This is a genomic window from Arthrobacter psychrolactophilus, from assembly GCF_003219795.1.
GTDB classification, from domain to species: Bacteria; Actinomycetota; Actinomycetes; order Actinomycetales; family Micrococcaceae; genus Specibacter; species Specibacter psychrolactophilus.
On record NZ_QJVC01000018.1, the window covers coordinates 1 to 55,614 of the forward strand.

56 protein-coding genes (1 of these 56 only partly in view) are annotated in these 55,614 nt (G+C 60.0%); 31 read left to right on the plus strand and 25 right to left on the minus strand.

The window, feature by feature from the left end; all coding sequences use genetic code 11:
* Positions 1–68: 68 nt before the first annotated feature.
* The 4 genes from CVS30_RS14035 to CVS30_RS14050 all read right to left on the minus strand — a co-directional run bounded on the left by CVS30_RS14035 (position 69) and on the right by CVS30_RS14050 (position 6,389).
* Positions 69–851 carry an isocitrate lyase/PEP mutase family protein gene (locus CVS30_RS14035; protein WP_110485992.1) on the minus strand — a complete coding sequence of 261 codons (783 nt, stop codon included), beginning with the start codon at positions 849–851 and terminating at the stop codon, positions 69–71.
* A 79-nt stretch (positions 852–930) separates the two neighbouring features.
* Positions 931–4,224 (minus strand): ATP-binding protein, encoded by a 3,294-nt coding sequence (locus tag CVS30_RS14040; RefSeq protein ID WP_110485994.1) that lies wholly within the window; start codon positions 4,222–4,224, stop codon positions 931–933.
* Positions 4,225–4,935, minus strand: a complete 711-nt coding sequence (locus tag CVS30_RS14045) for a DUF4194 domain-containing protein (RefSeq protein ID WP_110485996.1) — start codon at positions 4,933–4,935, stop codon at positions 4,225–4,227. It lies immediately after the preceding gene.
* Positions 4,932–6,389: a DUF3375 domain-containing protein gene (locus CVS30_RS14050; RefSeq protein WP_110485998.1), complete on the minus strand. Its 1,458-nt coding sequence runs from the start codon at positions 6,387–6,389 to the stop codon at positions 4,932–4,934. Before CVS30_RS14050 ends, CVS30_RS14045 begins: the two co-directional genes overlap by 4 nt.
* A 305-nt stretch (positions 6,390–6,694) precedes the next feature.
* On the opposite strand from CVS30_RS14050, the gene rpsF reads away from it, so the two are divergent.
* The 4 genes from rpsF to rplI all read left to right on the plus strand — a co-directional run bounded on the left by rpsF (position 6,695) and on the right by rplI (position 8,472).
* Complete coding sequence (rpsF, locus tag CVS30_RS14060; RefSeq protein WP_044574807.1) at positions 6,695–7,000, plus strand: 30S ribosomal protein S6; 306 nt, start codon at positions 6,695–6,697, stop codon at positions 6,998–7,000.
* A 62-nt stretch (positions 7,001–7,062) separates the two neighbouring features.
* Positions 7,063–7,674, plus strand: a complete 612-nt coding sequence (locus CVS30_RS14065; protein WP_110486002.1) for a single-stranded DNA-binding protein — start codon at positions 7,063–7,065, stop codon at positions 7,672–7,674.
* A gap of 93 nt (positions 7,675–7,767) precedes the next feature.
* Entirely contained in the window at positions 7,768–8,007 is a 240-nt protein-coding gene (gene rpsR, locus CVS30_RS14070; RefSeq protein ID WP_003800144.1) for a 30S ribosomal protein S18, read from the plus strand.
* Between the two features lie 15 nt (positions 8,008–8,022).
* A complete protein-coding gene (rplI, locus tag CVS30_RS14075; protein WP_110486004.1) occupies positions 8,023–8,472 on the plus strand; it encodes a 50S ribosomal protein L9 in 450 nt (149 codons plus the stop codon).
* Positions 8,473–8,545: 73 nt separating this feature from the next.
* On the opposite strand, the gene CVS30_RS14080 is transcribed toward rplI, so the two are convergent.
* Positions 8,546–8,992, minus strand: coding sequence for a DUF1801 domain-containing protein (locus CVS30_RS14080; protein ID WP_110486006.1), 447 nt, complete (start codon positions 8,990–8,992; stop codon positions 8,546–8,548).
* 531 nt (positions 8,993–9,523) lie between these two features.
* Between CVS30_RS14080 and dnaB the strand changes: the two genes are divergently transcribed.
* Positions 9,524–10,903 (plus strand): replicative DNA helicase, encoded by a 1,380-nt coding sequence (dnaB, locus tag CVS30_RS14085; protein WP_110486008.1) that lies wholly within the window; start codon positions 9,524–9,526, stop codon positions 10,901–10,903.
* Here dnaB and CVS30_RS14090 read toward each other — a convergent pair.
* Positions 10,859–11,812 (minus strand): DMT family transporter, encoded by a 954-nt coding sequence (locus CVS30_RS14090; protein WP_110486011.1) that lies wholly within the window; start codon positions 11,810–11,812, stop codon positions 10,859–10,861. The two genes, dnaB and CVS30_RS14090, sit on opposite strands and share 45 nt — an antisense overlap.
* A gap of 72 nt (positions 11,813–11,884) precedes the next feature.
* On the opposite strand from CVS30_RS14090, the gene CVS30_RS14095 reads away from it, so the two are divergent.
* The 4 genes from CVS30_RS14095 to CVS30_RS18020 all read left to right on the plus strand — a co-directional run bounded on the left by CVS30_RS14095 (position 11,885) and on the right by CVS30_RS18020 (position 15,227).
* Positions 11,885–12,826, plus strand: coding sequence for a LysR family transcriptional regulator (locus CVS30_RS14095; RefSeq protein ID WP_110486013.1), 942 nt, complete (start codon positions 11,885–11,887; stop codon positions 12,824–12,826).
* Positions 12,819–14,192 carry an MATE family efflux transporter gene (locus CVS30_RS14100; RefSeq protein ID WP_110486015.1) on the plus strand — a complete coding sequence of 458 codons (1,374 nt, stop codon included), beginning with the start codon at positions 12,819–12,821 and terminating at the stop codon, positions 14,190–14,192. Before CVS30_RS14095 ends, CVS30_RS14100 begins: the two co-directional genes overlap by 8 nt.
* A gap of 9 nt (positions 14,193–14,201) precedes the next feature.
* Complete coding sequence (locus CVS30_RS14105; protein WP_245934613.1) at positions 14,202–14,804, plus strand: hypothetical protein; 603 nt, start codon at positions 14,202–14,204, stop codon at positions 14,802–14,804.
* Between the two features lie 72 nt (positions 14,805–14,876).
* Entirely contained in the window at positions 14,877–15,227 is a 351-nt protein-coding gene (locus CVS30_RS18020; protein WP_181419812.1) for a hypothetical protein, read from the plus strand.
* An 82-nt stretch (positions 15,228–15,309) separates the two neighbouring features.
* Here CVS30_RS18020 and CVS30_RS14115 read toward each other — a convergent pair whose 3' ends face one another.
* The gene (locus CVS30_RS14115; protein ID WP_181419813.1) at positions 15,310–16,308 is read right to left on the minus strand and encodes an N-acetylglucosamine kinase; all 999 of its coding nucleotides are present in this window, start codon (positions 16,306–16,308) and stop codon (positions 15,310–15,312) included.
* Between the two features lie 92 nt (positions 16,309–16,400).
* On the opposite strand from CVS30_RS14115, the gene CVS30_RS14120 reads away from it, so the two are divergent.
* From CVS30_RS14120 to CVS30_RS14140, 5 genes are all read left to right on the plus strand, one after another.
* A complete protein-coding gene (locus CVS30_RS14120; RefSeq protein ID WP_110486019.1) occupies positions 16,401–17,360 on the plus strand; it encodes a MurR/RpiR family transcriptional regulator in 960 nt (319 codons plus the stop codon).
* Positions 17,357–18,130 carry a sugar isomerase domain-containing protein gene (locus CVS30_RS14125; RefSeq protein ID WP_110486021.1) on the plus strand — a complete coding sequence of 258 codons (774 nt, stop codon included), beginning with the start codon at positions 17,357–17,359 and terminating at the stop codon, positions 18,128–18,130. The genes CVS30_RS14120 and CVS30_RS14125 overlap by 4 nt, the downstream gene beginning before the upstream one ends.
* A 127-nt stretch (positions 18,131–18,257) precedes the next feature.
* Positions 18,258–19,676 (plus strand): N-acetylglucosamine/diacetylchitobiose ABC transporter substrate-binding protein, encoded by a 1,419-nt coding sequence (gene ngcE / locus CVS30_RS14130; RefSeq protein ID WP_110486023.1) that lies wholly within the window; start codon positions 18,258–18,260, stop codon positions 19,674–19,676.
* A gap of 92 nt (positions 19,677–19,768) precedes the next feature.
* Positions 19,769–20,668 carry a carbohydrate ABC transporter permease gene (locus tag CVS30_RS14135; protein ID WP_110486118.1) on the plus strand — a complete coding sequence of 300 codons (900 nt, stop codon included), beginning with the start codon at positions 19,769–19,771 and terminating at the stop codon, positions 20,666–20,668.
* Between the two features lie 98 nt (positions 20,669–20,766).
* Positions 20,767–21,558: a carbohydrate ABC transporter permease gene (locus CVS30_RS14140; protein ID WP_370801093.1), complete on the plus strand. Its 792-nt coding sequence runs from the start codon at positions 20,767–20,769 to the stop codon at positions 21,556–21,558.
* A gap of 59 nt (positions 21,559–21,617) precedes the next feature.
* Here the strand turns inward: CVS30_RS14140 and CVS30_RS14145 are convergent, their stop codons facing one another.
* On the minus strand, positions 21,618–22,199 hold the full coding sequence (locus CVS30_RS14145) for a CGNR zinc finger domain-containing protein (protein ID WP_110486027.1): 582 nt from the start codon (positions 22,197–22,199) through the stop codon (positions 21,618–21,620).
* Between the two features lie 72 nt (positions 22,200–22,271).
* Here CVS30_RS14145 and CVS30_RS14150 point away from each other — a divergent pair, with 72 nt between their 5' ends.
* The gene (locus tag CVS30_RS14150; RefSeq protein WP_245934615.1) at positions 22,272–23,309 is read left to right on the plus strand and encodes an EamA family transporter; all 1,038 of its coding nucleotides are present in this window, start codon (positions 22,272–22,274) and stop codon (positions 23,307–23,309) included.
* On the opposite strand, the gene CVS30_RS14155 is transcribed toward CVS30_RS14150, so the two are convergent.
* From CVS30_RS14155 to CVS30_RS14165, 3 genes are read right to left on the minus strand one after another with little or no spacing between them, the layout of a single operon-like run.
* Entirely contained in the window at positions 23,283–25,577 is a 2,295-nt protein-coding gene (locus tag CVS30_RS14155) for a heavy metal translocating P-type ATPase (RefSeq protein WP_110486031.1), read from the minus strand. The genes CVS30_RS14150 and CVS30_RS14155 overlap by 27 nt on opposite strands.
* Positions 25,578–25,601: 24 nt before the next feature.
* Positions 25,602–25,829 (minus strand): heavy-metal-associated domain-containing protein, encoded by a 228-nt coding sequence (locus CVS30_RS14160; RefSeq protein ID WP_110486034.1) that lies wholly within the window; start codon positions 25,827–25,829, stop codon positions 25,602–25,604.
* Positions 25,830–25,834: 5 nt separating this feature from the next.
* A complete protein-coding gene (locus CVS30_RS14165) occupies positions 25,835–26,146 on the minus strand; it encodes a metal-sensitive transcriptional regulator (RefSeq protein WP_110486036.1) in 312 nt (103 codons plus the stop codon).
* A 128-nt stretch (positions 26,147–26,274) separates the two neighbouring features.
* Here CVS30_RS14165 and CVS30_RS14170 point away from each other — a divergent pair, with 128 nt between their 5' ends.
* The gene (locus tag CVS30_RS14170; RefSeq protein ID WP_110486038.1) at positions 26,275–27,390 is read left to right on the plus strand and encodes a WD40/YVTN/BNR-like repeat-containing protein; all 1,116 of its coding nucleotides are present in this window, start codon (positions 26,275–26,277) and stop codon (positions 27,388–27,390) included.
* A gap of 10 nt (positions 27,391–27,400) precedes the next feature.
* On the plus strand, positions 27,401–27,691 hold the full coding sequence (locus CVS30_RS14175) for a MoaD/ThiS family protein (RefSeq protein WP_245934616.1): 291 nt from the start codon (positions 27,401–27,403) through the stop codon (positions 27,689–27,691).
* 119 nt (positions 27,692–27,810) lie between these two features.
* Here the strand turns inward: CVS30_RS14175 and CVS30_RS14180 are convergent, their stop codons facing one another.
* The 4 genes from CVS30_RS14180 to CVS30_RS14195 all read right to left on the minus strand — a co-directional run bounded on the left by CVS30_RS14180 (position 27,811) and on the right by CVS30_RS14195 (position 32,066).
* Positions 27,811–28,842 carry an NAD(P)-dependent alcohol dehydrogenase gene (locus CVS30_RS14180; protein WP_245934617.1) on the minus strand — a complete coding sequence of 344 codons (1,032 nt, stop codon included), beginning with the start codon at positions 28,840–28,842 and terminating at the stop codon, positions 27,811–27,813.
* Between the two features lie 3 nt (positions 28,843–28,845).
* Entirely contained in the window at positions 28,846–29,688 is an 843-nt protein-coding gene (locus tag CVS30_RS14185; protein ID WP_370801095.1) for a carbohydrate ABC transporter permease, read from the minus strand.
* Positions 29,689–29,730: 42 nt separating this feature from the next.
* Entirely contained in the window at positions 29,731–30,606 is an 876-nt protein-coding gene (locus tag CVS30_RS14190) for a carbohydrate ABC transporter permease (protein ID WP_370801097.1), read from the minus strand.
* An 80-nt stretch (positions 30,607–30,686) separates the two neighbouring features.
* Positions 30,687–32,066, minus strand: coding sequence for an ABC transporter substrate-binding protein (locus CVS30_RS14195; RefSeq protein ID WP_110486048.1), 1,380 nt, complete (start codon positions 32,064–32,066; stop codon positions 30,687–30,689).
* Between the two features lie 126 nt (positions 32,067–32,192).
* Between CVS30_RS14195 and CVS30_RS14200 the strand changes: the two genes are divergently transcribed.
* From CVS30_RS14200 to CVS30_RS14210, 3 genes are all read left to right on the plus strand, one after another.
* Positions 32,193–33,146, plus strand: a complete 954-nt coding sequence (locus CVS30_RS14200) for a sugar-binding transcriptional regulator (RefSeq protein WP_110486050.1) — start codon at positions 32,193–32,195, stop codon at positions 33,144–33,146.
* Entirely contained in the window at positions 33,143–34,609 is a 1,467-nt protein-coding gene (xylB, locus tag CVS30_RS14205; protein WP_245934618.1) for a xylulokinase, read from the plus strand. The genes CVS30_RS14200 and xylB overlap by 4 nt, the downstream gene beginning before the upstream one ends.
* Positions 34,610–34,722: 113 nt before the next feature.
* Positions 34,723–35,691, plus strand: coding sequence for a type IV toxin-antitoxin system AbiEi family antitoxin domain-containing protein (locus CVS30_RS14210; protein WP_110486052.1), 969 nt, complete (start codon positions 34,723–34,725; stop codon positions 35,689–35,691).
* Positions 35,692–35,778: 87 nt separating this feature from the next.
* On the opposite strand, the gene CVS30_RS14215 is transcribed toward CVS30_RS14210, so the two are convergent.
* Complete coding sequence (locus tag CVS30_RS14215) at positions 35,779–37,329, minus strand: mannitol dehydrogenase family protein (RefSeq protein WP_110486054.1); 1,551 nt, start codon at positions 37,327–37,329, stop codon at positions 35,779–35,781.
* 134 nt (positions 37,330–37,463) lie between these two features.
* Here CVS30_RS14215 and CVS30_RS14220 point away from each other — a divergent pair, with 134 nt between their 5' ends.
* Both CVS30_RS14220 and CVS30_RS14225 read left to right on the plus strand, forming a co-directional pair.
* The gene (locus tag CVS30_RS14220) at positions 37,464–39,212 is read left to right on the plus strand and encodes a pyruvate dehydrogenase (protein ID WP_110486122.1); all 1,749 of its coding nucleotides are present in this window, start codon (positions 37,464–37,466) and stop codon (positions 39,210–39,212) included.
* A gap of 27 nt (positions 39,213–39,239) precedes the next feature.
* Complete coding sequence (locus tag CVS30_RS14225; protein ID WP_110486056.1) at positions 39,240–39,626, plus strand: DUF1304 domain-containing protein; 387 nt, start codon at positions 39,240–39,242, stop codon at positions 39,624–39,626.
* Here the strand turns inward: CVS30_RS14225 and CVS30_RS14230 are convergent.
* Together CVS30_RS14230 and CVS30_RS14235 are read right to left on the minus strand one after the other, a co-directional pair.
* Positions 39,623–40,834, minus strand: a complete 1,212-nt coding sequence (locus tag CVS30_RS14230; RefSeq protein WP_110486058.1) for an MFS transporter — start codon at positions 40,832–40,834, stop codon at positions 39,623–39,625. The genes CVS30_RS14225 and CVS30_RS14230 overlap by 4 nt on opposite strands.
* A 55-nt stretch (positions 40,835–40,889) precedes the next feature.
* Positions 40,890–41,582: a GntR family transcriptional regulator gene (locus CVS30_RS14235; RefSeq protein ID WP_181419814.1), complete on the minus strand. Its 693-nt coding sequence runs from the start codon at positions 41,580–41,582 to the stop codon at positions 40,890–40,892.
* Between the two features lie 116 nt (positions 41,583–41,698).
* Here CVS30_RS14235 and CVS30_RS14240 point away from each other — a divergent pair, with 116 nt between their 5' ends.
* The gene (locus tag CVS30_RS14240) at positions 41,699–41,890 is read left to right on the plus strand and encodes a hypothetical protein (protein ID WP_110486124.1); all 192 of its coding nucleotides are present in this window, start codon (positions 41,699–41,701) and stop codon (positions 41,888–41,890) included.
* Positions 41,891–41,915: 25 nt separating this feature from the next.
* Here CVS30_RS14240 and CVS30_RS14245 read toward each other — a convergent pair whose 3' ends face one another.
* Positions 41,916–42,926 (minus strand): YdcF family protein, encoded by a 1,011-nt coding sequence (locus CVS30_RS14245; protein ID WP_110486062.1) that lies wholly within the window; start codon positions 42,924–42,926, stop codon positions 41,916–41,918.
* 120 nt (positions 42,927–43,046) lie between these two features.
* On the opposite strand from CVS30_RS14245, the gene rlmN reads away from it, so the two are divergent.
* Positions 43,047–44,300: a dual-specificity RNA methyltransferase RlmN gene (gene rlmN, locus CVS30_RS14250; protein WP_110486064.1), complete on the plus strand. Its 1,254-nt coding sequence runs from the start codon at positions 43,047–43,049 to the stop codon at positions 44,298–44,300.
* 89 nt (positions 44,301–44,389) lie between these two features.
* Here rlmN and CVS30_RS14255 read toward each other — a convergent pair whose 3' ends face one another.
* From CVS30_RS14255 to CVS30_RS14265, 3 genes are all read right to left on the minus strand, one after another.
* Entirely contained in the window at positions 44,390–44,635 is a 246-nt protein-coding gene (locus tag CVS30_RS14255) for a hypothetical protein (protein WP_220033927.1), read from the minus strand.
* A gap of 2 nt (positions 44,636–44,637) precedes the next feature.
* The gene (locus CVS30_RS14260) at positions 44,638–44,967 is read right to left on the minus strand and encodes an ArsR/SmtB family transcription factor (protein ID WP_110486068.1); all 330 of its coding nucleotides are present in this window, start codon (positions 44,965–44,967) and stop codon (positions 44,638–44,640) included.
* 112 nt (positions 44,968–45,079) lie between these two features.
* On the minus strand, positions 45,080–45,736 hold the full coding sequence (locus CVS30_RS14265) for a peptidyl-tRNA hydrolase (RefSeq protein WP_110486070.1): 657 nt from the start codon (positions 45,734–45,736) through the stop codon (positions 45,080–45,082).
* Between the two features lie 112 nt (positions 45,737–45,848).
* Here CVS30_RS14265 and CVS30_RS14270 point away from each other — a divergent pair, with 112 nt between their 5' ends.
* Positions 45,849–47,057 carry an aminotransferase class I/II-fold pyridoxal phosphate-dependent enzyme gene (locus CVS30_RS14270; RefSeq protein WP_110486073.1) on the plus strand — a complete coding sequence of 403 codons (1,209 nt, stop codon included), beginning with the start codon at positions 45,849–45,851 and terminating at the stop codon, positions 47,055–47,057.
* 11 nt (positions 47,058–47,068) lie between these two features.
* On the opposite strand, the gene CVS30_RS14275 is transcribed toward CVS30_RS14270, so the two are convergent.
* Positions 47,069–47,494: an acyl-CoA thioesterase gene (locus tag CVS30_RS14275; RefSeq protein ID WP_110486074.1), complete on the minus strand. Its 426-nt coding sequence runs from the start codon at positions 47,492–47,494 to the stop codon at positions 47,069–47,071.
* 188 nt (positions 47,495–47,682) lie between these two features.
* Between CVS30_RS14275 and CVS30_RS14280 the strand changes: the two genes are divergently transcribed.
* Positions 47,683–48,162 carry a hypothetical protein gene (locus CVS30_RS14280; protein WP_146233403.1) on the plus strand — a complete coding sequence of 160 codons (480 nt, stop codon included), beginning with the start codon at positions 47,683–47,685 and terminating at the stop codon, positions 48,160–48,162.
* 140 nt (positions 48,163–48,302) lie between these two features.
* Here the strand turns inward: CVS30_RS14280 and purB are convergent, their stop codons facing one another.
* Positions 48,303–49,745, minus strand: coding sequence for an adenylosuccinate lyase (gene purB, locus CVS30_RS14285; RefSeq protein WP_110486078.1), 1,443 nt, complete (start codon positions 49,743–49,745; stop codon positions 48,303–48,305).
* 140 nt (positions 49,746–49,885) lie between these two features.
* Here purB and CVS30_RS14290 point away from each other — a divergent pair, with 140 nt between their 5' ends.
* Together CVS30_RS14290 and CVS30_RS14295 are read left to right on the plus strand one after the other, a co-directional pair.
* On the plus strand, positions 49,886–50,278 hold the full coding sequence (locus CVS30_RS14290) for a hypothetical protein (protein ID WP_110486080.1): 393 nt from the start codon (positions 49,886–49,888) through the stop codon (positions 50,276–50,278).
* Positions 50,279–50,328: 50 nt separating this feature from the next.
* On the plus strand, positions 50,329–51,882 hold the full coding sequence (locus CVS30_RS14295) for a PGAP1-like alpha/beta domain-containing protein (protein ID WP_110486082.1): 1,554 nt from the start codon (positions 50,329–50,331) through the stop codon (positions 51,880–51,882).
* On the opposite strand, the gene CVS30_RS14300 is transcribed toward CVS30_RS14295, so the two are convergent.
* Positions 51,879–52,307: a phage holin family protein gene (locus tag CVS30_RS14300; RefSeq protein WP_110486084.1), complete on the minus strand. Its 429-nt coding sequence runs from the start codon at positions 52,305–52,307 to the stop codon at positions 51,879–51,881. The genes CVS30_RS14295 and CVS30_RS14300 overlap by 4 nt on opposite strands.
* A gap of 65 nt (positions 52,308–52,372) precedes the next feature.
* Between CVS30_RS14300 and CVS30_RS14305 the strand changes: the two genes are divergently transcribed.
* From CVS30_RS14305 to CVS30_RS14315, 3 genes are all read left to right on the plus strand, one after another.
* Positions 52,373–53,494 (plus strand): histidinol-phosphate transaminase, encoded by a 1,122-nt coding sequence (locus tag CVS30_RS14305; RefSeq protein ID WP_110486086.1) that lies wholly within the window; start codon positions 52,373–52,375, stop codon positions 53,492–53,494.
* A 165-nt stretch (positions 53,495–53,659) separates the two neighbouring features.
* Positions 53,660–54,919 carry a pyruvate dehydrogenase (acetyl-transferring) E1 component subunit alpha gene (gene pdhA, locus CVS30_RS14310; RefSeq protein WP_110486088.1) on the plus strand — a complete coding sequence of 420 codons (1,260 nt, stop codon included), beginning with the start codon at positions 53,660–53,662 and terminating at the stop codon, positions 54,917–54,919.
* Positions 54,916–55,614, plus strand: partial view of an alpha-ketoacid dehydrogenase subunit beta gene (locus CVS30_RS14315; protein ID WP_110486090.1) — the 5' portion only. Its footprint extends 276 nt past the window's final position; 699 of the gene's 975 nt are visible here — the first part of the coding sequence; its start codon is at positions 54,916–54,918; the stop codon falls past the right edge of the window. The genes pdhA and CVS30_RS14315 overlap by 4 nt, the downstream gene beginning before the upstream one ends.

Consider the following 55,614-nt stretch of genomic DNA (forward strand, 5'->3'; position numbering starts at 1 on the left):
AGAGTAGGACACCGCCGGACAACACGTAACAAGGTCGAGGCCCCACACCACCAGGTGCGGGGCCTCCCTCATTTAACGGCTTTGTTGAACGCTTCCAGTCGTTCCTGCATCTCCCAATAGGACGTTGCCACGGTTGTTGCCCCACCGTCTCGCAGTAGCCCGATAGCACCCACAGCGGCGTCTATCGCCGCCCGATAGGGGAGGGATCCAGAGCTGACGCGACGGATCCCTAACAGCCCCAGTTCGGGGACCGACAACGCCGGCTGGGCCAACACATTCACCGGCAAGGTGATGGCCATGGTCAATTGCCGGATATCTTCAGCAGCAAGCGCCCCCGGGACGAAAATACCGTCAGCGCCCGCGCTTGCGTAACTGCTGGATCGTTGGACAACTGCGTCGACGCTTGCATCTTCGGAGAACCAGAAGTTGTCGACCCTAGCATTGATGAACATGTTGGGGCAGCGATTCTTGATCTCACTAATCTTTGCTGCCAGAATGACTGGATCTACAAGATGCCCATCTCGGCTATCTTCAATATTCACTCCCGCAACTCCTAACCGTGAAAGATCGGCAACATAATCCGCAACCTCCACAGGGTCGTCGGAATAGCCGTCTTCAATGTCGGTGGTGACGTGAACAGGCAAGCGAGTTAGCTGCACAGCGAGTGCGGAGGTAACAGCCTTACTGGTCCTCCCGCCGTCGGGCATTCCCGTACTGGAGGCGATGCCGAAGCTTGTGGTACCGATGGCAGGGTAACCTGCTGCCACGAAGGCCAATGCAGATCCGACGTCCCAAGCGTTCGGCAAGAGAAACGGTGAATCCTGAAAGTGGAGCTCCCGAAAAGAAGTCATCTTGAATCCTTGTCGCTGGAATCGTTCTTGTGGCCCAGTCTACGACCGAGAGCCGTTCGGGCCATGGATCCCTGAGAAACTACCGCAGAATGATATCCGTAGCGGTGGCCGGCGACTGGCCCGTGGACACAAAACCGGAGACATTAGCCTGCGGGTGCTTGATGATGTCGGTGACCGATCCAAGGTGTCGTGAGAGATCGACTTTGTCCTCCGGAGCCGCCAGAAGCAGCTGGAAACCAAACTCCTGCAGGGCGTTGATACCAGCGCCTGCATACTCGGAGTTCGCCTGAATGAAGGCCTCATCAATCATGACCGTGCCGTAGGTGCTGTAGCCCTGAACATCGATGCCCAGCTGGTAGGCAAGTGCCGCACCCATGATGAAGGAGGTGAACCGCTGTCCCTCGCCACCGGACAAGGTGCCCGGCTCAAGCCCAATCTCTACCTCGCCATTGGAACGGTGCTCGTTGCAGCTGATGGTCACGTGCTGACGAACGTCCAGGACGGTGTCGGCCCAATGCGCCATGGACGGATCCTGCAGGTTGCTGACGAGCGTCTCGAGCTGCTGATAGCTGGCAGCCATGCTCTCCTCGGACGCCTTTGCATAGGCGTTGCCGAGCGCTTCCTTCAGCTCGAGGCGGAAGGCGCGGGCCTCGTCGGGAATGGTGGTTCTAACCTCCAAGCGCAGGCGGCTGCCCTTCTCAAACGGCACATCGGCAAGAATCTGATTCAGCGGGAGGATGCGTTCCTCAATGGAGCGGCGTTCCTCCTCAAGGAGTTGCAGAAGATCGGAGAACCGTTCGTAGGAGCGGTTGTTGAAGTATTCCTTGAACTCATCCTGGCGCTGTGGCAGACCATCGGAAACGATGCGAGAGAACAGCTCTTCATAATGCTCAGCCGCGTCAGCACCCGTGCCATGGCTGGCGCTCATGGTGGGACCAAATTGGCGGGCAAAGGCCTTGAAGATCTCGCTCAGGGCGCCCTCGGTGCGGAATTGACGCTCCTTGATGGTGGCGGTGCGCTCCCCGAGGTCGACGGTCACGCGGCTCAGCATCGTCTCCAGTTCGTCCAAGGTGGCGGGTTCGCCGTCGAGCAGATATGGCGCAAACGATTCTAGGGCCCAGTCTGCGGCAGGCACAGCATTTACATTGCCGGCCAGTACGGATTGCACCTGTGCGAGGTCTTTCTCAATGTTCGAGACATCATGATGCAGCACAGCAACGCGACCAACGGCTGCCTCAAGGTTTGTCTTGGCTGCCGCAAGCGAATCGCGGAGCTGGGCAAGAGTGGTGCTGCCGGCAATGGTCTGTTCCAGAGTGGCGTGCAGCGTCTCGAGCTGCGCGGAAAGTGCTGCCGAATCCACGTCCTCAAAGGCGCGCGTGTCAGTGGCGATCCGCTGCAGTAGCGCCAAACGCCGGGCTGACTGATCCTTGGCGAGGCTGCTCTGTGTTGCGGCGGCAGCCGACTCTGCGTGCTCGGTTGCCAGAGCCTGAGCCTGCTCCTCGAGCTGAGCGATCTTGGCCGTGTTGTTAAAGCCGAGCAGGTAATCGGCGGGATTGATGGAGCGGGTATCGCGCTCAAAGACCGCCTGGCTCAGCTTCACTGTTCCGGCGAGTGAGAGGGCCTTGCTGTGCTGATGAAGCTCGGCGTCGCTGTCGACGCAGGTGTAGGCGAAGTCGCCGGTGACCTTCTCGCGGAGCCAGGATCCGGCGTCGGAATCGTGGAAATCTAGCTTCGTGACGAGGTGATTTTTACCGGCTTTGGCGGGTCGGGAAGGAACACCAAGGTTAATCCACCGCAACTTGCCGAGCCCCTCAAGGCCATCAATCGCGGAGGTGACCGCGGCAAGATCATCGCTGCGGATCAGCAATGTGGTGGCCAGCGAGCGGAGCACTTTCTCAGCCGCCGGTCGCCAGGCACCCTGCCCGCCTCCCATATCCACGAGCTCGCCGGCAAACGGCATGTCCTCGGGCGTCAAACCGGTCGCGGCGCAGATGGCACGACGGGCGCCCGCACTCCGCGAATCAATATTGGAGCCGCGACGCTGGTAGGACTCGATCTCGGCCCGCAACGCCCTTTCCTGCGTCTTGACGTTGACGCTGGCGGCAACGGCCTCGTACTCACGAGTCCTGGCCGACTCGGTTTCTTCTTGTTGACGTTCGACGCCGGACGTTGCTGCCGCGCGGGCAGCGGCAAGTCCGTGGGCGCTCCAGTCATACTCGAGAGCGACGCCGTCGAGATCATCGCGGAGCCCGGCCTCAATGCGCTGGCGTTCGGCGAGTTCCCGCTTGCAACTGCGGATGTCCTTCTCGAGGCTTTCAATAGCCCGGCCGCCGTGATTGGCATGCTGCTCATCGAGCGCGGACACGGATTCCGCCAAGGCGTCCTTGGCCTGGATCGCGGACTCGATGTCCACGAGCTTCTGGTCCCGGGCCTCCCGGAGGGCAACCGCCTTTGCGGCTAGCAGTTCGGCCTGGAATTGCTGGCGCAGGAGGGGCAGCTGCACGTTTTTTAGCTCAACTGTGCGGGATAGGGATTGTGTCAGCTCCCGTAGTTTTTCATGCAGTTCGGGGACGGGCGCCAAGGCGTCACGCTGTTCCCTGGCATCCTCAAGCTGGCGGTAGATGCCGCTGAGGTGATTGAAGTCCTCGACCGCGGCAGCGGCAGCGGTCAGGGTTGCCGGCTTGTCCAGCACCTCGTACCGGAAGAAACGGTTGACGCCCTTGTCCAGGCCCTTGCCATTCTGCAGGGTGCGCAGCAGGCTGAACGCCTTGTCGTTGTGAATGCCGAGCTTGCGCCGGAAGCGTTCGGCAAAAGTCTTATGCACATCAAAGGCCTCTGCGCCAGGAAGTGCTGCGTGAAGGGACGACGGGGAGAAGCGGCGACTACCGTGCTTTTCCAACGCCTCGGTGTCCAGCGGCTTGTCGTGGATGACGTAGTGCTTGCCGACTTGCCCCTCGAGGCCATTGGCGGGAAGGTCAAAGAGCGCCGCGATCGTGACGTGGCGGCCCAGTCCATCTTCAAAGACCAGGGCGGTGGCGGACCAGGTGGCGCTGGGGCGTTGGTACACCACGCCGTCGTTCGTCTTGATCTTGCGGCCACGCATATAGGAGAAGGTGGTGCGGCGATCCTTACGATTCGAGGCCTCATGGGCGGACTCGTTCAGGCGGGGAGCAGCGTAGAAAATGTGTTGGATGCCGTCAAAGAGCGTGGACTTTCCAACACCGGGGTGGCCCGTGAGGAGCGTTCCCGCGCGGTCCACGTACATGCTGTGGCGGCCGTGAAAGGTTCCCCAGTTGATGATCTGGATCTGGCTCAGGCGGAACTGACCCGGGTTGAGTTCCTCGCCGATAGGCAGGGTGGTTGCGATGCTCACTTAGAAGATCTCCTGTGCTGCGTCATCGTTTTCGTCTGCATCCACAGCGTCCAAGGGTTCGGTACCGGCGGCCTTATCCAAGGCTGCAAGGTAGGCGGGAATCTGATCAATCGAATCAAAAGGCAGGGCCAAGGCCAGCGCATTGCTCACGCGGTACTCATTGGCAAGCTCGGTAGGAAGAATGAGCTTGAGGTTCAACAACCGGGCCAGCGCCGCATCCGTCTGCTCGTCGAGGCGCTTGTCATCGACGAGGCCGGGCTGGCGGTGCTCGGCCAGTATCTCCCGGGCGCCGGCGCGCGAGATGCTTACATCGGTACCGGAGCCGGCATGTCGATCCAGCAGCACGCGCAGACGCAGGGCAAGGAGGGTTTCCTCGCGGCGCAGCGGCTTGCGGGCCACGATCGGTTGCGTGTGCACGGCGTCGATCCCGGCCGGGGTGAGCAGCGCGATCTTGCGTTCGCTGTCGACGGTCAATAGCAGGAAGATTTCGCTAAAGTACTGCTGCAGGGAGACCCCATGTGTGAGGATTGTGTTCCACAAAACAGGGTCCGCAGTGCCATCAATATAAGGTCCGCGCAGCAGCCGCACGAGCGCCTGACGTAACTCGAGCGGGAATGATCCGGTGTCACCCTCGAAGAGCGTCCGTTCTGTATTGCCCGAGGCGTTGGCGGTGCCGCGCTGCTTCGAGCCGGGCTGGGAACTGGTGCTCATGAGGCGGAGTCCTTAATAAAGGTGAACAACGGGACGCGAGCTGTGCGCGTGCTTCCGTCGATCTGGGTGAAGGTCAACGTTTCTGTGCGCTCCGTGTCGATGGTATTTCCGGAGCCACGGGCGGCAAGGATCAAGCCGCGGATGGTGTTGATGTGCTGGAGTTCGGCAGGGAGTGACTCGTACACCTCTTGCAGTGTTGCGGAGCCATTGCGGGTCTGCCTAGCCTGTTCGACGGAGGCATGGAGCGCTGGCATATCGGGTGCTGGAGTCACGGGGGTCCGGTGAATATCGGCGTCGCTCAGCGCAGGAGGAGCGGCCAGCTTGGGCGGCGGCACATGATCTTCGGGATTGAAGATGCCCAGCCCGGCCAGGGTCTCAAAGTCCGGGGCGTACAGCAAAGGCTCAACGACGCCGGTCCGGGCCCCAAGGGGAGCGGCAGCTACGGCCTGCTCCGCGGCGTGAATTGCCTTGCGCAGCAGTACCGATTCCTTGAACTCGGCCGACTGCACGTAGGCGTGCAGGCTTTCCGAGAGTCGGCCATAAATGGCATGGACCTCTCCTGCCTGTCGCCGCATTTCACGTAGCAGGGAGGCGAGGTTGCTGCGTTCCCCGGAACTGAGCTGATCCGTGAAGTCTCGTTCCAACACCTCATTGATTGATTGCCTGAAGCGCGCCTGCTGCACTGGATCGTTGAGGAACTCGGTGAAGCCCTGGAAGGTTTCGCCCTCTGCGGTTCCTCGCAGGGCCTTGTCGCCGGCCAAGACCTGGCCTACGGCTACGCCCTTCGTCACGGAGGATTCCATGATTTCTTGGCGAATCGAGTGCAACATGACCTCGACGCCGTCGCGCATGCGCTTAAAATCCGCCGGCAAGCCAGCGGCCAGATCCAAGACGCTGCGGGTCGCGGCGACGGCTGAGTCGTCGGTAAGTACGGCCGGGCTGGCGCCGGCACGCAAAGCGGCTAGCTCGTTTCCACGTTCCGCGATTTCCGCTTCAAGTGCGGCGATGCGCGATTCCGGATTCGGATCACTCTGCTGAGAGAGCGTCTCGATGCTATTGAGTAAGGTACTCAGCCGCGAGCTGTTCAGATTGGTCCGGTTGCCCGTTAAGGTGTCGATGAAGGCTAAGACGCGCGCCGTTGCTGCCGTAGGTTCGTAAAAGAATTTCCCGTCCACCATGGGGCGGGAGAGGAACTGTCCACGGACCCAAGAATCCGCGTAGTGGGAGGCCTGCCAGGCCTCGTTCAGGCTGAGATTCTCGTGCCGTAATTCCTTCATGAAATCGGCAAGATCGGCGTGGAAGGTCTCCAGGGGCACGCGTTGTTTGCTGGCCGTAAACGCTGAGCGCAGGAAGGCGACAGCCCAGGGTGCGCCCTGCAGCAGCTTCCAGGCGGGGCTGAGCCGCAGTTGCTGTTGGGCGTGCCACTGCGCAACAGCGTTATCGGAGGAGCGCATGGTGAGGCCTTTCGGCAAAGAGGAGGGGAACCATTCTATTTTAAGGCATGAGGTAGCACGTGGATGGCGATTGGGGCGGTGACTTTAATGGTCAGTTTCGACTTGATCCCAAGGCGAGGCCAGCATGTGGTGAGAGTTACGTGCATAGGGGGACGTCCCGCCGTCGTACTTACGGTAAACTGGATAAGTCTGTGCTGGCGCCGAGACCACTTTTGGGTGGTCAGGGAAGCTGGCCGGACATCGCAAATGAACCTCCTGTTACGGAAATGCCGTAACCGCCTAGACCAAAGGAGGTGGGTTCACATATGCGTCCTTACGAACTGATGGTAATCATCGACCCCGATGTTGATGAGCGTACCGTTGAGCCGTCGCTTCAGAAGTTCCTGAATGTCATCACCAACGATGGTGGAACCATCGAAAAGGTTGACATCTGGGGCCGTCGTCGCCTGGCTTATGACATCCAGAAGAAGTCTGAAGGTATCTACGCAGTGGTGAACTTCACCGCTGAGCCTGCTACCGCTCAGGAACTTGATCGCGTACTTGGTATCAATGAGACCATCCTGCGCACCAAGATCACCCGTCCGGAAGAGCAGAAGGTTGTTGCCGAGTAATTTCGGCAATTTCTTTATAGCTTTTTCTTTGTAGGAAAACACCAAGCAGGAAGCAGGAGCAGATGGCAGGCGAAACCACTATCACGGTCATTGGTAATCTCACCAGTGATCCAGAACTTCGGTTCACACCGAGCGGTTCAGCAGTAGCGAACTTCACCATTGCGTCGACTCCGCGGACCTTTGACCGTCAGAGCAACGAATGGAAGGACGGCGAAACGCTGTTCCTCCGTGCGTCGATCTGGCGTGAAGCGGCCGAGAACGTTGCCGAGTCCCTGACAAAGGGAACTCGTGTGATTGTTTCAGGCCGGCTGAAGTCGCGGACCTACGACACCAAAGAAGGCGAAAAGCGCACCGTCATGGAGCTTGAGGTCGACGAGATCGGCCCCTCGCTGCGTTACGCAAACGCCAAGGTTAACCGCACCCAGCGCTCCGGCGGTCAGGGTGGCGGCAACTTTGGTGGCGGCAATGGCGGCCAGGGCGGAAACTTCGGCGGCGGTAACGCTGGCGGAGCGCAAGGTGGCTTTGGTGGTGGCAACCCCGGTGGCGGAAACGCTCCTTGGGGTGGCGGCCAGCAGCAGCCACAGTCCGCACCGGCAGCTGATCCCTGGGCAACGCCCGGTGGCTCAACTGGCGGCTGGGGCGCAGGTCCGGATAACTCCGAGCCTCCCTTCTAAACAAAAATTTTTACAAATGTGCGGCAACCGCCGTACGCACTCCATCCCGCGGATTAATATCCACGGGCTCCACGAATACTAAGGAGCTCCACGATGGCTAAGGCTGAACTCCGTAAGCCCAAACCAAAGTCCAACCCCTTGAAGGCCGCTGACATCACTGTCATCGACTACAAGGACGTAGCATTGCTGCGCAAGTTCATCTCTGATCGCGGAAAGATCCGTGCGCGTCGCGTCACGGGTGTTACCGTCCAGGAGCAGCGCAAGATCGCACAGGCAATCAAGAATGCCCGCGAAGTTGCCTTGCTGCCCTACTCCGGCGCTGGCCGCGGTTAAGGGAGATAAATAAACATGGCAAAGCTCATTTTGACCCACGAAGTAAGCGGCCTCGGTGCCGCTGGCGACATCGTTGAGGTAAAGAACGGTTACGCACGTAACTTCCTTCTTCCCCGCGGCTTCGCACTGACCTGGTCCAAGGGTGGTGAGAAGCAGGTTGAAGCCATCAAGGCTGCACGTGCTGCTCACGCACACGCTACGACCGAAGCTGCTCAGGCACAGGCTGCTGCCTTGCAGGCTCAGCCGGTTGTTCTGACCGTCAAGGCCGGCGAATCTGGACGTCTGTTCGGAACCGTCAAGGCTGACGACGTTGCAAAGGCTGTTGCCGCTGCAGGTCTCGGAACCATCGACAAGCGCAAGGTTGAACTGCCTGCTCACATCAAGAGCACCGGCAAGCACACCGCAACTCTTCGTTTGCACGAAGATGTTTCGGCTGTCATCACCTTGAACGTTGTAGCAGGCTAATACCCCGCTTCACCGCTTCAATTGGTCCGGTCCCCATTATGGGGGCCGGACCTTTTGCTTTAACGCTGTCGCATCAGGGGCGTTGCGATTGCAAAGATTGAATATTTTCCGTCGTGAAGTGCGTATACGTCATGGTGAGGAGCTCCCGGAGGACCTCGAGGTCGACGTCGGCCAGGGTGTTGATGTAAACACAGGCCACACTGGAGGTGAACTTCCCCAGCTTCTCCAAAAGGGGAGCGGATCCTGGCGGGTAGGTGAGGCCGTAAATCACCAGTTTGGCTTTACGCGGGGAAAATCCGACGGCGGCCGCGTCACCTTCCCTGCCGGATGCGTACTTGTAGTGGTACTCGCCGAAGCCAATGATGCTCGGACCCCACATGCGAGGCGGCTGGCCCGTGATTTCCTCCAGCATGGCCACGAGCACCTGGGCGTCGTGGCGGCGGGCAGCGCTGGTCTCCACGGAACGGATGAACTCAATGGGGTCCCGCGGCGTTACGGCGGTCTTATTGCTGGTACTCATGGTGAACCTCCCTTCTCGGTAGCTTAGCGGGAGCGGCCGACATTATCTGCGGGCAGGTACATGCCGGGCGGCGCATGGACATTTGTGGGCAGCATCATGCCATGAGACCGGGGATATCCACATGGCGACATATATCTGTGGATATCCCCGATGGCACATGTGTCTAAATCATGAGGTAAGCCGCAGGTTCCACAGCTCACATTGAGATAAATTTTTCCTTTTCCACAGGCGGTGGATAGTGTTTGTGCAGGTCAGGAGCGGTTTTATAAGTAAACAATATGTTTATCCACATGCTTGTCCCCATCCTGTGCACAAGCTAGGGCACTTAATGCACCGGTTATCCACAGGGTACGTGGACAACGAGGTTGGTGGATGCGGAGCAAGCGTCTAACGTTACGAATAGGCTCTCCTGCGCGACAACTATGTCGGTACCAGCTGGTAAGGAGTAGATGAGAAGAATTGCGCCGCCAAAAGCTGTTTGGCAGAGGCGGTGAACGGCCCGGCCAGCAGGGCAGAAAGAGGGCACTAATTATGTCGGCTCCAACCAGGGAATCAGGCAACTCCAGCCGCGAACCCGATTTCGCAAGAACCCCGCCACAGGATCTCGTGGCAGAACAAAGCGTTTTAGGCGGCATGATGCTGTCCAAGGACGCGATTGCCGATGTCGTGGAAGTTCTGCGCGGTAACGACTTCTACCGGCCCTCTCACGAAAGCATTTATGAGGCCATTTTGGACCTCTATGGCCGCGGTGAGCCTGCCGACGCCGTGACGGTTGCTGATGAGCTGACGAAGCGCGGCGAGATCACCAAAACCGGTGGTGCCGCGTATTTGCACCAGCTGATCCAGTCCGTTCCAACCGCAGCCAATGCCGGTTTCTATGCAGAAATCGTCGGCGAACGTGCCGTGTTGCGCCGCCTTGTCACAGCCGGAACCAAAATCGTCCAAATGGGTTACGCCCAGGACGGTGAGGTGGAAGAGGTAGTCAACGCGGCGCAGGCCGAGATCTTTGCCGTTGCCGAACGTCGGAGCACCGAAGACTACGTCCTGTTGAAGGACGTCATGGAATCGACGGTGGATGAAATTGAGGCTTCGGGGCACAAGACCGAGGGCATGACCGGTGTGCCCACAGGTTTCTATGAATTTGATGAGCTCACGAATGGTTTGCACCCTGGTCAGATGATTGTCATCGCGGCTAGGCCTGCTGTTGGTAAGAGTACTTTCGCCCTTGACTGGGCGCGTTCGGCGGCCATTGACCACAATATGGCCACCGTGGTGTTCTCCTTGGAAATGGGGCGCAACGAAATTGCCATGCGCCTGCTTTCGGCCGAGGCAACCATCAGCCTGCAGGATCTACGTAAGGGAACCGTCAAGGACGATCAGTGGTCAAAGATCGCCACGACCATGGGCCGGATGAACGAGGCACCGCTTTTCATTGACGATTCTCCCAATATGTCGCTCATGGAGATTCGCGCCAAATGCCGTCGCCTGAAGCAGCAGCATGACCTGAAGCTCGTGATTTTGGATTACCTTCAGTTGATGTCCTCGGGCAAGCGTGTTGAGTCGCGACAGCAAGAAGTCTCCGAGTTCTCTCGTGCCTTGAAGCTGCTGGCCAAGGAGCTCCAAGTTCCCGTTGTGGCGCTGTCACAGCTGAACCGTGGTTCCGAGCAGCGAACCGATAAAAAGCCCATGGTCTCGGATCTTCGTGAATCAGGTTCCATTGAGCAGGATGCCGACATGGTTATCCTGCTGCACCGTGAGGATATCTACGACAAGGAGTCGGCACGTGCCGGTGAGGCCGATGTCATTGTGGCCAAGCACCGTAATGGTCCCACTAAGACCATCGTGCTCGGCTTCCAGGGGCACTACTCACGCTTTGCCAACATGGCTAGCGAGAATGGCGGCGGGTACTAGCGAGTCGGCGGCGTTGTTGCGGGCAGCCCGGGCGCGGGCCTCGATCCGCTGCCCCGCGAAGCAAGCCGCAACGATGAGCGCCGCACCGAGGGCGCCGATCCAGCCAAAGGTATCGCCGGCCAACCAGATGCCTGCGGCGACCGCCCAGATGGGCTCGGTGCCCATGAGGAGACTGGCTCGCGACGCCGAGGTGCGGCGAACGGCCCACAGCTGCACAAGGAATGCGAAGACACTGCAGGCTAGGCCCAGGTACACGATGTTGAGCCAGGCGGTAGGTGAAAAAGCTGCCGCCGAGCTCAGCACGCCCAGGGGATCCAGCAGGATCGCCAGCAAGGTGCATACCAGTGCCTGGATCAATGTCACCGTAATTGAGCTATAGGGCTTATTGGCCGTCAAGGCACCCAACAACGTCACGTGGACGGCGCGGACCGCCGCGGCTCCGAGCATGAGGAAATCGCCAATACTGGGGCTGCGGAAACCATCTACTGTGACTAACAGGGCTACACCCACCACCGAGATTACCGCTGCGACAAAGAACGACGGCGGGAGCCACCGTCGCGTTGCCAGTGCATCCAGCAAGGGCGTAAAGATCACGGTCAGGCTGATGATCAGGCCAGCATTGCTGGCCTGCGTGTGTGCCACCCCGAAGGTTTCCAGAAAGAGCACGGCCGATTGCGTTAGGCCCAACAGTATTCCAGTCCACATCTCCGCCCGGCCGGGAATTCGCCGCACTCGCCAGAGCCAGAGGATTCCTAGGCATACCGAGGCAATGAGAAAACGCCAAGCCAAAATGGTTGGAACACTCGTTACAGCCGTCAACTCTTTGGCAGCTAGATAGCTACTGCCCCAGACGCAGGCCACAGTCAAGAGGGCAATATCAACGCTCAGACGATCCCAGATTCTTTTCACAAAGCTAATACTCGGGGGATTAATACTCTTAAACCAGAGGCAATTTGGAGACTAATGCATTAGTTTGAACTTATGGAAATTTCTCAGTTGCGTGCCCTTCGGGAGGTCCATGACAGGGGCAGCATTGCGGCGGCCGCCGAAGCTATGGGGGTCACGGCGTCGTCGATCTCACAGCAGCTGGCCGCCCTGCAGCGCAAGGCTGGAACTGCCCTGACCTATAAATTGGGGCGTCGAACGGTCCTCACCGCGGCAGGATTAGCTCTGCGCGCAGCAACCGTTGAGGTGGAAATAGCGTTGGCGAGGGTTGAATCCGCCGTCGAATCTTTCAAGGGCAACACGCAAGAGTCCGTGAGCGTGGCAGCGTTCCACAGTGCGGGTCTGGCCTTTTTTGGTCCCTTAGAACGGACCCTGCTGGCTGAGGGCGGGCCGCCGGTGCAATTCCTGGATCAAGACGTCGCCCAGCAAGATTTCGCGCTCCTAACCGCCGACTACGACGTGGTGCTGGCACATCGCAGAACTAATAGTGCACCCTGGCCTACCTCGGTACGCGTCACGCCCTTGGCTTATGAGCCGTTGGATATTGCCGTGAGTGCCGGGCATCGTTTGGCGCAGCGAAAAAGCCTGACGCCTCAGGATCTACGTGGCGAACGGTGGATCTCGGTGCATCAAGGGTTTCCCCTCGAGGGGGCTATTGAGATGATCGGAACCATAGCCGGGGAAGAAATTGACGTTGCTCATCGCATCAATGAATTCTTTGTCGCTGCATCCCTTGTGGAACAAGGCGGCTGTGTCTCCCTCATGCCGAGATATCTCGTTGATCAAAGCTACTTTTCAGAACTCGTCCTGATTCCCTTGAGGGAGCCAAGGCTCGGGCGCCGCATCGATATTCTGACACGGCCCGAAGCCATGGAACGCTCGAGTGTTGCTCATGTCGTCAAGAGCCTGCAGCGCATCATGGAGGAGCTAGTCGATGCTCCCGCGCGCCCTCGGCCGATACTCTTAGAAGATGCCTGAAACCGAGAATACAGCCGTAGCGGTACGTGCTTCCCGCCGAGTCACGGCTAAAGCCATCAGGGGACTGGCTATCCCAGCCTTTGGTGCACTCATCGCTGAACCACTCTTTCTCCTGGCCGATTCGGCCATTGTGGGACACCTCGGTGTCGCAGAGCTAGCCGGAGTTGGCCTCGCCGCGACGGTACTGCAAACCCTTGTGGGACTCATGGTGTTTCTGGCATATTCCACAACACCAGCCGTCGCACGGCTGCTAGGCGCGGGTAGGCATGCCGAGGCGCTCGCCGTGGGCCGTGACGGCATGTGGCTTGCCGTCATCCTCGGACTGTTACTGGCCGCGCTAGGGGTAGTGAGCGGTGATTGGTTACTGGCCGTTATGGGTGCCGAAGGGGAGCTCCACGGCCATGCCAGCGTCTACCTGACGATCAGCCTCGCGGGACTTCCTGCCATGCTCTTAGTCATGGCCGCTATGGGTGTCCTGCGCGGCTTGCAAGACACAAAAACACCCTTGATTGTGGCGGGCGCCGGCTTTGCTCTCAATATCGTTTTGAACTTTGCCCTCGTCTACGGCCTGCATCTCTCCGTGGGCGGTGCCGCACTGGGCACGGTCATCGCCCAATGGGGCATGGCGATCGTTTACCTCGTCATTGTCATTCGCTCGGCACGCCAGTATGCCGTGGGAATGCGCCCCAATTGGAAAGGGGTCAAGGCGGTCACGCGTGTTGGAAGCTGGCTCATGCTCCGAACCCTGTCCCTGCGCGCGGCCATTCTCGCCACGGTTCTCGTAGTGACGGCACAGGGCCCCAATAATCTCGCAGCACACCAGCTGGCCATGACGCTCTTCACCTTCCTCGCCTTCGCACTCGACGCCCTTGCCATTGCGGCGCAAGCGTTGATCGGCAAGGAACTCGGAGCAGGAAACCTGCGGGAAGTACGCGCCTTGACCAAAACCATGACGCGATGGGGTCTTGCCTTCGGCGTGCTGACCGGAGTAGCGCTTGCCGCGGCGGCAAGCCACATTGGTTGGCTATTCACCACGGACCCAAGTGTTCACGCGGCTCTTGCCATAGCCCTGCTCGTTGTAGCCGTGGGTCAGCCCCTCGCAGGGTATGTATTCGTTCTTGACGGTGTGCTTATCGGGGCAGGCGACGCCCGGTATCTCGCGCTCGCAGGCGTGGGAAACCTCGTCGTGTATGTGCCGCTACTGTTCTGGGTCAACCACGAAAATTTCGGCGACTCGGTGCCTGGCCTGTTCTGGGTATGGGCGGCCTTCAGTGTGGCTTATATGGGTGCGCGCGGTCTTACACTAGGCCTCCGCGCGCGAACGGGACGGTGGATGCGGGTCGGAGCCTCCGCTAGCCCCCGTTAGACTGGACTAGTGAGTGAAACTGCCATTCCCCAGCCCATTAACGCCCATTCTGTGGCCTCCAACCCGCCAAAGTTGTGGAAGGCCGTTCTGTGGAGGGCGTTAGTCGCGCTCGCTTTCGGACTCGTGACCGTGTTCTGGGCAGAGCCCGGAACTATGGGACTGTGCGTGGCTCTGGCACTTTATCTGTTGGCCCTAGCTGCCACCGAGTACCTGACGGTACGAACCCTCGCGCTTCCTGCCAGCGATAACCGACGCGTGGTTCTCCTCGGGGCGACCGCGTTGCTGGCGATGGGTGGCGTTGCCGCCGCTATTTTTGCCAGCGTTGTATACGCGGCCTGGTTTGCTGCTGCGGCCCTGGCCATTCTGGGTGTGGCGGAGCTGTATTCGGCGCTATACAAGCCTGCCGGAAGCGTGAAATCCGCATTGCGCAGCGACTGGATGATCTCCAGCATTCTCGGTCTGGGTACCGGTCTGTTGCTGCCGTTCTTCATCCAGGCAGGTCCCCATGGCTTGCTGGGTGTTGCTGGTGGTGGCGCACTGATGTCGGGCGCCCTGTGGCTGTTGTCAGCCCTCACACTGCGCCATGATGGCAGCAAGGCAAAAGGCCAGTAAACTAGTGATATATGTTCTACTGTGCGTAGAAACACGTAGCGTGCGCAACGCTCAACAAACAAAGGATTAATTGTGGGCAGTGTAGAGCCGCAGAACCCGAAGTCGGGCAATTCCATCAAGTTCCCGCTGAGCTTCTCGTTCGTCTTGGCTGCAGTTGCCGGTATCGTCACGCTGATCGTGTCCGCAGGCGGCACCCGACATGGTCTCCGCTGGGATCTCGGCGCTATTGCCTTTGGCATTGCGTTCATTGCAAGCTTGTTGATCGCCTCGCTGCTAGTCATGGGACACAAGGAAAACGACCCGTCCCTCAGCGAGGGTTCGGGCGTGAACCGGAAGTCGTCCGAGCGTTTGCAGAAGCTCCGTGAGGATGCGGACAAAGCCGCTGCAGAGGCAAAAGCGAAGAACGACGACGAAACCGCCTAACTGCCGTCCCTGGCAGTTGCGCTGTGGCGCATTTGAGGGACATCGGGCCGTTTCTGGCCCTCCTGTTGGACCCTGCTGAGGCTCAGTCTCGCAGTTCCGACAGGCTTTTCTGGATGCGATCGAAGACGCCCGCATCCACGGTAATTCCATGACGCTTGAGCGCCATGACGGCCGAACCAACCACACCATCATGGACCAGTGTTGGCTCCGCCAGACGCTGGCCACGAGCCTCCGCAAACTTTTCCAGGACCGCAGCGGCCACCGTTCCTCCCTTGGTGAGGACACTGCCACCAAATACCAAGGGCATCGTCGTGGCATCGGTCTCGGCGCCGTCGCTGATGGCCACTAGTGTCTGGGCCAAGGCGGCCGCAGCTCGCTGAATAATGTCCTGGGCAACGGGGTCATCTATTGCGGCAAAAACCAGGGGCGCGAACCGTGAAAGTTCAATGGCGCTGCGTTCATAGACCTTGTTGATGAGCTGCTGCTGGGCTCGCAATCTGCCCAAGGTTCGGTCCTGAAGATCAAAGGCTATGTCTAGCTCCTTCATGACTAATGGGGTGAGCGCAGTGGCTGGACCGCGCCCATCGAGAGCCGCCGCAACAGCGCGTGCCACTTCTTGGCCAAGCCAGAATCCTGACCCCATATCGCCGAGCAGCCAGCCTGTCCCGTCGGCAACCTCTGCTAGGTGACTTTCTGTGATCCGTGCACCAACTGCGCCGGTACCGGCTATTAACGCGATGCCATCATCATGAAAGGTTCCTGAGTAAAAAGCCGCCAATAAATCAGATTCAATCACCACGTTTCCTGTCAATCCGAGAGCAGAGAAGCTGTCGTAGTACGAATTCAAGGGCAGCTCGAGCGATGCTCCAGCCATCGCTATGAGCACCTGGGAGGGGAATGCTCCCGTGCCAGAAAGTGCGCGCTCCGAGGCGGCCACGAGAGCTTCCAAAGCGGGCCCAATTCCGCGGGAAACCGGGTTTCCGCCGCCCGCAGTGCCGTAGCCGAAGCAGTGTCCGGAGGCGTCCACAAGAACCGCTCTCGTGGATGTTCCCCCGGCGTCAATTGCAAGGAAGTTACTCATCGTTATCATTCCGTGTCCCTCATGTGACTTGACTTACATCTATGTCGATAATAGTTTTCATTATGTAAACGTCAAAAGAAAGGGATTTTCACATGCCAGCCTTCACAACACCCTCAGTGGCAGTTCCCGCCACGGGCGTCGTGAGCCGCATTCAGGCCAAACTGCCCGATATGCCAGCTGCCATGGCGAAGATCGGCTCTTATCTCTTGGAGCATCCTCAGGCGCCCTTGGAACTTTCCATCATGGAGTTGGCGGAAAAGACTAAGACCTCACCAGCAACGGTGACGCGCTTTTGCCGCTTGCTCGGATATGCAGGCTTTGTTCCTTTCCGAGTCAGTATCGCATCCGAGGTTGGTCGAAGCGATGCTCGAGAATCCTGGAAGGCTGACATTGGTCGAGCCTTTGGGCCCGATGATTCGGCGCGGGATGTCCTGAGTACTCTCGTGAATGCTCATACTCGTTCGTTGCAGGAAACGGCGTCCATCATGGACTTGGCGCTCATGAATAAGATCGCTCGCCGAATTGCCATGAGTTCTCATGTGGATATCTATGGCATCGGCGGCAGCGCTGTCATGGCAAAGGAACTGCAGTCGCGGCTGTATCGAATTGGCATCAACGCCCACCATTGGTCCGAGGTTCATGCCGGTCTGACAAGTGCTGCAATTCAAGATACAAATTCTGTCGCGATCGGTATTTCTAACACTGGACGCACGGAAGAAACGTTGCAGATGCTTCGTGAAGCCGGTGAAGCCGGTGCGTTGACGGTGGCGTTGAGTAATAACCCCGGATCTCCATTGGCCGACAGTGCTGACGCCTCCATCATTACTTCTGTTCACGAGCAGTTCCTTCAGCCCGATGATCTATCGGCCAAGCACGTTCAGCTACTCGTGCTTGATCTGATTTATCTGTTGGTGGCTCAGGTGAATTTCGCCAAGAGCACTTCAAAACTTGCGGCGTCCGCTAGGGCGGTTTCGCCGCATCGACGGCCGACGCGAAGTGCTCGTGCTGACGCAGGTGCACATCGAACCGCCCGCACTACTAAGGGAAGGTGAAGGAAATTTCTGAGTCAATTACCTCCTTCAGCCTTGAAATTTCTTCCAGGCTGACAGAGATTACAGAGTGGGCCGCAGTCGGTGGTCTGGGCGAGGCGGCTGGGGCCATAGCGCAGACGCTGGCCGAGGGTGGGGTCATTCAGGCCTTTGGTACGGGACACTCTGAGGCGTTTGCCATGGAGATTGCCGGCCGTGCCGGGGGCTTGATCCCCACAAGCAAGATTGCCTTGCGCGACCTCGTGCTCCATGGCAGCCATGACGTAGCCGAGTTGGATTCCCTAGAAGGATCAGTTCTGGAGCGTGAGAACGGGGTGGCTGAAGAGCTCTTCAACCTTTCGCTCGTTGATCCTCGGGACATCTTCATCATCGCCTCGAATTCCGGCGTCAATGGCTCCATTGTGGGTCTGGCGCTGGCGGCTAAGTCTCACGGACATAAGGTGATCGCGGTGACGAGCCTGCAGCACACAAATGCTGTCACGGCCAAACACTCAAGCGGGATGCGCTTGAGTGAGATTGCCGATATTGTTATCGATAACAGGGCGCCATTTGGCGACACGACCCTAGAGGTTTCCGGCGGAGGAGGTGTTGGTGCTGTCTCTTCGATCACGGGCGCATATATTGCGCAGCTACTCACGATCGAAACAGTCCAGTGCATGATCCGTGCGGGGAAGAAACCACCCATCTATATTTCAGCAAATATTCCGGGCGGCGACGAACACAATAACGCTTTGATTGGTCAATATATTGGCCGACTTAGACGTGATGCGTGATTCCAAAAAATCTTGTTGAGGTCACCTATCTTCGGGTAGCGAGGCGCACGAGTCGTAGTGCAATGCAATGCAAGTTCAAGAAGTACAGATTTATCGCTCATACCATCAATGGAAGGCAGTACATAGAATGAGTATTCAAAATAAGCCGCTGCAGCGTCGTGGATTCCTCCGCGGAGCTCTTGCTACCGCTGTGTTGTTGCCTCTCGGTGGCGCCTTGGCTTCCTGTGCGGGTGGCGGTAACGATTCGGGAGCATCATCGGCACCTGGTGGAGAGATCGATCCCACGAAGAACCCGTTTGGCCTTGCCGCAACCGGCAAGCTTGACGCTGTCATCTTCAAGGGTGGCTACGGCATCGATTACGTTGAATTCGCTGGCGCTATCGTCAAGAAGAACTTCCCCGAGCTGGAAGTCAGCATCAACCCCTCCACGGACATTGCCCAGGAACTGCAGCCCCGCTTCGCCGGTGGAACTCCGCCGGACCTGATCGATAACTCCGGCGCTAAGTCCATCGGCTTCAGCACGATCCTCGACCAGCTCGAAGATCTACAGTCGGTTATTGACTCCAATAACCTCGAAGGCACCAAGATCGCCGACACCTTGTTCGACGGCGTTCTGGCTCCGGGCACGTTCAACGGCAAACTCGCCGCCATCAACTACGTCCTCACGATCTACTCGTGGTGGTACTCCGCCAGCCTGTTCAAGGAAAATGGCTGGACGGTTCCGACCACTTGGGACGAGGCTTACGAGCTCGGCCTCAAGGCCAAGGAAAAGGGTAAGTTCCTGTTCGTTTGGGGCAAGGAAGCCGCAACGTACTACCAGACCATGGCCATTGAATCCGCCATCAAGGAAGGCGGCGACGAAGTTCGCCTCGCGCTTGAAAACCTGAAGCCTGAGTGCTGGTCACTCCCGGCAGTTCAAAGCGTCTTCACGGCTCTGGAAAAGATCGTCAAGGCTGGCATGTTCAAGCCCGGTGGCGCAGGCACGGTCTTCACCGCGGCCCAGGCGTCCTGGAGCAACGGGCAGGAAGCCCTCCTGTACCCCTCGGGCTCCTGGATTGAAAACGAAATGAAGGACCAGACCAAGGCAGGATTCGAAATGACAGGTGCTCCGGTTCCTGTTGTCTCCTCCAGCCCCAAGATTGCCCAGACGGGCGTCCGCTCCGCTGGCGGTGAGCCCTTCATCGTTCCGAGCAAGGGTGTCAATGTTGCTGCTGGTAAGGAATTGCTGCGCACCATGCTTTCCAAGGAAGCTGCAACGAACTTCGCCAAGGAAAAGCTGGCTCCCACGGTCGTCAAGGGCACCGTTCCCGCCGACGGCTTCGGCTCCACCGCGCTGGTCTCACAGACCGACATGCTGGAGAAGGCTGGCAAGGACATCTTCACCTGGAACTTCGTTGACACCTATGGCATGAACGGCGACATGCTCGTTCCGTGGAACTCCTTCCTCGACGGCAAGCTTGACGTTGCAGGCCTCACCAAGGCCCTGCAGTCCATCACCGACAAGGTTGCTGCCGACGATTCGGTCAAGAAGATTGAAGTGAAGTGACTCAAGTAACACATGATGTGCAGTCGGGCAGTGGCGTTGTCGCCACTGCCCGGCGGCGCCGGAAAAAACTGACATTCGACAAGGTCAGCTTCATGGCGGTCTTTTTGGGACTGCCTCTGGTGATCTATCTGGTCTTTGTAATCTCGCCATTTGTTCAGGCGGTCTACTACTCAATGACCAGCTGGGGCGGCTTCGACAACAATATGCCGTTCATCGGCTTGGACAATTACGTCAAGCTGTTTAACGATGACATCTTCATGATTTCGGTGCGAAATAGTGTGGTTCTAGCGGTCTTCCTGCCGGTTGTCACCGTGATTCTTTCGCTGATCCTCGCTACGCTCGTCACGATTGGTGGCAGTAGCCGAGGCCAGATCAAGGGGCTCAAGGGATCCGGTTTCTACCGCGTAATCTCCTTCTTCCCTTATGTAATTCCCGCTGTTGTCATCGGTATTATCTGGCAGCAGATTTTGAACCCTAGCAATGGTCTGCTCAATGGAATCTTGACCACCATTGGATTTGATCAAGCGAAAGACTTTGCCTGGCTTGGCGACGAACGCACGGCCATGATTGCCTCGATGTTCATTATTGTGTGGGGCTTTGTCGGCTTCTACATGATCTTGTTTATTGCGGCCATTAAGGGCATTCCTGCGGAAACCTTTGAGGCTGCCCGCATCGACGGTGCCGGCCGATTCCGGACCGCCATGACCATTACCATTCCGTTGATTCGCGACAATATTCAGACGGCTTATGTCTACATGGGTATTTTGGCGCTCGATGCTTTTGTTTACATGTCGGTTTTGAACTCCACAGGTGGACCGGCCAACTCCACGTTGGTCATGTCCCAGAAGCTCTTCAGCACGGCATTTTCCAAGGGTCAGTTTGGCCTAGCCTGTGCCATGGGTGTGGTTTTGGCAGCAATTACTTTGATTTTCTCGGCACTGGTATTCCTGGTGAACCGGTTGACCGGCGGCAGCAAGGATGTGTCTGAGTAATGTCCCTTAAACTTTCAAAAGCAGAGCCGCACGGCCATGTTGAGCGTAAGGCTCAAGACAGTAAGGGTGACAAGGTTGTAGCCGGTGTTTCGCACACCATGCTGAGCCTATGGGCCCTCCTCGTGCTGATCCCGCTAGCGTGGACCTTGATGTCGTCCTTCAAGACGACCTCGGAAATCTTTGCGTCTCCTTTCTCCCTCCCGGAAGTCTGGAAATTTGAGAACTACATCAACGCCTGGGAAACCGCCGGTATTGGTAAGTCCTTCTTTAATACGGTGATCGTCGTTGGCTTTTCCTTGGTTATCGTCATGGTGCTTGGTGCTATGTGTGCCTACGTTCTGGCCCGCTATGTCTTCCCTGGCTCGAAGGCCATTTACACGCTTTTGCTAGCTGGCCTGACGTTCCCGATCTTCCTGGCCATTGTGCCCCTGTTCTTTATCTTGAAGAACATTGGACTGTTGAACACCTTGCCTGGTTTGATCATTGTGTATGTAGCCTTCGCGCTTCCTTTCACGGTATTTTTCCTCTTCTCCTTCTTCAAGGCTTTGCCGTACGAAATTGGCGAGGCTGCGCAGATTGACGGTGCCGGTGAATGGCGTACCTTCTTCCAGGTCATGTTGCCCATGGCTAAGCCGGGCTTGGCTTCAGTAGCCATCTTCAACTTCCTGGGTCTCTGGAACCAGTACTTGATCCCGGTCGCCATCAACACCAACCCGAAGAACTATGTGCTCTCGCAGGGCATTGCCGCTTACGCTGGCCAGCAGGGTTATGCGGTGGACTTTGGTTCACTCTTTGCTGCGGCCATCATCGTGGTTGTCCCCGTCATGATCATGTACATCTTGTTCCAACGCCAGCTTCAGGGCTCAGTGTCTGCCGGAACCATGAAGTAATTTCACTTCCCTGAGGGAATGCCAAAGGCCCGCATCACATGATGCGGGCCTTTAAGGTTCTAAGATCCGTCTTCTTGCGCTGATTTACGACGCCGATACGCGGCTACGTGGGCACGGTTGCCGCAGTTTCCGGTATCGCAATACCGGCGCGAACGGTTTTTGGACAGATCGATCACCACGGCACAACAATCGGGTGCGGCACAGATTTTCAGGCGCACCAGCTCCTTGCCACGAATAACGTCAACCAGAGCCATAGCGGCCTCCACTCCCATGCGCTGCGCGAGGGGCGCCGCGGGGGCGGTTGCGTGCAGATGCCAGTCCCACTGATCGTGTCTGACCAACTGCGGCAGAGCCTGCGCGCGAGCCAGGAGTGCATTGATCATTTCGGCCGCGGTAGTCTCGTCGGCCGTGAAGATGCTCCGTAATTCGCTACGGACGGCACGGACGGCGGCGACCTCGTCCTCGGAGTGCTCGCGGGAGCCGGAGAATTGCTCCCGTTCCACAAAAACATCAAGATCAGCCACGGACTTTAGTCCTTCACTTCCCGTCACCTGCTGATTTTCGTCCAACGATGTGGGGGCAGTATTGATCAAATTCACGGCAGACAGCAGTGCCACCTCCGTGTCATGACTAAAGATCATGTTGACTCCTGACATTGCTCGAGCGTAATGTCATTAGTATAACTCTGATTACTGCTGACATCTGGATGTGCCGTGACTTCCTCCAAATCCCCCGCACTAGTGGCTTCTATTGAATCGAAAAGAATGCTGGCCTCGCCCGCTCTCTTGTTAGCCCTTATTTCCGCCGCGGCTTTTGCCCTGTCGGGATCGTTCGCTAAATCGCTCTTCGATGTTGGCTGGTCACCCGGCGCGGCCGTCGCTGCCCGCATCGGAGGCGCTGCCGCGGTGCTGCTGATTCCCGTCATTGTCACTCTGGTACGGAATTGGGCTGCCGTGAAGGGCTCGTTGGGTCGGGTGGCTATCTACGGTGTCGTGCCGATCGCGCTTTGCCAGCTGTTTTATTTCAACGCCGTGCAGCATCTGTCGGTGGGCGTCGCGTTGCTCCTGGAATACCTTTCACCTGTGCTGTTGGTTGGGTGGGCCTGGGCTATGACACGACAGCGCCCTCGCGTTCTGACGATCATCGGAGCCGTCAGTGCCATGGCGGGTCTTGTGCTCGTCTTGGATCTCGCGGGCGGTCAGAAGGTCAGTGTTGAAGGCATCCTGTGGGGTTTGGCTGCGGCCGTGTGCTCGGCGGTCTTCTTCATCATGTCCGCCAGGAGTGGCGATAATGTGCCGCCGATTCTCATGGCCGGTGGTGGCATGGCGGTGGGTGCCGTCATGATCATCGGACTGGGCATCACGGGCATTTTGCCCATGGCCTTCACCTTCGAAAATCCAGTCTTTGCTGGAACGCAGGTGCCTTGGCTGGTTCCCGTTCTGGGTCTGGTCCTCATCACCACAGTGTTCGCCTACGTCGTCGGAATTGTTGCAACCCGTGGCTTGGGCTCGAAGGTGGCATCCTTCGTGGCGCTCTTTGAGGTGCTTTTCGCCGTTGTGTGGGCCTGGATTTTACTGGGGGAGTTGCCCCGGACCATTCAGCTGCTCGGTGGTGTCGCCATCATGGGCGGTGTGGTTCTGGTCAGATTGGACGAGCTGCGCGGCTCGCCCCGACGCGGCCCGTCCTATTCTGTTGACCTTGACGCTGCACTGCCAGCGGAAAAGCTACCGGCCGAAGCGCCTCAACCGTAGCGAGTTGGCCACCACCAGTACGGAACTGGCGGCCATGGCGGCGCCGGCGATCATGGGATTCAGTAACCCCAGCGCTGCCACGGGAATGCCGATCGCGTTATAGAAGAACGCCCAAAACAAGTTCGTTTTAATGGTGCCCAAGGTCTTGCGTGAGAGCGCAATGGCCGTGGCGACCTGGCCTAGATCGTTGCCCATGACGGTGAGATCTGCCGCCTCAATGGCCACATCTGTGCCCGATCCCATGGCGATGCCCAGATCGGCCTGCGCCAAAGCGGCCGCGTCGTTCACGCCGTCGCCGGCCATGGCCACAGTGGCTCCCGCGGCCTGCAATGCCTTGACGGCGCTGACCTTCCCCTCCGGCAGCACATCCGCGTATACATCTTCGGGGGCAATTCCGACAGCGGCCGCGACTTGGGCAGCCACGGCAGCGTTGTCTCCCGTGAGGAGGATGGGACGCAGCCCCAACTCTTTCAGTGTGGCAATCGCGGCGGCAGATCCGGCCTTAATGGTGTCCTTGAGAGCAATCAGCCCGGCAACTTCACCGTCCACAGCCACCCAGATGGCCGTCGTGCCGAGGTTTTGCTGCGCCGTTTGGGCTGCGCGGTGGGGGCCCGTCAGCTCCACCCCGTTGTCCTCGAGCCAGCCCGTGCGTCCAGCCAGAACCGTGCGGCCCTCGATGTTGGCTCGCACGCCGCCCCCGGGGGAGGAGGTGAAGTCTTCGACGTCGGGCAAGGTGCCCCAGTTGCGCGCGTGCTCCGCGATGGCATGAGCAATGGGATGCTCACTGCGGGATTCCACCGCGCCAGCAAAGCTCAGGACCTCCGACGCCGGCAGCCCTGCAAGAGCAACGACGTCGACAACGCTCAACTTACCTTCGGTGACGGTGCCGGTCTTATCCAGCAAGATGGTGTCCACCGTACGGGTGTCCTCGAGGACCTGCGGGCCCTTGATGAGGATGCCGAGCTGCGCGGCGCGGCCCGTTCCTGTCAATAGTCCAACGGGTGTGGCCAGGCCCAAAGCGCAAGGGCAGGCGATGATCAACACCGCAACCGCTGCCGTAAAGGCGGCCTGAATGTCGCCACTGAAGAGCAGCCAGAGCGCGAAGGTCAGGACCGCAATGGCGAGCACGATCGGCACGAAGACCGCGCTGATGCGATCCGCGAGCCGGGCGATCGGGGCCTTCGATGCTTGCGCGGCGCTGACCAGTTTCCCCATTTGGGCGAGCGTGGTTTCGCTGCCGACCCGGGTGGCCCGTACGAGCAAGCGTCCTGAGGTGTTGATCGTGGCGCCGGTGACGGCATCGCCTACCGCGACGTCGACGGGCATGGATTCTCCGGTAATAAGAGCGGTATCGATAGCCGAGCTGCCGTCGGTGATGATGCCGTCGGTGGCAATTTTCTCGCCGGGACGGACCACGAAGATTTCTGCCACGGCAAGATCTGTTGCCGGAATCTTCACCTCGACGCCGTTGCGAAGCACCGTGGCTTCCTTGGCGCCCAGACTCAGCAGTGCCTTGAGAGCGTCGCCTGCCTTGGACTTGGCCCTTGCCTCGAGGTAACGCCCCAAGAGTAGGAAGGTCACCACGACCGCCGAGACCTCAAAATACAGGCGAGCGTGTGCGCCATCCATGGCCATGCCGTGCGCTGTCATGGTCGGATCCAGTCCCAGCTCTACGGCCGAGAAGAGGAAAGCGGCGCTGACACCGATGGAGACGAGCGTGTCCATGGTTGAGGCAAGGTGCCGGGCGTTGATGGCCGCGGCGCGATGGAACGGCCAGGCCGCCCAGGTCACGACGGGCAGGGTCAAGATACCCACAACCCAGCCCCAGTGTGGAAATTGCAGGGCTGGAAACATGGAAATCAAAAAGACCGGAACGGTCAAGATGGCGGCCAGAACCAACCGCGGTCGCAGGGTCGCGGCAGTGCCGCCGTGGGCCATGTGGTCGGTATGTTCCGGTGTGGCACTCGGGTGAGATTCCTGCTCGTGGTGATGTCCGCCGTCGTGCTTCAAGGGTGGAGGATTCTTAAGCCGGGCGGTATAACCGGTGGCGTTGACGGTATCGAGAATTTGTTGATCGGATATGCCGGCGGGAACCGTGACCTGGGCTGTTTCCAGCGGGAGGTTCACGGCAGCGCTGACGCCTTCGAGTTTGCCCAACTTACGCTCCACCCGGCTGACGCAGGAGGCACAGGTCATGCCTTCGATGTCGATCTCGACCATGCGGGGTCCGGGGGTAGCGGTTTGGGTCAAAATTTCTGAGGCGCTCATGGCGCTCCTTAATGTGGGAGTGGTTTATGCGTCATTGGAGACGAGGAGGTAACCGGCTTCGGCGACGGCCTCGCCGATTTCTGCTGAATCCAGCGTCAGGGTTGAGGTGATGGTGACCTCGGAAAGGCCGCCGGAATTGAGGTCGACGGTGACGCTTTCCACGCCCTTGAGTTCGGTCAATTCCTCGGTGACGGAGTTGACGCAGTGCCCGCAGGTCATGCCGGAGACGTTGACGGTAATGGTGTGGCTCATGATGATTAGCTCCTGAGTAGACGTGAAATTGCTGCGGTGGCTTCGGAAACCTTGTCCGAGACGATGTCCGGATTGCCGGTTTCGTGGCTTTCATGGGCCGCGTTGACCACGCAATGCGCAATATGGTCTTCGAGCAGCCCAATGCTGACGGCGTGGAGGGCCTTGTTGACAGCTGCCATCTGAGTGAGGATATCGATGCAGTACTTGTCATCCTCAATCATTTTGGCAATGCCGCGGACCTGGCCCTCTGCGCGTTTTAGGCGTCGGAGATAGGCCTGCTTTTCTTCGGAGTAGCCGTGACTATGTTCTTCTTCCATACCCTCAACTTATACCCCCGGGGGGTATGCGTCAAGAGGGGTTTTGATGATTCTCGCGCGACTGCGGATGCACATTACCGCTCAGTAACCCCTTGTTGCGCGAGCCCGGTGATGGTCGAATTTAATCCATGAGCAATCAGGAGACGTCAAACGATGGTGAATTGACATTGCTGGCCGTAGGTACCAAAAAGGGCCTGTGGCTTGGCACGAGTGACGACCGGGTGAGCTACACCTTCACCGGCCCACATTTCCTCATGCAGGAGATCCCGAGCATTGGCATCGACACTCGTGGCGGCCGGACTCGCATCATGGTGGGCCTACGCAGTGAGCATTGGGGACCCACCGTGGCGCACTCCGATGATTTCGGCGCCACGTGGCAAGAACCCGAACATGGGGCCATTACCTTCCCTGCGGATACCGGTGCGGCTTTGGAGCGTGTGTGGCAGATTCAGCCCGACGGTGCAGACCGCCCAGGGGTGGTGTGGGCCGGCTGTGAACCCATCTCGGTGTGGAAGTCCGTGGACGGGGGAGAGCACTTTGAACTCAACCGCGGGCTGTGGGATCACCCGCATCGCTCCGAATGGGGTGCGGGTTTTGGCGGCGCGGCCGCGCATACGGTTTTGCCCAGCCCTGCCGATCCGGACACAATACACATCGCCATGAGCACCGGCGGCGTTTACCGCAGCCTTGACGGAGGGGCGTCGTGGGAGCCGCGAAATAAGGGCATCGGTGCCACGTTCCTGCCCGAGGAGACGCCGGAATTTGGCCAGTGCGTGCACAAGGTGGCCCGCGATGCCAATCATCCCGAGGTGCTGTTCGCGCAAAACCATGGCGGCGTCTACCGTAGCGGAGACAGTGGTGATTCCTGGGACTACATTGCCCGCGGCCTGCCGGCAGATTTCGGCTTCACCGTCATGACCCACCCGCGCCGCTCCGACACAGCCTGGGTCATTCCCATCAAGGCCGATGCCGAGCGGATCCCGCCGGATGGCCAGCTTGCCGTGCATAGAACGGACGACGGCGGTCACTCCTGGACGCGGCTCGAAGAGGGTTTGGTGCAGCCTGAGTTTAACGTTGTGCTCCGTGACGCTGCCGCAGTTGATAGTGCGGAACCCGTGGGCGTGTACTTTGGCACGCGTGGGGGATCGGTGTACGCCAGCGCGGATGAGGGCAATCATTTCTTCGAGGTCCTTAGTCACCTGCCAGATGTTTTGTGCGTCCGCGCGGCCGCCATTGAACTATGAAGGTGGAGTCGTGGCGAACGAAGTGACGGTATTGGTGCCGCAGCTGTTGCGACCTCTGGTGGGTGGCAGCGGGGAACTGCGTCTTGATGTTGGTGATGGCGCCTCGGTGGGGGAACTCCTGGATGTCATTAGTGCACAATTCCCGGTCTTTGGTCGAAGACTGCGTGATGAGACGGGAACCCTGCGTCGCCACGTCAACATTTACCTGGACGGCGACGAGGTGCGGCGGCTGGACGGCCTGCAAACCCACGTGGCCGCCGGTCGCGAACTGATGGTGATTCAGTCCGTCGCCGGTGGTTGAGCTGGCTCCCGTCCACCACCCCCAAAACGCTCGCTCGCTAACGGCATGAACACGGTTAGTGTCCCTCCGCGACGCGAGCGAGCGTTGGTGCCAAGTGCCCCGTATGTGCGCGAGCGTTGCTAAGGGCGGACGACGGCCTTCAGGGCTCCTGGATTCGTACCTGCCTTTAGCGCCGCCTCCACGTCGTCAAGCCCGTGCGTTGAGGTGACGAGCCCGTCCAAATCAATCTGCCCGGAAGCAGCCAGCGCAATGGCCGTGGGCCACGTATTCGCGTAACGGAAGGTACCGGTGATCACGAGCTCGCGCCCCTGAACAAGTGGCACCGGCAGGGAGATCGTGTCGGCGCCCATGCCCACCAGAACGCAGTGACCGCGCGGGGCCAGCCTGGCCAGACCGCCCAGGATGGCCCGTTCGGAGCCGCTCGCATCGATAAACACATCAAATTCCGGCTCCACGGGCGGCGGTTCGCCGGCCGTGAACGTATGCGCAGCGCCGTACTTTTGTGCAACCGTTAACCGCTCGGCTCGCACATCGGTCAGCGTGACAATGGCTCCGGCCAGTTGGGCCACATTAGCAATGAGCAACCCGATGGGTCCGGCGCCCGCAACCAAGACAGCATCTCCAATCTGGATCTTGCCTGCGGCCCGTGCAGCCAGGGCCACGCTGAGTGGCTCAAGAAGGGCTGCGGCGTCGTCGGAAACCGAGTCTGGAACCGGATGGCAGAAGGCGGCCGGGTGTACTGCGTACTCGGAAAACACTCCGTCTATGGGAGGCGTGGCAAAGAACCGAACGCCCGGATCGAGGTTGTAACAGCCTGCCAGGGTCTGCTTCGAGCGAGGGTCGGGAATGCCCGGCTCGAGTGAGACGCGCTGGCCCAGGGTGCGGTCCTTGACGCCGTCGCCCAGTGCGACGATGACGCCGGCGGGTTCGTGGCCCAGTACCAGAGGTGCATCCACCACATAGGGGCCAATACGGCCCTCCGTAAAGTAGTGCGTGTCCGATCCGCACACGCCAACAGACGTGATTCGCACCAGAACATCACCCGGCCCCGGAGTGGGGACAGGCCGCTGCTCCGTACGCAGCTCTCCCTGGCGAACCAAAACGGAGGCAGTCATGGAGTTGGGTAGAGCTGAGGTTGCTTGAGTGCTCATTCTCTACTTCACCGCACCCATCGAGAGCCCGCGGACGAGCTGCTTTTGTGCCACCCAGCCGGCGATCACGACGGGCAGGGAGGCCAGTACCGAAGCCGCCGACAACTTAGCAAGGAACAAGCCCTCGCTGGTCATTTGGGAGACAAGGAACACCGGCACTGTGGCCGCGTTGGCGGCCGTGAGGTTGAGGGCAAAGAAGAACTCATTCCAGGCAAAGATGACACAGATCAGTGCCGTTGCGGCCAGACCAGGGGTGACCATGGGAATCAGAATAGTGCGCAGGGTCTTGATCAGCCCGGCTCCATCCATGGACGCGGCCTCCAGGACCTCGGCGGGGACTTCCTGGAAGAAGGATCGCATCATCCAGACCGCGATTGGCAGGTTCATGGCCGTGTACAGGACAATCAGCGTGCCAATGTTGTCCAGCACCTTGAGCTGTCCGGCGATTACGTAGATGGGCATGATGACGGCCACGACGGGAAGCATCTTCGTGGAGATGAAGAAGAACAGCACGTCCTGGGTCTTCTTAACGGGTCGAATACTCACGGCATAGGCGGCCGGCACGGCCAGCAGGACCACAAGAATGGTGGAGACCCCTGTGGCGATCAGCGAGTTGAGGAAGTAAGCGCCCGCGCCGTTGCTGAGCACGGCCTCAAACTGTTCAAAGGTGGGAACGAAGAAGAACACTGGAGGGTTGGAGGCGGCGGCCGATTCGGGCTTGAACGCCGTCAGGACAAGCCAGATCACGGGCGCGAAGAACACAAACGCGAGCAACCACGTAACGGTGGTGAGGGCGGAACCGGAGAAACGCCGTCGTGCTTCACGAGACTTCCGCTCAGCGGATATCGGGGCAGGGGATTTTGGGGGAGTGATGAGAGTAGTCACGGCTTAGTCCTTTGCGTCAAAGCTGCGGAAGATCAGGCGCAGGGCGAATGTGGCAATGGCGATGGTGGCAATAACCACCACAACACCCATCGCGGCCGCCTGGCCAATGTCGAAGCCCAGGAAGGCCCGCTGGTAGATGTAGAACGGCAGGTTGGCGCTGGCTGTCCCGGGACCACCGGCCGTCATGAGGTAAATCTGGTCAAAGGTGTTGACAACGTAGATGGTGCCCAGCAGCACGCCCAGCTCAATGTAGCGGCGCAGTTGTGGCAGCGTGACCCACAGGAACGTCTTGGTCCAGCCGGCGCCGTCGATCTGCGCGGCCTCGAGGACATCCTTGGGTTGGGACTGCAGTCCGGCCAGCACCAGCAGCATAGTGAAAGGGGTCCACTGCCAGACAAGAGCCATGAGGATGGAGACGATGGGGTGCGACGCCGTCCAATCGACGGGCGGGATGCCCACCAAGGAGATCACCCAGTTCACCAGGCCGAAGCTCGGGTTCAGCATGGAGATGCTCCACAGCGTGGCCCCGGCGACCGGCATGATCAAAAATGGCGTGATGAGCATGGTGCGCACAACGCCCTGGCCGCGGAACTTGCGGTCAAGCAGGAGGGCGAAGATGATGCCAAGGACCATGGCCAAGAAGACGCAGCCAAGGGTGATGACAATGCTGTTCAGGGCCGAGCTGCGGAAAGTGGAGTCCATGAAGATATCCACATAGTTTTGCAGCCCGGTGAACTGGTTGCCATCGGGGCGCAGCAGGTTCCAGTTCCGCAGCGAGTACCAGATGGTGACAAGGAATGGCAGCTGCGTGATGACGATCGTGAAGATCAAGGCTGGCAGGAGGGGTCCTCGGCGGCGCCAACCCTCGGCCCTGGAGATGCCAGTTCCGTCGTTCGCCTTCTTGGCGTTTTTGCGGGCGTGTTGTTTAAGGTTGTGTCGATCAACCAGCGTGGTAGCCACTACTTGCCTCCTTCTTGGTATGACTTGGCAATGGGCTCGGCGTACAGCTGGGCCTGCTTGAGTGCTTCGTCGACTGTTTTCTGCCCGGCAATAGCGGCCGAGATTTGCTGGCTGACCCGGGTGCCCAGGTCCTGGAATTCCGGAATCCCCACAAATTGCAAGCCCGGGTACGGAACGGAATTGACCATGCTGGATTCCTGCTTGGCGCCGTACATCGCGTCAAGGGTTGGCTTGGCGTAGGCCTTGGCGACTGCGGCGTATTCGGGGATTTCGTAGGTGGATTTGCGGCTGCCTGGCGGGACCCGCTCCCAGCCGATCTTGTTGCCCACTAATTTGATGTAATCCTTGTTGGTCATCCAAGAGACAAAGTCCCAGGCGGCGGTCTTGTGCTTGCTGGTGGTCGGAATGGCCAACGACCAGCTGTATAGCCAGCCCGCCGACTCGGTGTTCTGCACGGGCGCTGGGGCGTACTGCGACTTACCGGCAACCAGCGACGAGGCTGGGTCTTCGATGCTGGAAACCATGGCCGTGGCGTCGTACCACATGGCCGCCTTGCCCTGGCTGTAGCGGGTGATGCAGTCGCCGTAACCGCTGGTCGCGGCGCCGGGCTGGCCGGCGTCGTGCAGCAGGTCAACGTAGTCGGTGACAGCCGCCTTGACCTCGGGGGAGTCCAACTTCGCGTTCCAGTCCGTGTCAAACCATTGGCCGCCGTAGGTGTTGATGACCGTGTCCAGTGGGGCCATGACCTCACCCCAGCCGGCGAGTCCGCGCATGCAGATCCCGGCGAAGTCCTTGGTGGGGTCGTTGAGTTTGCGGGCAATCTCGCCAATCTCGGCCCACGTGGGGTGTGCCGGCATGGTAATTCCGGCCTCCTTGAAGAGATCCTCGCGGTACACCAGGAACGACGATTCGCCATAGAACGGCACCGAATGCATATCGCCCTTGTAGCTGAGGGCGTCCTTGATGGTGGGGATGAAGTCGGCAGTGTCGTAACCTTCAGTGGCGTCGGCCAGGGGCTGGAGATTCTCAATCCAACCGTTCGCCGCCCACATCTCGGTTTCGTAGTTGGAGATCATGACAACATCGAACTCGCCGCCGCCCGTAGCTACCGAGGCGGTGATCTTGGCACGGGCCTCATTTTCAGGAAGCGTCACGAACTTGACGTTGACATTGGGATGCTTGGCCTTGAAATCGTCCTGAAGGGAGACCGCATCCTTCATCTGCGGGTTCGCAACAATGGCCACAACGATGGTGTCCTGATCGCCGGCTGGTGCGCAGCCACTCAGTGCCAGCGTGGCGGCTGCGGCGATGGCAAGCCACTTGCCGGCACGCGAACCGGGCTTAGGTGCATGTTTGGCACGAAATTGGGGGAACTTCATTGGTCACTCTCAATCTGTTTGCTCATTTGAGAAGTTATTCCTGCTCATTTGTTAAGTGACTCTAGTCATATATACTCATTTGAGCAAGAGCAATGGCTCAAATGTTTTTATTGAGGAAGGCGCACTGTGCCGGAAATTTCCCACGAGGAGCTGCTTGCCCGTATTGGGCAGGCGTATTACTTGGACAACCAGTCCAAGGTTGAAATAGCCACGGAACACGGAATTTCGCGGTTCCAGGTTGCACGCCTCCTCGACGAGGCCCGTGCCGAAGGTATCGTCCATATTGAAATCCGCCGCCCCGGTGCGGAGACAGGGATCGACGTCGAGGCGCTCGCCGCCGCCCTCGGCCTGCACCGCGTCGTGGTGGTCAAGACCGTCGGTGACGACTTTGCTCAGCGGGATATTCAGGCGCAGGCCGTGGCGCAGGAGCTCATGAATGAGGCTCGAACAGGCATGACCATTGGCATCTCGTGGTCGCGAACCTTGGACATGGCCGCGCGCCACGTGAAGGAACTTCCCAAGTGCGACATCGTTCAACTGGCCGGCGCTCTACCCACTCCGGGAGGTGGTAACCCCTTGGAGATCATCCAACGCCTGGGCCGCGTAGGCGGCGGACGGACGTGGCCAATGTGGGCCCCGTTGGTGGTAGACAGTGCGGCGACGGCCACCGGCCTGCGCCGTCAGCCTGAGATTGCCGATGCCATGCATAAAGCCGATTCGCTGGATCTGGCTATCGTTGCCATCGGGGCGTGGGCGCCGAACCTTTCAACCGTCTGGGATCGCGTTGATAATGCCGTGCGCCAAGACGGCATCAATAGGGGAGCCGTGGCCGAGTGCTCCGGCCGGTTGATCGCCATGGACGGATCGATGGTCGCGTCCGAATTGGATGCCCGGATTCTCTCCGTCAGGGTTGACCAACTCAAATGCACGCCCAAGGTCATTGCCGTGGCGCAGGGTGCGGGGCGCGGCGACGCTGTACGTGCCTGCATCGCCGCGGGAATCGTCAACACCCTCGTGGTTGACGAGTCGCTTGCTATGGCGCTGCAGGAATTTGCCACCGGCCACGAGGTGTCTGCATGAGCACCGCAGTGGGCACCGAAACCATGAACATTTCAGACGAGAATCGAACGCTGTCCGCCGCAGGCCGGCTGGTTGTTGGAGTCGATTCCTCCACCCAGTCGTGCAAGGTTGTGGCAGTTGATCTGGAGACCGGGGCGCAGGTGTCCGCCGGGTCCGCGTCCCATCCGGACGGCACGTCCATCAATCCGCATCTTTGGACGTCCGCGCTGGAGGAAGCTTGGAGGGCCGCGGGCATTGCGGCGCTGGGGGAACGGGTTGCCGGTGTGGCTGTTGCCGCCCAGCAGCACGGCATGGTGGGTGTGAACGGGGACAATGAGCCCGTCCATGATGCCCTGCTGTGGAACGATGTGCGCAGTGCGGAAGAAGCCGGCCGCATGGTCGCCGAGCTGGGTGCCGAGGCATGGGTCGATGCGGTCAACATACTCCCCGTCGCCTCATTCACACTGACAAAACTCGCCTGGCTGGCACGTTGGCAGCCGGACGCGGCCGCCAGGCTGGACACCGTGGGCCTGCCCCATGACTGGCTCAACCTGCAGCTGTCGGGGTCGTGGTCCACCGACCGCAGCGACGCCTCCGGCACTGCCTACTTCGACCCGGTTGCCAACACGTACCGGGTCGAACTACTGGAGAAGTTCTTCGGCGCAGTGCCCTCCCTGCCCCAGGTTCTCGCACCCAACGAAAGCGCCGGGCAGCTGCTCCCGCGCTGGGGCTCAAGTGCCGCCGTCGTCGGTGCCGGCATGGGCGACAACGCCGGGGCGGCACTGGGCCTGGAGTTGGCGCCAGGGGAGGTGGCCGTCTCGATTGGCACCTCGGGCACGGTGTTCACCATCTCGGAGACGGCGGTGCGTGACGTTTCCGGACAGCTCGCGGGATTTGCTGACGCAACGGGGCGGCACCTGCCCTTGCTCGCCACGATCAACGCGGCCCGCGTCATGGCGGCCGGAGCTGCCATGCTCAACGTGGACCTGGCCGAATTTGACCGGCTCGCGCTCGCCGCCGCCCCCGATGCCGGCGGGTTGACGCTGCTGCCCTACCTTGACGGCGAACGCACGCCGAACCTGCCCGATGCCACGGGGTCCATGCTGGGCCTGACCCGGGCGAACATGACGCCGAACAACATGGCGCGGGCATCTGTGCTGGCGGTGTTGAACTCGCTGGCCGACGCGCTGGACTCGCTTGGGTCATTTGGGGTTCCTGTGGAGCGGGTGCTGCTCATCGGTGGCGGCGCCAAGTCCCGGGCGCTGCGGGAGGCGGCCGCCACGGTGTTTGGCGTGCCCGTCGACGTGCCCGAACAGCGTGAATATGTGGCGCTTGGGGCCGCGCGCCAGGCGGCCTGGGCTGCGACCGGGGAACTTCCCGTGTGGGGGCGGCGGATCGAGGAGTCCTTCATACCCGACGGCGCATGGGGCAGCCTGGTGCGAGGTCGGTACGTCGCGGCCCGAAAGGCTATTTACGGGCGGTAGGCGGCGTCCAGGCCTTGCCGCGTCGCCGGTGGCCTGAAGTCGTGGGGGCGGAGTTATCCACAGGCGCACCGACGGGTATTGAATTCGCGATCTGACGGGGCAAGGCTTGTGGCATGGACATACGGGCTTTGGCCGGCGGCATCGATCGGGACTGGCCGGTCGGCCTGACCTCTGCAACCACGGCCGAGCTCACACATTCCGGGCTGGGGCCGCGTCGCCTGACGGCGGGAGTGAAATTTGGCCTGCTCCTCCGTATCCGGCACGGTGTCTATATCCGCAGGGGTGATTGGGAGGGCCTATATCCTTCTCAGAGGGACGAACTGCGGCTGCTTGCGCACTGCCAGGCCACGAAAGCAACGGCGCTTTATAGCCATCTCAGTGCGGCCCGGCTGCGGGGACTTTACGTGTGGAATGGCAGTCCAGACGTTCACGTGACAGCGAAGTCCGCGCTTGCCGGTGACAGTGCTGTGCCGGGTGTTCGTGTGCACCGGCGCACGCTGGCTCCGGAACAGCGACGGCGAATCACCCTTAAAAGGTACGGGGTTGTACGTGTGACATCGCTGGAACAGACCATTGTGGACTGTGCACGTACCGAGCCATTTGTCACAGCAGTAATCATTGGCGACTCCGGCCTGCACAAGGGTGTGAGCCTGGAACTCATGAACCAGCTTGTTGCCGGGATGGACGGCCATCGCGGTGTGCGAGCAGCAAGGCGCGTACTGGCAGCTTTGGACAAGGGTTCTCAATCCGCCGGCGAGACCCGGCTGCGGCTGGTAGTGGCAGGCATGAACATTCCCCAGCCTGAATATCAGGTGTGGCTGCTGGCCGCCGGCAACAACTACCGGGTGGACGGGGCATGGCGCGCGATCAAACTGGCGCTCGAGTTTGATGGAAAGAGTAAATACTTTGACTATCAGCGCACGGACGAGGCCATTTATGAGGAGCGGCAGCGGGAGCGGGAGCTCATGGAAGTGGGTTGGATGTTTCTTCGGGTGGAGTGGAAGGACCTGGCCGATCCGGACCTGCTTAAGCGGCGGATTCGGGCAGCCATCGATGCCGCCAGCCGCCGCTTCAAGCCTTGAAGCACCGACAACGTGGCCAGCTGGCGAGTGTAGGGCAAAGTTCCCGTACGCTCGACAGCTGGCCACGTTTTGAGTGGAAGATTTGGGTTACCGGCCCAGAGCCACGAGCTCCTCGACGGCGGCACGGGCACCGCGAGTATGCAGGGTGTCCAGCGTGCGCAGGTAGGCGTCCGTGAAGCGGGCGTTATCCACGAGGTCACCAAAGACGTCGCGGTTGCGCAGGAATGCCAGCTTATCCTCGTGTTGCAAGGCGGCGGCTGCCATGAGTGGCTCCTTCAGGCGGTCGACGACGTCCAAGGGTGCGCCGGATTCATCCGTCCCCTCGGCGTACCGCGCCCATGAGGCGACGATACCCGCGGAACGGGCGATCCCGCCGTCGTCCGTCAGCTTGTCGTTGCCAAGGTTGATCCAGATGACCGGGACCAGCCACTTGGGGATCCGGTCTGAACTCTCGGCACACAGGCGGGCGAGGGTGTCACGGACATGCTCGTTGGCAAAGCGCTCGATGAGCGTGCGCTTGTACAGTGGCAGGTCCACGCCGGGCAGTGGCGAGAGCGCGGGCGTGCCCTCAAGGTCCATGTAATCAAGCAGGAACTGGACAAATAATGGATCCTGGCAGACCTCGTGCGCGTAGGTGTAGCCGGCCAGGGTGCCGAAATAGCAGAGCGCCTGGTGGCTGGCGTTGAGGAGCCGGAGTTTCATGAGTTCGTACGGCTCGACGTCGTCAACCACCTGCACGCCGGCGTCCTCGAATGGTGGGCGACCCATCGTGAAGTGGTCCTCCAGCACCCATTGTTCGAACGGCTCGCAAACCACCGGCCACTGGTCCGTGATGCCAAATTCGGTGGCAATCGCGTCGCGGTCTGCATCGGCCGTGACAGGTGTGATTCGGTCCACCATGGAGTTTGGGAACAGTACGTTGGCACGCATCCAGGCGGCCAAATCTGGATCCCGAAGCTCGGCAAAGGCCGTGAACATCTTCTTTGCCACGTCGCCATTGCCCTGGATGTTGTCGCAGGACATGACGGTGAATGGGGCAATGCCGCGAGAACGACGGCGGGAGAGCGCCTCAGTAACGAGGCCGAAGGTTGTGCGCGGGGTCGCGTTGGGTGAGAGGTCGTGGACGACGTCGGGGTTTTCGGCGTCGAAATCGCCTGTCACGTGATGGAAGTTGTAGCCGCCCTCGGTTACCGTCAGTGAGACGATGCGGGTGTCCGGGGAAGCCATCATCTCAATGACGGCATCGGGGTCCGCGGGTGCAAAGAGGTACTCGGTGATGGAGCCGATCACGCGGGCCTCGCGCCGCCCGTCCGGATGCTTGAGGACCATTGTGTAGAGGCAGTCCTGCTCGGCCATGACCTGGGCCATCTTGGCATCGTGCTCCAGTACCCCAACTCCGCAGATGCCCCAGTCGAGCGCCTTCCCGGCGTTCATGAGTCGATCAAGGTACATGGCCTGATGGGCGCGGTGGAAGCCGCCAACACCAAAGTGCACGATTCCCGTGGTGACCTTGGTGCGGTCGTAGGCCGGAACGGCCACCGACTCAGGTAGGTGGGTGAGGCTCTCGGCATTGAGCTGCGGCACGGTTGGCTCCTTTGGTGACGTGATCTTCGTCCCACTATAACAAATGAGCGCCATGTGTCTACTCAAATGAGCGGAGCTAAGATTCTGCGGCTTAGCGGGGTTTGCGTCGCTCTGTGCTGCGCCTCGTGGTGCTGGGGGGCTATATTGGCCAGTATCCGACGCAGGACTATTTGCAGCAGGAGGGCCACATGGCCAAGGAACTTGCCAGTCAGCTCATCGAACAATTGCAGGCAGCGGGTGTGCGGCGTATCTACGGGATTGTGGGCGACAGCCTGAACCCGCTGGTGGATGCGGTGCGGAAAACCGGCGGTTCCGCCAAAGGCGGGATTGACTGGATCCATGTCCGCCACGAGGAAGCCGCCGCGTTCGCAGCCGGTGCCGAGGCGCAGCTCACCGGGGAACTGGCCGTGTGTGCTGGTTCGTGTGGTCCGGGAAATTTGCACCTGATGAACGGGCTCTATGACGCCAATCGCACGGGTGCGCCGGTGTTGGCCATCGCGTCCCATCTTCCCAGCGTACAAATCGGCAGCGGATTTTTTCAGGAGACCCACCCAGACCGGCTGTTTGGCGAGTGCTCGGTGTACTCGGAGCTCATCAGTACCTCTGACCAGGCTCCAAGGGTGCTCCACAATGCCATTCAACATGCCGTGGGCTTGCGGGGTGTTGCTGTGGTGACGTTGCCAGGTGACATCGCCAGTTTGCCAGCCACTGCGCCGTCGCCGCTGCAGCGCCCCTTGCGCCCGGCAAGTTTGGTGCCAGCCTCGGAAAGCATCAAAGAACTGGCAGACGCGATCAATAGCGCTAACAAGGTGGCCATCTTCGCCGGAGCCGGCGTGCAGGGAGCTCATGACGAAGTCATTGCGCTGGCGGAACTGATCAAGGCACCCATTGGGCACAGCCTGCGCGGCAAGGATTTCATCCAATACGACAACCCCTACGACATTGGGATGACCGGCCTGTTGGGCTACGGGGCAGCGGCGGAGGGTATCGAGGATGCTGACCTGCTAATCATGCTTGGCACCGATTTTCCATATGACCAATTCCTGCCGTCCACAAGAACTGCCCAAGTGGACAGGGCTCCTGAGCATTTAGGGCGTCGGACGGACGTGGATATTGCCGTTCATGGTGACGTCCTTCCCACAATCCAGGCACTGATGCCCCTGATAGTGGCCAAGGAGCATTCCAAGTTCTTGGATACGATCCTGAAAAAACACGACAAGCTCATGAATAAGGCAGTGGGTGCTTATACCCGCAAGGCCGACAAATTGGTGCCCATCCACCCGGAATACGCCGCATCCCTGCTTGATGAAATTGCCGCCGACGATGCGATCTTCACCGCTGACACCGGCATGTGCAATGTTTGGACAGCTCGTTACATCAACCCCTTGGGTACGCGCAGGCTGATTGGTTCCTATCTACATGGTTCCATGGCGAATGCGCTTCCCCAGGCCATCGGTGTCCAGGCGGCCTATCCCGACCGGCAAGTCATCTCCGTCTCCGGCGATGGCGGACTGTCCATGCTGCTGGGTGAATTGATCACGGCCGCGGCCCACAAGCTGCCCATCAACGTGGTGGTCTTCAATAACTCCACCCTGGGCATGGTGAAGCTTGAAATGTTAGTCGACGGACTGCAGGACTTTGGCGTGGACGTTCCAGACGCCAACTACGCCGCCATTGCTGCGGCGATGGGCTTCCATGCCGTCCGTGTCACCGATCCGGGCAATATCGCGGACGCCTATAGGGCTGCCTTTGCCCATGATGGGCCCTCCCTGGTGGAATTGATCACCGATCCCAATGCCCTGTCCATTCCGCCAAAAATCAAGGGTGGGCAAGTGATTGGCTTTGCCACGGCGATGTCGAAGATCGTACTGAACAAGGGTGCCGGCGAGGCTGTCAGCATGGCCCGGTCCAATCTGCGCAACATCCCCCGCGGCTAACCCGCCTCCCACAATCTAAGGATCCCGATGTTCATAGCAGCACTCATTTTCGCTGGACTGGCCGCGCTGGTTCACGTTTACATCTTTGTGTTGGAGTCGCTGCGTTGGACGGCGGACAGCACCCGGAAGACCTTCGGCACCTCTGTTGCGGAGGCGAACTCCACCAAGGAAATGGCCTTCAATCAGGGGTTCTACAACCTGTTCCTTGCCGTAGTGGCCGCGGCCGGTATTGTCGCCGGCGCCGCTGGCCACCATGGTGTGGGTGCCGCACTTGTCCTCGCCGGAGCTGGTTCTATGCTTGCCGCTGGGCTGGTCTTGCTCATTTCATCGCCTTCGAAAGCAAAAGCGGCCCTGGTGCAGCTCACGTTCCCGCTGCTCGCCGTCGTCCTTGTCTTGGTGTCGCTGGCTGCTTAGAAAGCAGTCCGGCGCAAGCCACTCGATACGAGGGCTAGACAGAGCAGGCACACCACAGCGCAGGCGCCTAGCAAAACCGTATAGGTGGCGAAGCCCGCCAACCCGGCCAAGGCCATGGGGAGTAGAAACCCGATATAGCTGAGGCTATAGAACACGCCCGTCAGCCCGGCCAGATCCCGGCCGGTGGCGATGCGTTGGATCTCCACCAATCCCGAAACCAGGGCGATTCCGTACGATGCACCCAACAATATTGCAGATACGGCACCGGCCACTAGGGATAGATAGTGGGCGTTGATGGCCGTGACGATGAGCCCGACGATCATGGTTGTCATCCCCACGAGAAGGGCTCTGCCTCCCGTTGCCTCATTGATGCGTGCGGCAAAGGGCTGCACGAGGGCCCCCGTGCCCAGCGTGAGGACGGTTAGCAGCGTGGCGTAGCCAAGCTGCATGGTGCCTAGGCGCTCGCCTTCGAGCATGGGAATGACGGCGTAAGCGACACCGGCCGTCGCAAAAATCCAAGGAGCAGCTGGTAAGACTACGCGGCGGAATCGCAGGTGTCCCACAAGCGGCACGCGCAGATCGTCTAGGAGTGAGGTTGCCTGCGGGCCGTCCTGGCCGGCCTCGAGGGTGACTGTCTCCGGCGCTTTCGCCAATGCCAACAACGCGAGAATACTCAAGACGATGTGCAGGATGTAGGGGGTCATGGTGGGCAATGGGCCCCACTGTGCAAGGATTCCGGACGCGCCAGCGCCGAGTCCAAAGCCCAGCGTCAGGATCAGTGAGGGGCGACGGGCTCCAGCCGTGGCGTCAGCCTGCTTATCGAACGGCGGCATGGATAGTTCCTTGAGCCAGCTCGTACCCACAGCCATGCCGATTCCGACCCCGATGCCAGCTAGCATTCGGCCCGCGCACATGAGGATCTCACTGTGAAAACACAAGGCCAAGATCACGCTGGCGACGATCCCAAGAATAACGCCGAGGATGGTCAGCAGCTTGCGCCCGTACCGGTCAGATAACGGACCGGAGATGAGTAAACCCGGAATGAGGCCCAAAACGTAAGTGGCAAGGAACAAGTCCACGCTCACCACGGAGTAGTGGCCAATATCGCGGTACAGGCTGAGAAGTGGTGTGAAGTGATTGCCTCCCCACGCCAAGACGAAAACTGCGGGGGCGGCACGAAGCCATAATGCGGCGCGGGCGGCGCGCATGAAAATCACTATCCTTGGGGTTGCTTGTGGTTACTTCAATGGGCGAATAGATTACTTACGTTGCTGCGACGTGGCGTCGCAGCAATTCCTCGTAGCCGCGAGGATCGGCCGAAGCCAGGAGCTCGGCGAGCCGGGCGTGATCGTCCATGAAGCGCTGCAAATCAGCTGTGTTGGTGCGTGCGGTGAGGCACGTTAGCCGGGCCAAGCGAGGTCCGAGCTGAGCATAGAAATCATCGATGATGGGATTCCCAGAACCAGCAACGATTCGGGCATGGAATTGATGATCGGCGCGGGCGAAGGCAGGAAGATCGTCCTGTTCTGCTGCCGCGCGTTGCACAGCGATCAAAGCAGCCAAGTCCGCCGCGATACGCTGTTCCCCTGAGGCACCGCTTGTCGTTTGCTCCCGGCCAGCTGTTTGAAGTTCGACGGCGCGAGACTCAAGCATGATGCGGACCTGCAAGAGGTGCGCGGTTTCTTCCGGGGTGTGGCTCGTAACGACGGCGCCCTTTTTCGGGAACAAGCGCAACAGGCCCTGCGATTCCATCAGGAGGAACGCCTCGCGCACGGGAGTCCGGCTCACATCGAAGCGCTCGGCCACTTCGCCCTCGGTGATGAGGGTGCCCCCGGGAAGGGTGCCACCGACAATGTCGGCGCTGACGCTCGCATACACGCGTTCCACTGCGGTGCTCGCCTGAACCGGTTCGGGGTGCCAAGACCAATGTCGGCTGATATGAGGATTTTTGGCCATGGTTTGAGTATAGATCATAAATGCATTGATAAATGCAACACGATTTTGAGGCGCTAGCCATTGAAGGGCCGGGGCAACGAGCATAGCGTTGAACTACATCCGAGGGGGTGGCCAAAGTGGAAATTCATCTGTGGTGGCTTGAGCTCGAATTACGAGCCAAGCAGTGGCTGCGTGAAAATACGGGCGCGCAAGAAGTGCCCGACAATGTTGCGGAGGCCGTGGCTGCGGCCGGCGGCAGTTTGACCGGAGGAACACTGACACAGCGCGAGTGGGACTTCATCGTGACCCAGTCGGAGTTCGTTGACTAGTGGTGCTGGTGGTGGGACTTGGCTGCTACTGGGATGCCTGGATCACGGCAAACGTCAGGACTGCCGTCAGGGCAACAAACGGAATGCACATGAGCGCATGCAGGATCTTGTGCTCTTTCAGAATGGCGACAAATTCACGCAGAAACGCGCTGGGTAGGAAGTATCGAGCCGTGGGGGAGCCAACCACTTGTGCGTCGATCCCTAACTTGCGTGACAGCAGGGCCGCCCGCAGCACATGGTAATTATTGGTCACGACCACCATCTCGCCCTCGCGACCTTGCTCCTTGGCCACGGCTGCAGAGAACCTGAGGTTCTGGGCCGTGTTGACCGCTTGATCTTCCGCCACGACATGTTGTTCCGGCGCACCAGCCGCCACGAGGTACTCGGCCATGGCGACGCCCTCGGGGTGAGATTCATCTGCGCCCTGACCCCCGCTGGGAATCAACAAGGGCGAGTTCTCCGGCGCCGCCTCTTGATAAATTTCCAGCCCCTTATCTAAACGGGAACGAAGGAGCGGGGGCACTTTTCCGTTGATAATTTGCGAGCCTAGGATGACCACGGCAACGGGCTTAAGGGTGTGCTTCATGCGCCCGTAAGCCACGGCATAGGCCAGAAAAACCACAAAAACAACACCAAAGTAGCTGCACAGGAAGAACAGCAGGGCGGCCAGGCCGATGGCCACGGGGTTGAGCGTGATGACGAGGAGAACCGCGAACACTGGAAGCCCCACAAGGGCCACGCCCGCCACGAGCGAGAGTAGATTGCCCAGGCTGCGGCCCTCATTGCGCATCATGGTGGCGCCGTTGCTGATGAGGAATCCGGCCAAGACTAAAATCGCCAGCGGGGAGGCCGCGATGATGGCGAAGGCGATCCACTGCGTCCACGGGAACCAGTTCGCCAGGATTTCCGAGATGCCCACGAGCGCGAACCAGCCCGCAGCCACGAGGACTATGCCGTTTCGCAGCATACGGGGATCCTTGTGGCGTAGATACAGGTAAACGCAGCCCAAAATGAGGGCCAGAATCAGGGAAATCATGGTGCCAGCCTACGTGCTGAGGGGAGGTGGGCGCCGTCGAACCTGCCGAATAAGAGCCGGAAATGTGATCTTAGCGGCCAAGGCGGGACAGTTCAGGGGAAGTGGGAGACAATGGAAAGGATGACTTCCCCCAAAAACACCCCCAGCCCCGCCGCAGCCGATGCGACAGCCCCGACGACGCGACCTTCCCGCCGCCCGGCGCAGGTCATGCCTGCCACCGAGGGCTGGAAGCAGGCGAAGGATCCGGCGGGTCGCCCGCTGCTGCAGTTCAAGTCCCCGCGCGTCTCGCAGCCGCCAACACACCTGGCCGATATGACGCTGCCCGAGCGTGAGGCGAAGTTCAAGGAGATGGGCCTGCCGGCATTCCGTGCCAAGCAGCTCTCGGTGCATTACTTCCAGCACTACACCACCGATCCCGAGCTCATGAGCGATCTGCCCAAGGATCGCCGCGCCGAGATCGTGGACACCATGTTCCCGAAGCTGCTGACCGAGGTCAAGCGCCTCACCACGGACAACGGTGACACCATCAAGTTCCTGTGGCGCCTCTTCGACGGCTCCCTCGTGGAGTCCGTGCTCATGCGTTACACGGGTCGCGTGACCCTGTGCGTGTCCAGCCAGTGTGGTTGCGGTATGAACTGCCCGTTCTGTGCCACGGGCCAGGCCGGTCTGACCCGCAATATGTCTACGGCAGAGATTCTGGACCAGATCGTTCAGGCCAACCGGGTCATCGCCGAGGGTGGGCTGGGACACCTGCGCCGCGATGGCGGGCACGACGCCGAGCGCGTCACCAACATTGTCTTCATGGGCATGGGTGAGCCGCTGGCCAACTACAAGCGCGTCATGAACGCGGTGCACCGCATGGTCGCCGAGGGTCCCGAGGGCCTGGGCATGTCAGCCCGCGGCATCACGGTCTCCACCGTGGGCCTGGCTCCGGCCATCAACAAGCTGGCGCAGGAGGGTCTGGGCATCACGTTCGCACTGTCCCTGCACGCGCCCGACGACGAGCTCCGCGACGAGCTCATCCCCGTCAACGACAAGTGGAAGGTGGACGAGGTCCTCGACGCCGCGTACAACTACTACAAGGTCACGGGCCGCCGCGTCTCCATCGAGTACGCGTTGATCAAGGACATGAACGACCACCCCTGGCGTGCCGAACTCCTCGCGAAGAAGCTCAATCAGCGCGGCCGCGGCTGGGTTCACGTCAACCCGATCCCGTTGAACCCCACCCCGGGTTCTATCTGGACCTCGTCCGAGCCCGAGGTCATGCAGGAATTCATCGACACGTTGATCGACAACGGTGTACCCACCACGCTGCGCGACACCCGCGGCAAGGAAATTGACGGCGCCTGCGGTCAGCTCGCAGCGGCCGAGTAACGTCTCGCCTAACTGAACTGGCAGAAAACTAAAGAACGACGCCGGAACGCAAGTTCCGGCGTCGTTCTTTAAGTTAAGCGGTGGTTGAGTTAGGGAATGTCGTTGAGGGTCTTCTCGACCGCGGCAAGGCGCTTGTCGAGGGATTCCAGCTTACTGAGCAGTTCCGTGCTGACTGCCGTGTTCGCCTTGACCACTTCACGCAGTTCATCGGCTCCGCCGAGTTCCGTCTGGCGGGTCTTGGCGTTGGCCTGGGCTACGACGATCTGGTAGGTGATGCCGCCGATGATGCCGATGATTGCGATCCAGGCCCACCACGGTACAAATTCGATTCCCATAATCATTTACCGCTTTCTTTTTTTGGTTCGAGGTCGGGCGCTTCGAGCGGTCCGACGGCTGCCGTGATGGCGGCCGGGTCAATGGTGAATGTGAAGGGAACGACCTCGAAGTACTTCAGGGCCTTACCTTCGGGGGAGAGTTCCAGTCGACCGGAGAGATATCCGGCCTCCTCGAGCCTCTGGAGGTGCATGTACAGCAGGGGTCGAGACATCCCCAGGCGCCTAGCCAGTTCGCTGACATGGAGCGACTCGGCTGAAAGTGCTGCGATGATGCGGTACCGCGTGGGATGAGCAATGGCCGTGACCTTTGCGATCTCTTCTTCCAATGACATTTCTGCACCTCCTTTCACCTGTCAGTAAATAATTACACATGTTTGTGTTGGTGCACAAGGGTTAACGTCAACGACTTTTGGCAACACCGACATTGTGACTGTCGACAGGGGCCTAGCGCGTCTTCGCGGTGACCACATACGCGGTTGTTGACCCGGGCTCGATCTCTGTCCGGCCGGCATCGGCAATGACCGGGCCGGCCGCTTTCCGTGCGCCCTTGCGGAACTCCTTGGCAGGCAATGCCACAACGCCAACGGGGAACCCGGCTCCGGCCCACGCCGAAACGGTGGCCACTTTGGACTCCAGCACCCAGGCCAGCAGGGCGTGGGCCGCCTGGGCAGCGGCCTTTCCTGTGGACATTTCCAAGGAGGCGTTCAACACGATGGTCAGCGGCTGCGGCGGTAATGGGGCGCCAACTGGCAGCTGGGTTCCCGACACCTGTAGCTTTGCCAGGAGCTTCGGCAGTTCCGCCGCGGGCATGGGTGGCAGTCCCACGGCGCTGGCCTCACCCACCGTGGACACGGCCTGATCGGGGAACATGGCGCGGACTTTAGCGAACATTTTGGCGTCGGCACGTCGCACAGACTTGGCAAAGGCGCCCTCGGCCCACTGATGCCATTCGGGATTTGCCGGATCGTGTAAGAACGCCTGGGCCGAGGCCAGTGCGGCGGCGGCAATGCCGTGCTGCTCACTGGCGGGTTCCTCCCGGTCAACGAGCAAAATAATGGGTTGGACGAGTTCCTGTGCGCTGCGTTCGGTGTATTCACTCACTCCCTAAGCGTAGGGCTATCGGCAACGCCATGTGACAAGCTGGAGCTCAGTCCCATTCCTCGCATACCGGCTCATCGTGGCAGTTGTGCAACCGTCTTGTTCAGGAGTCTCCATGCGCACACCTCTTAGCGTTGCCGCCCGTGCGAACGTCCAGCCGTTTGCCGTGATGGATATTCTGCAGCGGGTGGCCGAGCTTCGTGCCGCCGGTCGCGATGTCATCTCACTGTGCGCTGGCGAGCCCAGCGGAGGTGCACCTGGTGCCGTTTCGGCACGTGCCGCGCAGATCCATGCTTCAGGATTGCCACTGACGTACACACCAACGTTGGGCATCCTGGAACTCCGTCAGGCCATCGCCGGGCACTACCAGCGGTGGTACGGCATGGAACTTTCTGCCAACAATGTTGCCGTCACGACAGGCTCATCCGGCGCCTTTATGTTGCTGTTCCTGGCCGCGTTTAACCCGGGAGATAAGGTGGCGCTTGCCCGTCCCGGCTACCCGGCCTATAAGAACATCCTGAAGGCGCTAGGGATTGAGGTCATTGAGCTCGACGCCGGATCGGAGAGTCATTTTCAGCCCACCCCAGAACTTTTGGATGCAGCGGTGCAGGAACACGGCCCGCTGGCAGGTTTAGTTCTGGCCTCGCCCGCCAACCCCACGGGCACGATGGTCACGCGCGCCGAATTGGAGGCGTTGAGCGCTTGGTGCGGGGATCACGGGGTGCGACTGATCAGCGACGAAATCTATCACGGCATCACGTATCCCGCACCGGGCGCCGCGGATCCGAAAGGCGTTTGCGCCTGGGAACTGGACCGCTCCGGCGCTGTTATCTCCAGTTTCTCAAAGTACTGGGGAATGACCGGTTGGCGTTTGGGATGGGCTCTGGTGCCAGACGATTTGATTCAAGCGGTCGACGCGCTGGCCGGAAATGTTGCCCTGTGTCCACCCGCTCCAGCTCAAATGGCGGCGATCGAGGCGTTTAGTGAGCAGTCCTATGCCGAAGCGGATGCCTTTGTCGCGGAATTCTCGCGCACCCGAGACTACGTCTTGGGGAAGGTTGCCGCACTGGGCTGGAGTGATGCGGCACCGGCTGATGGGGCCTTTTATTTTTATGCCACCCTAGGCTCGGCCAAGGGAACGTTCACGAGTTCAGAACAGTATTGCGTGGCGTTGCTGGAGAGCGAAGGCGTTGCGTTGGTACCCGGCGATGACTTTGACGGGGTCGGGGGCAGTGCCACCGTCCGCTTGAGTTTCGCCGCCGGGTACGACGCCGTGTGTGAGGCGCTTGCGCGGATTGAACGTTTTCAGGCCGCAAATGCCTAGGAACTGAATGGTTAGTTCTGTGCGTTCGCGATCTTGACGGGAATCCGGTCCCGGTCATAGGTGATGGAGTCGTAACCATGCGGGGCAGGCTTGCCGTCCTCGCCCAGATTGACGAACACAATCTTTTCGACGGTCAGAATGGACTCGCGGGTAAAGATATTGCGGACTTCAGCACGCATGGTCAGCGAGGTGCGACCAAAGGCAGTGGCCGTCAGGCCCATCTCGATGAGGTCGCCCAGGACGGCAGAAGAAACGAAGTTAATTTCAGACATGTACTTGGTGACGGCTTTGCCGTTTCCCAACTGAACGATGGCGTAAATTGCTGCTTCTTCATCGATCCAACGGAGCAGGCTGCCACCAAAAAGCGTGCCGTTAGCGTTGAGGTCTTCGGGGCGAACCCATTTGCGGGTGCGGAAGGTAATGTCACCAGTGTTCATAGCCGTAAATGTATCGTGAAAACCGGCCGTGTGGGTCGTTTTTGTTAGCCATAACACACCATGTTTTGTACCACTAACTCCTTGATTTGATGCGTTGGTTCCTCCACAAGGTGGGCAGTTCGGCTGCCTTATCCACAAAAGATGCAGCGGGCCTTTTGCTGCCGTTTCACAGCAGGCAGGGTGGATTCATGGAAAGGAAAACCATGGATCATTACAGTGGCGATGAAAGCGCCGGAGCTGGCAATTCTGAAGAACAGGATGAGGCCGTTGACCGAGTGTTCCGAGAACTCGCGGGGCCATTGGTCGTGCCGTACCGCAATGAGTGTTTAGTGTGTTTCCTCATGCGCGTCATGATGTTTCTAGAGCCACAAGGCTTTGCCATGACGGCTAGGTTTCGGCAATTCAACGCGCCTCGAGCAAGCAATCTGGGTGGACGGCTCGCCCAGAAGGGAATCTTCAGCGATGGGCAATTGATTCAAGCCGGAGTCCTCGTCAACGAAACCATTTGGACTGCGGAGCGCTGCCCAGATTGCGGCATCCCTTATACGTCTCCGGACTGCCTTGAGGTGCGGCGCGGATCGACCCAACCCTGCAAGCTATGGCGCTGGCGGCGTGATGTGGAGCGTGAGCGGTTTAACGCATGGCCACACCACTTCACTTGGGACTGACGGCACGAAACCGCTGAAGCAGTCGATGTCGCTGTCGTGGGATCGTCCTAAACACCAGCGGCACCCAACCGCGCTGTAAAGCGCAGCTAGGTGCCGCCGTCGTTCTTTAGCCGCTTAAGAGCAGGTGGCTCAGAGGTGGATTACTTGTTCAAGTGGTCCACGAGTGACTCTGCGATACCGATGTACTTGCCCGGGGTCAGAGCCAACAAGCGCTCCTGAGCGCCGGCGGACAGGCCAAGGCCGGAGACGAACTCCTGCATGCGGTCAGCGTCGACGCGATGACCGCGGGTGAGGTCCTTCAACCGCTCGTACGGATCTTCCATGCCCTCAACACCGGCAATCGCTTCGGCGCGCATGACCATCTGGATGGCTTCGGCGAGCACTTCCCAGTTGTGGTCCAGATCGTCAGCCAAAACGGCTTCTGCGGTGTCCAAACGACCCAGGCCACCCAGAACGTTGTTGATGGCCAAGATGGAGTGTCCGAAGGCCACTCCGATGTTGCGCTGGCTGGAGGAGTCGGTGAGGTCGCGCTGCCAGCGGCTCGTGACCAAGGTGGCGCCCAAGGTGTCCAGAAGGGCGTTGGAGAGCTCCAGGTTGGCCTCGGCGTTTTCGAAACGGATCGGGTTGACCTTATGCGGCATGGTGGAGGAACCCGTGGCGCCCGGAACTGGGATCTGAGCGAAGTAACCGATGGAGATGTAGCTCCAGACGTCCGTGCACAGGTTGTGCAGGATGCGGTTGAAGCGGGCCATATCGGCGTAAAGCTCGGCCTGCCAGTCGTGCGATTCAATCTGCGTGGTCAGCGGGTTCCAGGTCAGGCCCAATGCTTCGACGAAGCTCTTGGCAACATCCTGCCAGTCGGCTTCGGGAACGGAGGCGTAGTGTGCCGCGTAGGTTCCGGTGGCGCCGTTGATCTTGCCCAAAAATTCGGTCTTGGCAACACGATCCAGCTGACGGCCCAGGCGGTGCGCCGTGACAGCCAATTCCTTACCCAAGGTGGTGGGTGTGGCCGGCTGGCCGTGCGTGCGAGAGAGCATAGGGACGGCGCGGTTTTCCTCGGCCATGGCGGCGATCTTGGCGACGAGTTCGCGAGCTGCGGGAAGCCAGACGTCCTCGACGGCGCCCTTGACGCCCACGGCGTATGACAGGTTGTTGATGTCTTCGCTGGTGCAACCAAAGTGAACCAGCGGCTTCAGGCGCTCGAGGCCCAAGGCTCCGAGACGGTTACCGATGAAGTACTCCACGGCCTTGACGTCGTGAACGGTGACCTTTTCAATAGCGGCGAGTTCCGCAACGGAGGCTGCGTCGAATTCGGTGACGATGGATCGCAGGCCGGCCTGCTGTTCAGCCGTCAGGGGCTCGGTTCCCGGAAGAACATTGTTGCTCGTGAGGTGGATGAACCATTCAACCTCAACACCAACGCGGTCGCGGTTCAAAGCCGCTTCAGACAGGTAGTCCACCAGCGGGGCAACGGCGCCGGAGTAACGGCCGTCGAGAGGGCCCAGCGCAATGCGCTCGGAGGAAGCGGCCAAGGACAAGCGGCCGGAAGGGATGCGGGCTGTGGCATTTGCTGAATCAGACATGCCTCAATTCTTCCATGAACCGCCCATTCCTCCACAGTGACGTCCAACATGCCACCATTCCACAATCGCAAAGTGGGCTCTGGTGCCGAGATGGATGCCTTTCTAGGCTGACGCTTAGGGGAGCTGGAGAGGAGCATGTAATGGCATTTGCAGGGGGTGCGCTGCCGGGACCGCTAGGCCTTTCTGCGACGGGTCCGTCACCGGATGCCGTGACGCTGTCGGCGCAACGACTGGCGTGTGTGGCCCAAGATATTGCAGTCCTGCGGTTCCGCCTGTCGCAGCTAAACAATGTGGACTGGAACTCGACGGCGGCCACTGCCTTCCGTCATTCTCTGGCCGATGCTGACGCCCGATTTGTCACGGTTGACCAGCAGATTGGGACAGCAGTTGAACTACTGGGCAACTACGCCGCGTATTTACGAGCCGTGGCCGATGCCGTGACGTGCGGGGTTCCGCGATGGGAAGACTACCCGGGGATCGGGCCCAGCTGGGGCGGCAATATGGGCATGATTCGGGTGTGGGATCGCTTGTAGCTCTTTGGCTGAGTGGGCTCCGTGAGTAGTAGGGAAAGGGGCGATGCCTGATGGCACAAAAGTTAGGTGATGGGACGGTATTGAGTTATTCGGGTGGTGCCGGATCCATCAGTGGCACCTTCGCCGAGATTTCCGCGCTCGCCGTTGAGATGCGTCGGATCGTCCACCTGCTCGAACCCTTGGAGCGGCAATTGTGTGCGGAATGGACGTGGTTAGGAAATGCCGCCGGAGGTGCTGGCGCCTACCCGTACGCCAGTCTTGAGGCGATGCGGGACGCCTGGTTTCAGTCGTCGAGTCTGCACGAAACCATGGTGCGGTTGGCCGCGAATGCTGGGCAGGCGGGGGTGAACTATGCGGCGTCCGAGGCAAACACGGCCAACTCCGTAGCTAACGCACGGCGCAGCGCTGCGTTGGGTCAGGGGATGGATGCATGGAGGTGGGGGCCGTTGTCAGCTGTGAAGATTGCCCTTGATATCCGCGGACTGCAGACAACTGAGCAAGATCGGGGGCTGCGGGATTCCCTAGAGACGATGCTGAACCAAAGCGGCGCCTATGTTGCGGGGGCATTGGGCCCCAGCGTGACCTTCGCCTATCTGATCTCACAGCTAGAGAACAAGAATGCTCCTGCCGCAGGCACGCTACCGGCCTTTGGGCTGCGGAAAGTGGTGGATGGGTTGGGGATAGCGAAACCCGGAGCGCTGACGGTGCGGCAGGTCCCAGAACAGGAATGGCACCTTCGCTCGGGAAAGTTCTACCCGCCGGGACACGCCGTCTCGGCAGCAGGGGTGCCGTGGAGTGAAGGGAGCAGTTTTGCGGCCATGCTCGGTGGCAGTAACGACGCCTATAGCTATCCGCCGGGGTCAATCGGGGTGGTGCGAGTCGATAAGCCCGACGGCGATCGCGCCTGGGTCGTGCATCTTCCCGGGACCGAAGACTGGGGCACCTTTGATAGCTCCAACCCCTTCGATATGGAGGGCAATATGGAAGCGATGACGGCGGCCAACCATGAAAAATTCACGCAGCAAGGGGTGCTCGTGCAGGAACTGATCAAGGAGTCGCTTACCGCATCCGGAGCCCTGCCGGGAGAAGACGTTGTTCTAACGGGGCACAGCGGGGGCGGTATTCATGCCGCGGCGGCTGCGGCTGATCCGGATTTTCTGGCGGAGGTGAACGTGCAGATGATTGTGATTGCCGGAGCGCCAGCAAGAAATGCGGGCGTTGGGGAGGGAGTTTCTGTGGTGGCCCTCGAGAACGATAACGACGTGGTGACCGCGCTAGATTTTGGCCCGCCAATGCCAGCGCCGAACTGGGTGACGGCCACCTCGCATCGGCCGCCCAGCGGAGACGCTGCGGGTCTCGTCGACGTGCTTGCTCAGGCGCATTCCCTGGACAACTACATAGACGATGCCGTGCTGCTGGATCAAAGCGGAGATCCCGCTGTTGTGGCCTCGGCAGAGAAATTGCGGACGATTCTAGGCGTCGGAGCCGCCGGTGGCGCCATTGCTGGCAGCAAGTGGGTGTATCAAGGACGCGATGGTGCAGACCCGGGGAAGGGAAAGTCAGCACCGAGCGAAGCGAAGAAAAAGAACCGGACGCGCCGTTAGCGGCGCGAATCCGAGGAGCTCACTCCACCGGCCACCATGGACACGCAGCTAATGATCAACGCGGCGAGGATTGCCGTCCAGAAAAAATCATCGATGCTCAGCGACACCGGCGTGAAGGTGGTGATCCAGGCGGTCAGCCACAGCATGGCGGCATTGATGACGATTGTGAACAATCCCAGCGTCAAAATCGTCACGGGGAGCGACAAGAGTTTCACGACCGGCTTGACCAGCGCGTTGACGATGCCAAAGAGCAGGCCAATGAAGAGGTAGGCCAAAACAGTGTTAATGGCATTGGCGCTACCGCTGGCTCCCGCAACATCGTTTCCAACAAAGGTCGTTGAGGCGATCTGCATGCCCGGCAGGATCCAACTGGCAACCCACAAGGCAAGGGCGTTGATGACAACTCGAATAATGATTCTTCCCATGGCTCCATAGTTCCACATTTCGGGCTTAGAAAAGCTGTGAACTGGCGCTGCCATAAGCTAGAGACATGACCGAGACAAACAGCACAGGACTTACCGGTGTGCAGCCTCGACCCGTAGTGGGCCGTCTGCCAAAATACTCCGCGGGAAAACCGCCGGTGGAAGTGCCGGGTCTTGAGAGTTTTAAGCTGTCGTCCAATGAGAACCCCTTGGGGCCGGTCCCCGCCGTCATGGAGGTACTGCGCGCAGCGGCCGATGTTCACCGCTACCCCGATACCAGCTGCACGCTTCTGCGGAACGCTCTGGCTCAATTCTTGGATCTTCCCGCCGATGACGTGGTCGCAGGCGCCGGAAGCCTCGGCGCCCTCAACCAGATCCTTGCCGCATTCTCGGGTCAGAACGACGACGGGGTGCCCGACGAGGTCATCTATGCATGGCGTTCCTTCGAGGCCTACCCAATCTGCGTCGGACTTGCTGGCGCCGCGAGTGTTCAGGTCCCGCTCCGCGCCGATGGCGGTCACGACCTCGATGCTATGGCCGCTGCCGTCACCGATCGCACTAAAGTGATCCTGCTGTGCACACCCAATAACCCCACCGGCCCGGCCCTGCGCTCGCAGGAAACCGAGGACTTCATCCGCAAGATCCCCGCCCACGTGGTCATTGTGATCGACGAGGCCTACCTGGAATTTGTGCGGGCCGACGCCGTAGTTGACGGCGTGGAAATGTACCGCAAATACGCCAACGTCATGGTGTTGCGCACATTCTCAAAGGCGCATGGACTCGCCGGCCTGCGCGTTGGCTACTCCATTTCGCAGCCGGAAATCACGCAGTACCTGCGCGCGGCAGCTACACCATTTGCCGTCTCGGGCATCGCCGAACAAGCCGCCGTCGCGTCGCTGGCTCACTACAACCAGGTTGTAGAAAGAGTACAAAGCCTTGTTGATGAACGAACCCGGGTGGTGACTGGCCTGCAGCAGCTCGGCTGGGAGATCCCTGAGGCTCAGGGAAACTTCATCTGGCTGGCCTTGGGTGCTAATAGTCAAGACTTTGCGGCCGTGGCGCTCGATCATGCGCTCTCTGTTCGGGCATTTGGCGACGAAGGTGTCCGCGTATCTATCGGCGAGGTCGCCGCGAACACTAGACTTCTGGAAATCTGTGCGTCCTATACAAAAGAGCCGCAACGTTCCTAGCGATTAACAAAGGCATGATTTGCCTACGGGTACGGATACAGTTGTAAATCGAAAACGTATATATATGCGCCAGCAGGAATGCATTCCCGAAGCGGCATATATCGGCACCAACGAGTCGGGACAGGGCGCATGACGCATCTGGGATTCGGCAGACGAGGAGACAGCATGGGCGCCGCCCAACAAGCTGCCAGTGATTCACACGAGGCAGCTTCAGCAAGCACGAGTTCCGTCAACACGGGCTTGAACGCAGCAACGCGTCCGCAGGCCGGAGAGTCCGCCGGAGTGTTGCGCGCCAATGCGGTGGGATCCGATGAAGCCGTCCAGCTTCTGGATGAGCAGGGACATGCTCTCCACGACGCGACCTTCAGCCCTTACATAGCGGCGCTGAGCCCGGAAACCATCCGTGGCTTCTACCGTGACATGGCCATCGTGCGCCGCTTTGACGCCGAGGCGACCGCGCTGCAGCGACAGGGCGAGTTGGCGCTCTGGGTGCCGGTTGTGGGCCAGGAAGCGGCCCAGATCGGCTCCGGTCGCGCCATGAACTCCGCTGATTATGCCTTCCCCACCTACCGCGAACACGGCGTTGCGCTGACACGTGGCCTCGACCTTGCAGACCTGCTGAAGCTTTTCCGCGGCGTCTCCAACGGTGGGTGGGATCCGCGCGAGAGCAACTTCCACCTGTACACCCTGGTCTTGGCTGCTCAGACCCTCCACGCCGTGGGTTATGCCATGGGCATTCAGCGCGATCTTGCTGCTGACCCCGCAACCGAGCCGGCCGCCGTCGTGGCGTACTTCGGTGATGGTTCCAGCAGCGAAGGCGATGTGCATGAATCGATGGTCTTCGCCGCCTCATACAACGCGCCCGTGGTCTTCTTCTGCCAGAACAACAACTGGGCCATCTCGGTACCTTTTGAAGTTCAGTCGAAGGTGCCCCTGGTCAACCGCGCGGGTGGCTACGGTATCCCAGGTATTCGCGTAGATGGTAACGATGTTCTGGCTGTTTACGCCGTCTCTAAGTGGGCGCTTGACCACGCCCGTGAAGGACACGGCCCCGTGCTAATCGAAGCCTCAACCTACCGCGTCGGCGCGCACACCACGGCCGATGACCCCACCAAGTATCGCGAAAACGCCGAAGAGGAACTGTGGAAGACACGGGACCCGCTGCAGCGTTTGGAGGCCTACCTGCGCGCCGAGAATCTGGCCGACGACGAGTTCTTTACCCAGGTGAAGAACGACGGCGACGAGCTGGCTGCCCATGTCCGCAAGGCCACGCTGGCCTTGGGTGGAGCTGATATTCGTCAAAAGTTCGCCACCGTCTACGCTGAGGCCCACCCGCTCGTAGCCGAAGAGCTGGCATGGTTTGAAAAGTACGAGGCATCCTTCGTCGATGCCCAGAACGCAGAGACCGAAGGCGGTGCCGCATGAGCACGATGACCATTGCAAAGGCCATCACGGAAGGCCTGCGCGCGACACTGAGCAATGATCCCAAGAGCTTCCTCATGGGTGAAGACATTGGATCCCTGGGCGGTGTTTACCGTGTCACCGAAGGCCTGAAGAAGGAATTCGGCGCCCACCGGGTCATGGACACCCCGCTGGCCGAGTCCGGCATCATCGGCACCGCCATTGGCATGGCCCTGCGCGGACACCGCCCCATCTGCGAGATCCAGTTCGACGGCTTTGTGTTCCCGGCGTTCAACCAGATCACAACCCAGCTGGCCAAGATTCGCACGCGCACGGACGGGCAGTTGAGCGCCCCTGTGGTGATTCGTATTCCATATGGTGGCGGCATCGGATCCATCGAGCACCACTCGGAATCGCCCGAGGCGCTGTTTGCCCACACGGCAGGCCTGCGCATCATCAGCCCCTCCAACGCCAACGATGCTTACTGGATGATCCAGCAGGCCGTAGCGTGCAAGGATCCGGTCATTGTCTTCGAACCCAAGCGCCGTTACTGGCTCAAGGGCGAGGTAGACACCGAGAATTCTCCCGGCGACCCTTTCAAAGCTCATGTGGTGCGCGAAGGCAGCGACGCAACCATCGTCAGCTACGGCCCGCTGGTTCCCGTGGCCCTAGCCGCAGCCAATGCCGCAGCAGAAGAGGGCCGCAGCGTTGAGGTCATC

What these genes read in the sequence shown, in the direction of transcription:
- CVS30_RS14245 (WP_110486062.1), bottom strand. Translation starts at nt 42,926, where the DNA reads ATGATTTCCCTGATTCTGGCCCTCATTTTGGGCTGCGTTTACCTGTAT.
- CVS30_RS14220 (WP_110486122.1), top strand. Translation starts at nt 37,464, where the DNA reads ATGGCCAAGGAACTTGCCAGTCAGCTCATCGAACAATTGCAGGCAGCG.
- CVS30_RS14270 (WP_110486073.1), top strand. Translation starts at nt 45,849, where the DNA reads ATGCGCACACCTCTTAGCGTTGCCGCCCGTGCGAACGTCCAGCCGTTT.
- CVS30_RS14050 (WP_110485998.1), bottom strand. Translation starts at nt 6,389, where the DNA reads ATGCGCTCCTCCGATAACGCTGTTGCGCAGTGGCACGCCCAACAGCAA.
- rplI (WP_110486004.1), top strand. Translation starts at nt 8,023, where the DNA reads ATGGCAAAGCTCATTTTGACCCACGAAGTAAGCGGCCTCGGTGCCGCT.
- CVS30_RS14235 (WP_181419814.1), bottom strand. Translation starts at nt 41,582, where the DNA reads ATGGCCAAAAATCCTCATATCAGCCGACATTGGTCTTGGCACCCCGAA.
- CVS30_RS14180 (WP_245934617.1), bottom strand. Translation starts at nt 28,842, where the DNA reads ATGAGCACTCAAGCAACCTCAGCTCTACCCAACTCCATGACTGCCTCC.
- rpsR (WP_003800144.1), top strand. Translation starts at nt 7,768, where the DNA reads ATGGCTAAGGCTGAACTCCGTAAGCCCAAACCAAAGTCCAACCCCTTG.
- CVS30_RS14165 (WP_110486036.1), bottom strand. Translation starts at nt 26,146, where the DNA reads ATGGAAGAAGAACATAGTCACGGCTACTCCGAAGAAAAGCAGGCCTAT.
- CVS30_RS14065 (WP_110486002.1), top strand. Translation starts at nt 7,063, where the DNA reads ATGGCAGGCGAAACCACTATCACGGTCATTGGTAATCTCACCAGTGAT.
- CVS30_RS14255 (WP_220033927.1), bottom strand. Translation starts at nt 44,635, where the DNA reads ATGGGAATCGAATTTGTACCGTGGTGGGCCTGGATCGCAATCATCGGC.
- CVS30_RS14080 (WP_110486006.1), bottom strand. Translation starts at nt 8,992, where the DNA reads ATGAGTACCAGCAATAAGACCGCCGTAACGCCGCGGGACCCCATTGAG.
- CVS30_RS14300 (WP_110486084.1), bottom strand. Translation starts at nt 52,307, where the DNA reads ATGGGAAGAATCATTATTCGAGTTGTCATCAACGCCCTTGCCTTGTGG.
- CVS30_RS14135 (WP_110486118.1), top strand. Translation starts at nt 19,769, where the DNA reads ATGGCGGTCTTTTTGGGACTGCCTCTGGTGATCTATCTGGTCTTTGTA.
- CVS30_RS14115 (WP_181419813.1), bottom strand. Translation starts at nt 16,308, where the DNA reads ATGAGTAACTTCCTTGCAATTGACGCCGGGGGAACATCCACGAGAGCG.
- CVS30_RS14215 (WP_110486054.1), bottom strand. Translation starts at nt 37,329, where the DNA reads ATGGCGCTCATTTGTTATAGTGGGACGAAGATCACGTCACCAAAGGAG.
- CVS30_RS14170 (WP_110486038.1), top strand. Translation starts at nt 26,275, where the DNA reads ATGAGCAATCAGGAGACGTCAAACGATGGTGAATTGACATTGCTGGCC.
- xylB (WP_245934618.1), top strand. Translation starts at nt 33,143, where the DNA reads ATGAGCACCGCAGTGGGCACCGAAACCATGAACATTTCAGACGAGAAT.
- CVS30_RS14290 (WP_110486080.1), top strand. Translation starts at nt 49,886, where the DNA reads ATGGCATTTGCAGGGGGTGCGCTGCCGGGACCGCTAGGCCTTTCTGCG.
- CVS30_RS14195 (WP_110486048.1), bottom strand. Translation starts at nt 32,066, where the DNA reads ATGAAGTTCCCCCAATTTCGTGCCAAACATGCACCTAAGCCCGGTTCG.
- rlmN (WP_110486064.1), top strand. Translation starts at nt 43,047, where the DNA reads ATGACTTCCCCCAAAAACACCCCCAGCCCCGCCGCAGCCGATGCGACA.
- CVS30_RS14100 (WP_110486015.1), top strand. Translation starts at nt 12,819, where the DNA reads ATGCCTGAAACCGAGAATACAGCCGTAGCGGTACGTGCTTCCCGCCGA.
- CVS30_RS14120 (WP_110486019.1), top strand. Translation starts at nt 16,401, where the DNA reads ATGCCAGCCTTCACAACACCCTCAGTGGCAGTTCCCGCCACGGGCGTC.
- CVS30_RS14295 (WP_110486082.1), top strand. Translation starts at nt 50,329, where the DNA reads ATGGCACAAAAGTTAGGTGATGGGACGGTATTGAGTTATTCGGGTGGT.
- ngcE (WP_110486023.1), top strand. Translation starts at nt 18,258, where the DNA reads ATGAGTATTCAAAATAAGCCGCTGCAGCGTCGTGGATTCCTCCGCGGA.
- CVS30_RS14145 (WP_110486027.1), bottom strand. Translation starts at nt 22,199, where the DNA reads ATGATCTTTAGTCATGACACGGAGGTGGCACTGCTGTCTGCCGTGAAT.
- CVS30_RS14045 (WP_110485996.1), bottom strand. Translation starts at nt 4,935, where the DNA reads ATGAGCACCAGTTCCCAGCCCGGCTCGAAGCAGCGCGGCACCGCCAAC.
- CVS30_RS14225 (WP_110486056.1), top strand. Translation starts at nt 39,240, where the DNA reads ATGTTCATAGCAGCACTCATTTTCGCTGGACTGGCCGCGCTGGTTCAC.
- dnaB (WP_110486008.1), top strand. Translation starts at nt 9,524, where the DNA reads ATGTCGGCTCCAACCAGGGAATCAGGCAACTCCAGCCGCGAACCCGAT.
- CVS30_RS14305 (WP_110486086.1), top strand. Translation starts at nt 52,373, where the DNA reads ATGACCGAGACAAACAGCACAGGACTTACCGGTGTGCAGCCTCGACCC.
- CVS30_RS14230 (WP_110486058.1), bottom strand. Translation starts at nt 40,834, where the DNA reads ATGCGCGCCGCCCGCGCCGCATTATGGCTTCGTGCCGCCCCCGCAGTT.
- purB (WP_110486078.1), bottom strand. Translation starts at nt 49,745, where the DNA reads ATGTCTGATTCAGCAAATGCCACAGCCCGCATCCCTTCCGGCCGCTTG.
- CVS30_RS14160 (WP_110486034.1), bottom strand. Translation starts at nt 25,829, where the DNA reads ATGAGCCACACCATTACCGTCAACGTCTCCGGCATGACCTGCGGGCAC.
- pdhA (WP_110486088.1), top strand. Translation starts at nt 53,660, where the DNA reads ATGGGCGCCGCCCAACAAGCTGCCAGTGATTCACACGAGGCAGCTTCA.
- CVS30_RS14210 (WP_110486052.1), top strand. Translation starts at nt 34,723, where the DNA reads ATGGACATACGGGCTTTGGCCGGCGGCATCGATCGGGACTGGCCGGTC.
- CVS30_RS14280 (WP_146233403.1), top strand. Translation starts at nt 47,683, where the DNA reads ATGGAAAGGAAAACCATGGATCATTACAGTGGCGATGAAAGCGCCGGA.
- CVS30_RS14095 (WP_110486013.1), top strand. Translation starts at nt 11,885, where the DNA reads ATGGAAATTTCTCAGTTGCGTGCCCTTCGGGAGGTCCATGACAGGGGC.
- CVS30_RS14140 (WP_370801093.1), top strand. Translation starts at nt 20,767, where the DNA reads ATGCTGAGCCTATGGGCCCTCCTCGTGCTGATCCCGCTAGCGTGGACC.
- CVS30_RS14035 (WP_110485992.1), bottom strand. Translation starts at nt 851, where the DNA reads ATGACTTCTTTTCGGGAGCTCCACTTTCAGGATTCACCGTTTCTCTTG.
- CVS30_RS14275 (WP_110486074.1), bottom strand. Translation starts at nt 47,494, where the DNA reads ATGAACACTGGTGACATTACCTTCCGCACCCGCAAATGGGTTCGCCCC.
- rpsF (WP_044574807.1), top strand. Translation starts at nt 6,695, where the DNA reads ATGCGTCCTTACGAACTGATGGTAATCATCGACCCCGATGTTGATGAG.
- CVS30_RS14260 (WP_110486068.1), bottom strand. Translation starts at nt 44,967, where the DNA reads ATGTCATTGGAAGAAGAGATCGCAAAGGTCACGGCCATTGCTCATCCC.
- CVS30_RS14155 (WP_110486031.1), bottom strand. Translation starts at nt 25,577, where the DNA reads ATGAGCGCCTCAGAAATTTTGACCCAAACCGCTACCCCCGGACCCCGC.